Raw genomic sequence first — 57,671 nt, forward strand, 5'->3', positions numbered from 1 at the left:
GTCGTGGCGATCATCGTGGGATGCAACGCCGGCAATCCGCTGATGCATATGTCACTTCTGTACCAGTAATGCGGGAACTACACACATGTAGTTTTCCACATCCGTGGATAACTCTGTGGATAAGTGAGGTCAAACCTGTGGGTAAGGCGGGGATAACGTGGTGGATTATCCACAAGGATATTCACAAAATGGCGGAACATAAGGAATTTCCTATGTGAAAATTGTGGATAACCGATATCCACACCCCACAAAAATGGGGAAAATCGCCGCCGATATTTCGTGGTGCGACGTTGACTCAGGCACAAAATATGGGCGTTATCCACATTCATCCACATTTGTCCACTTGTTATCCACAGGAAAGATAAGATGACGAAGGCAATCGACAAGGACGCAATACCGATGCGCCACGGACGCAGGATACGCGTGCGACGATATGCGTGCGACATGGCAGATACTTGCGAAGAAGGGGAGAGGAACCATGAGTGACGGACCACTGCTCAACGACGTGACGCGCGCCTTCGCCGAGGCGCATCGCAATGAAGACGTGCGTGACCTGGCGCTCAAAACCAAACGGACGGCGGACCTCGACCTGCCGGCCGCGCTCGACCAGATCGCGGGCTGGCAAATCGCCCGCAACAAACTGCCGCAATGGGCCGCCTGCGCGGATATCGTCTATCCCGCGCATATTTCCATGGAACAGTGCTCATCGCAGTTCACAGCGCAATACAAGGCCGAAATCGCCCGACGTCTGTTGCGATCTCTGCCGCAATCGGCGGGACAGACGGCCAACGACGCGACCATGACGGACCTGACAGGCGGATTCGGCGTCGATTTCTCATATCTCGCCCGCGGATTCGGTCACGCCACGTACGTGGAACGCCAATCGCATCTATGCGAACTGGCCGCGCACAATATGGCGGCGCTGGGCCTCACGCAAGCACAGGTGGTGTGCGGCGACGGCGTCGAATACCTACGTGCGATGGAGCCGGCGCAGCTGATCTACATCGACCCGGCTCGCCGCGACGAGCACGGCGCCCGCACCTACGCGATCGAGGACTGCACGCCCGACGTGCTGGCGCTGCGCGATCTGCTGCTGGCTAAGGCACGATATGTGATGATCAAACTGTCGCCGATGCTTGACTGGCGCAAGGCGGTCGACGATTTCGCGGGCACTGTGGCCGAAGTGCACATCGTCTCCACCGGCAACGAATGCAAGGAACTGCTTCTGGTGCTGGACGGCAAGGCTGCCGGGGCAACGTCCGATGTCGCAGCGGCAGACACGCGTGCGCCGCACGTGTACTGCGTGAACGACGATCAGCGACTCGACTACGATGCGGCCGCCTATACGCGCGGCCTGCGCATCGGGGACGCGCCGCTGCCGCACGAGCTGCGCTACCTGTACGAGCCGAACGCGTCGATCATGAAGGCCGGCTGCTTCGACGTGGTGGAAGCGCGATTCGGGGCGGTGCAGATCGGCCCGAGCAGCCACCTGTTCGTATCGGACGGGCCGGTCGATGGCTTTCCGGGGCGCGGTTTTGCGATCGAAACGATCGGCGGTATGGGTAAGAAGGAGCTGAAGCGATTGCTGTCCGGCTTGGACCGTGCCAACATCGCCGTGCGTAATTTCCCACTCACCGCGCCGCAATTGCGCAAGAAACTCAAGCTCGCCGACGGCGGCGACGCCTACCTGTTCGGCACCACCATGCAAGGCGGCGACCACGTGCTGATTCGGACGGCGAAAATCAGCAGATAATCGGCGGGTAAGCGGCGGCTGCCCACTCGACAGGAAACCGCTTTTCCTAAAGCTGAAGCGGGGCGATGCAGACGCGGTAAGTAAAGTGGTTGAAGCGGATAAAAGAGACGCCGGATCGCAATGGACCCGGCGTCTCTTACATAAGCTTCGATGGGATAGGCGAAACGGAGAAAACCGACTCAGCGCCACCACATGGTCATAATGAAACCGACCATGATGATTGCGAACGCGATGGCCAGGTTCCAAGCGCCGATGTGCGGAATCGGATAATCGGTGGTCAGGTAGTAGACCACGGCCCACACCAGACCGATGATCATCAGCGCGCAGAACAGCGGCACGAACCAGCGCGGGTTGGACTTGGTGCCCTTGATGCTTTCCTCCACACGGCGGGTGTTCTCCGCCTGACGGTTCATCATGCGTTGCATCTGCGGTGACAGCGAATCCTTATCAACGGTGGCGTTCAGCACCGCTTCGACACGGTCCATAGGAATATCGAGATCGTCATCGTCGGACTGGTCCTCGTCAACGGAAGTCTTGTCGACGACATCTTCGGTGGTTTCCTCGACGGCAGCGGTGTCGTCGGCGGACTGCAGATCCTTCTGGTCATCCGCGGTGGTTTCGTGCAGCTCTTCGTCAGCCATCAGCATAGTCTCCTTTAATAGGCTAAAAGTCATAATAGTGGGTAGACTCGAAAGCGGCGAACTCACGGCGTAAAACTGTTCAAAATCAGGACAATTGTTCAGTGAAACCCGGCGGATTCAGGCAGGTTTGGAAAGGCGCGTATGGCGAAGCATACCGGAAAGCACAGCGCGAAACGGTCGAAGGCGGCCGGCGTCGCGGCGTTCCTCGTGCTGCTGTTCTCCGGATTCCTGCTGTCCACCAACCTGCGCGTCAACCGTTCCGTGGTGGTGAGCAACGATACCGCCGAACTCGTGGAACAACGCGTGAAAAAAGTGAACTCGCTACGGTCCGAAATCGATGCGCTGAGCACCAGAGTCAACGATCTGAGCAAAACACTCGACAGCCAGAACGCCGACGGATCGCAAGACAGCGAAAGCGCCGGCAACGGCACCATGCTCCCCGCCGTGGAAGGCCCGGGACTGGTGGTGACGCTCGACGATTCGCCGCTATGGGAGAACATGGTCGACGCCAACGGATCCAGCGCCAACATCAACGATTACGTGGTGCACCAGCAGGACATCGAAGCCGTGGTCAACGCGCTGTGGGCGGGAGGCGCCGAATCCATGCAGATCATGGACCAGCGCGTATTGTTCAACTCCGCCGTACGCTGCTCCGGCAACGTGCTGCTGCTGCAAGGCAAGAAGTATTCGCCGCCGTTCAAAATCTCGGCGATCGGACCAGTGGAGGGCATGAGAAAAGCGCTCGACGATTCCGAGGAAGTGTCCATCTACAAGCAGTACGTGAGCGCGTTCGGCCTGGGATGGCAGGTCGACGAGAAAACGAAACTGCATTTCGACGCGACCGACGCGTTGCAGCAGCCGTTGCAGTATGCGAAAGCGCTCGAAAACGACAAGAACGGCGACTCGCAAGAGGGGAAATAACAATCGATGAAACATGTGGCAAGCCGTGGCGGACGCACCAAAAGCGCGCTGTGGACGATACTCGGCATCCTCGCCGAACTCATGCTGACCGCCGCCGCCATCTGCGCGCTGTACATCGCATGGCAGATGTGGTGGACGGGCGTGCAGTCGGAGCATAACCAGATCGAAACCCGCCAATCCGTATCCTGGTCCGATCCAGGAAAGTCCGGCAACGTCACCGTGGCGAAGGCACAGCAGGGTGACCCGCCTGTACAGCCGCAAAGCGCCACGGAAGGCGAACTCATCGCCCAAATCTACATACCGCGATTCGGCAGCCAATGGCAACGCAACCTGGTGGAAGGCACGGACCTGACACAGCTCAACAAGCACGGCCTCGGCCACTACACGGATTCGCAGATGCCCGGCCAGGTCGGCAACTTCGCCTTCGCCGGCCACCGCAACGGCTACGGGCAGCCGCTCGGCGACGTCGACAAACTGCAGGAAGGCGACCCGATCATCGTCCGCACGCAGGATTACTGGTACGTGTACCACTACACCAGCTACAAAATCGTGCTGCCAACACAGACCGAAGTGGTGGCGGCCAACCCCGAAAACCCCGGCGCAACACCGACCAAACGCATGCTGACCATGACCACCTGCGAACCGAAATACTCCACGCCGACGCACCGCTGGATCAGCTACGCCGAATTCTCCTACTGGGCGAAGGTCTCCGACGGCATCCCACAGGAACTGGCCTCCCAAAACGCCAACGGCACAGTCAAATTCGTCAACAACGAACAGTCGTCGTTCCTGTCGTCGATCGATACGCTGAAACCGTGGATCTTCGGCGCGCTCGCCGCATACGTGATCATATTTATTTCCGCCGCCGTCGCCTGGCGATGGCCGTATCTCGCCGACGTGCGCGCAGGAAGACGAAAGAAGGCCGATTTCAGCCTGTACGGCAGCCTGGTGCGACTGCAGCCGGGCGTGCTGCCGATCCGTCTGCTGCTGGTGCTGCTGCTGGTTTTCGCAGCGGCCGCATCGTGCTTCGAATGGCTGTTCCCGTGGGCCGCGTCGACTATTCCGATGTTGCAGGAGATGTCGAACTACACGGCCATCTAAAGGCTGCCGCTGCGTGAGACGCGGACGTTGCTGCGGCACGGAACGCACGTACACTGCTGTTCAAACGTTGATTGGAGCATGATGACCGATTCCGCACGCATTCTGGTGGTAGATAATTACGATTCGTTCGTCTATACGATCGTCGGCTATCTCAAGACGCTCGGCGCCACGGTGACCGTGGTGCGCAACGACGCGATCGACCCGTCCCAGCCGGGCGTGATCGACGAATACGACGGCGTGCTGATTTCTCCCGGCCCCGGCGCTCCGGCCGAATCCGGCGCCAGCGAGGACATGATCCGCCTGTGCGCGAAGCTCGACAAGCCGATGTTCGGCGTATGCCTCGGCATGCAGGCGCTCGCCGAAGTGTTCGGTGCCACCGTGAGCCACGCGCCGACCATCATGCATGGCAAAACCAGCCAGGTTGAGCATATCGACGATGAGATCTTCGACGGCGTGGCCAATCCGATGACCGCCACGCGCTACCATTCCCTGGCTGTCGAACCGGATTCCGTGCCGGACGAGCTGGTGGTGACCGCGTGGACGCAGGACGATCATATCGTGCAGGGCATCAAGCATCGCGACAAGCCGATGTATGCGGTGCAGTTCCATCCGGAATCCGTCATGACCCAGGACGGGTATCGGCTGTTGGCGAACTGGCTTAAGGTGTGTGGGCAGGAGTCGGCAGTGGAGAAGTCGATTGGATTGCAGCCTAAGGTGAGCGAGTAGTTTTCTTTTTTGAGCTTGCTGAATTGCGATTTTTTGCGATGAATGAGTGAGTGATGAAGAGTGGTGAGTGACGGCGATGGCTGTTGCTTGCTTTTGTTTGCTTGCGGTGCCGCTTTGCTTCCCGCAGGTCCTGTTCACGACACACTCAAGGCCGTTCGGCCAAGCTTACGGTCGTGAACAGGACCTGCGGGAAGCAAAGCTCCTTTGGCTTTATGGAGCTGCCTTCGGCTGCTTTTGTTTTTTGAGGGAAAGAGAAAGGGGAGGGAGCGGCTTTGAGCCGCTCCCTCCCCTGATTTTGTTAGTTGCCTTGTTGGTTGTTGCTGTTGTTGCCGTTACTTGTGTCGGTGCTGGGGGTGTCGCTGGATGACTTCTTGGTGGTCAGCGTGATGGTCGATCCGCTGTCGGCCTGGCTGCCGCCATTCGGAGACATCGACACGACGGTCGCATCGTCGTCCTGTGGCCCGTTGACGCTTACCTGGAATCCGGCGGCCTCCAAAATGCTCTTTGCTTCGGCAAGTGTGGAGTTGGCAACGAACGGCACGCTCACCTGCTGCTTGCCGGTGGACACCCAGATGGTCACGGCCGTTCCCGCCTCGACGGTGCTGCCGGAACCCGGATCGATGCGGGTGACTGCACCGGACTGCACCGAATCGGAATACTCGCTTTCGATGGTGATCTGCGTCAGACCAGCCTGCTTGAGCTGCGCGATGACCGAATCCTTGGCCTGGCCTACTAGACCATCCGGAATCTTGGTCATACCGGACGAAATATACAGCGTGATGATGGTGCCCTTGGTCTGCTTCGAATGCGCGGCCGGATTGGTGTTCACCACCTTGTCTTTCTCGATGGAGGCACTGTCCACGGTCATGACATTGCCGATCTTGAAGCCTGCCGCCTCAAGAATGCCCTTCGCTTCCTCCTGCGTCTTGCCGGACACGTCAGGCACGCTGACCGCCTGCGGGCCGGTGGAGAACCATACGGAGACGGTGGAGCCCTTCGCCACCTTCTTGCCGCCCTTCGGGTTCTGTTTGGTGATGGTGCCCTTCGGTTGGCTGGACGTGGAATCGTCACGGGCGTCAAGCTTCAGACCAAGGGCCTTAAGCTGTTCTTCCACACGCGCCTGGGAAATGTTCGACGTGTCGGTGAAGTCCGGCACGGACACCAGATCCGCAGTGTTCTTATGCCCGTTCAACGCGAAGAAAATACCGATGACGGCCAGCAAAACAACGATGCTGCCGATTACGGAAGCGATGATGATCTGCTTCTTCTTGCGCTCCTGCGCGGCCTTGGCACGCTGTTCCGCACGGGTCTTCGTTTCGACTCCGCCATTCGGATTCGGCACGGCCTCGAACTGGCCGGTGACCGGGTTGAACGCCTGCGTCGGCGCATCCGTCGCCGGCGCCATGGGCACGGTGGCGGCATCCATTTCGGCCTGCTTGCGGGCCTTCATGTTGGTCAGGTCGGTCAACGGGTTGAACGCGGCAGCCATCGGCACACCGCCGTTCATGAACGTCAGCAGATCGTTCTTGAACTCGGAAGCGGTGGCGTAACGGTTCTGCCGATCCTTGGCCATCGCCTTCGCGCAGATCGAATCCCACATCTTCGGCAGGCCCGGCACGATCGTGCTTGGGGGAGTGGCGACTTCCGACACATGCTGGTAGGCGATCGCCACCGCCGAATCACCGGTGAACGGCGGCCGGCCGGTGAGCATTTCGTACAGCACGCAGCCGGCGGAATACAGGTCGGAACGCATGTCGACGCTTTCGCCGCGCGCCTGCTCCGGAGACAGGTATTGCGCGGTGCCGACGACGCCCTGCGACTGCGTCATCGTGGCCGCGGAATCGTCGATCGCGCGGGCGATGCCGAAGTCCATGACCTTGACCACGCCCTGCTCGGAAATCATGATGTTGCCGGGCTTGATGTCGCGGTGGATGATGCCCATGCGGTGCGAGTATTCGAGCGCGTTGAGCACGCCCATCATCACCTGCTCGGCGTCGCGCTGGCTCAGCGCGCCATTCACCTTGAGGATGTCACGCAGGGTCTGACCCTTGACGTACTCCATCACCAGATACGGCAGATGCTCGATCTCGCCGGTTTCCGTGGTGACGGTTTCCTCGCCCGAATCGTAGATGTTCACGATGTTCGGGTTGTTCATCTGCGCGACGGAATGGGCTTCACGGCGGAAACGCTCAAGGAAGATGCTGTCAGTGGCGAAATCGGCGCGCATGATCTTGACGGCGACGGTACGCCCCAGACGCGTGTCGGTCGCCACATGCACTTCGGCCATGCCGCCACGGCCGACGAGTTGGCCGAGCTGATAACGGCCCCCGGCCAGAGAGGTAGGCATGTTGATGTTCATCCCTGTTCCTTCCAATCATTGCTCACGGAGATATGGGGTTTGCTGACCACACGTCGGGGAAGCCTTCCTCCCGAAGAGACGACCATCGTGTCGGCCAGCTGCGTCTGCTGGTCGAGCAGACGGCGTTCGATGCGGGACAGGGTGCGTGACACCACCAGCGCGTCCTTCGGACGGTCCAGCGGGTCCTTGGCCAACATCGACATGACGAATTCACGCAACTGCACATCGACGGTGTCGGGCAGCGGCGGAACCGGATTATTGACATGTGCTGCGGCGATGTCGACCGGTGTGGCGCCCGTGAACGGACGGTGTCCGCACAGGCCCTCATAGGCGACGACGCCAAGCGAATAGATATCGGATTGCGGCGTGGCATGCTTGCCCTGCGCCTGCTCCGGGGAAATGTACTGCGCGGTGCCCACGACCATGCCGTCCTGCGTGATCTGCTCCTGGTTGGTGGAGTAGGAGACGCCGAAGTCGGTGATCTTCACCTCGCCGGAATCGGACACCATGATGTTCGCCGGCTTCACGTCACGGTGAATCACGCCATGGGAATGCGCGACGAACAGGCCGCGTGCGGTCTGAATGAGAATCGGCAGCAGCTTGATCGGGTCCATCGGGCCGTTCTGCTCGTGGTACAGGTCTGCAAGCGACTTGCTCGGCACGTATTCCATGATGAGGAATCCGATGCCGTCATGCTCGTAATATTCGAACAGCGCAGCGATGTTCGGATGCGCAAGATTGGCGGAATTATGGGCTTCCGCGCGCAGACGAAGCAGTTTGGCCTCCTGGGTGACGCCCAAATCGCCACGTAGCGCCTTGATGGCCACCGGACGTCCAAGTTGGATGTCATAGCCTTTCCACACTTCACCCATACCACCTTGGGCCAGGCGGGAATCCAACCTGTAGCGTCGGTGGATGAGCTGTCCTTCAACCAGTTTCATTCTGCCAGCGCCTCCTGCATCATTGCTTTCATAATCGGTCCTGCCGCGAACGAGCCGTACAGGTCCACGTTATGCACCACGACCGCCACCGCGATCTTCGGATCGTCCGCCGGCGCGAATCCGATCACCCAGCCGTCGATGGACGTATTGCCGTTTCCAATCTGCGCGGTACCCGTCTTGACGGCCACCTGCACGCCGTTGATGGCCAGATTCGTGTTCTCCTTGGTGACCACGGCCTCCATCATCTGGGTGAGCTTGTTGGCCGTATCCGCACTGAACGCATGGGACATGACCGTGGGCTTGGTCTGCGAAATGACCGACAAGTCGGCGGAACGCACGCGGTCGACCAGCGTGGGCTGCATAAGCTTGCCATCATTGGCTATGGCGGCGGCCACCATAGCATTCTGCAACGGTGTCACCACGGTGTCTCCCTGGCCGATAGACGCCAATGCGAGCTTGTCGTCGTTGATGTCGGTGGGGAACTTCGACGTGACCGACACCCACGGGGTTCCGGTGTAATCGGAACCGTCCACGGTGATCGGGCTGTCAAAACCAAGTTTCTTGGCCATGGACGAGACGGCGTTGTCGCCCAACGACACGCCCAACTGGGCGAACGCGGTGTTCGACGAATATGCCAGCGCGTCCTCCATGGAGATCTTGCCGTCAGCGCCGTCGGCCTGCGGTACGGCGTTGGTCAGTTGCGTGACGGTGCCGGGAAGCGTGTAGCTTGCTCCTGCCGGAATCTGCGTATCCGGCTGGTATTGGCCGGTTTCCAAAGCCGCGGCGGCCACCACCGTTTTGAACGTGGACCCCGGAGGATACAGCTGCGAAGTGGCTCGGTTGAGCATCGGATTGGTGGCGTCTTGGGACAGCACGCCGTAGTTGCTGTTCGCCTGGCTCATGTCATGGCTGGCCAGCTGGTTCGGGTCGTAGCTGGGCGTGCTGACCATGGCGAGGATACGGCCGGTTTTCGGCTCGATGGCCACTGCGGCGCCATCCGTGCTGCCGAGGCTGTTGTATGCGGCCTGCTGAATCTTCGGATCGATGGACGTTTCGATATTGGCGCCCTTGTTCTCCTGCCCGGTGAACAGCGACTTGAACCGCTGCCAGAGCAGCTGCTCCGACTGGCCCGACAGCAGCGAGCTGCGGGACGCTTCGACGCCGCTCCAGCCACGCTGGCTGATGGAGAAGAATCCGGTGACCGGCGCATACAGTTCGCCGGCGGAATAGGAACGCTGGTACGAGAACGAATCGTTGGAAGGGTCGGATTTTGCGATGACCGATCCGTCCGCGGCGAGAATGGACCCGCGCGGTGCGCCGTATTCGTGGTACAGCGCGCGGACGTTACGTGCGTCGTTGGTGAGCTGGTTGGCTCGGATGGCCATGATGATGGTGGTGGACATGCCCAGAATGACGAACAAGGCCACCACGATGGTGAACAGCTGGCGGAGCGACTTATTCATGCGATGCTCCTTGCTGGTCGATCGTCGGCAGGACTCCGGTTATCGGAATCGTCGGATTGGATTGATCGGTCTGGCCGGCTTGGCTGGTGTGGCCGGCTTGGCTGGTGTGGCCGGCTTGGCTGGTTTGATTGGCGGGCACGGCATGACCTGCTTGTCCGGCTGCGCCCGCATGGCTTGCCCGCACGGCCGGGATGGCCGAAGCCTTCGCCGCACCTGAACGCGTATTGCCGGCGATTTCGGTACGACGGTTCCGCTCGCGTTCGCGCAACACCCTGACGGCTTCCTGCTGGAATGTGTCGCTGTCGATTTCGGATTCCGGCCTGTTCGCGGAATTGGAGATGACAATCAGCAGCGCGGCCAGCATGTAGTTTGCGATCAGCGACGAACCGCCGGCCGCTATGTAGGGAAGCGTCAGACCGGTCAGCGGAATGACCAGCGTGATACCGCCGACCACGGTGAACACCTGGAAGGCCATGGTGAACACCAAGCCGGACGCAAGCAGCTTGCCGAAGCCGTCCTTGATTTTCATCGCGGTGATCATGCCGGCTGCGATGATCAGCAGATACAGCATGAGAATGGCCATCAGGCCGGTCAATCCCAGCTCCTCGCCCAATGCCGCGTAAATGTAGTCGGAATTTGCGATCGGGGTGATCGACGGGTGGCCCTGACCGAGGCCGGTGCCCATCAGACCGCCGGAAGCCAAGCCGAAAATGCCGGTGACGAGCTGGTATGAGCCGCCGTATTCCTTGTTGTATTGAGCCGCGGAGAACGGGTGGAGCCAGGCGTCCACACGCGAGCCGACGTGGCTGAAGATGCTTGCCGCCGCCACCGCGCCGGCGGCGAAGGCGATGAATCCGATGACGATCCAGCTTTTACGCCCGGTGGCCACGTACAGCATGGACACGAACATGGCGAAGAACATCAGTGACGTGCCCAGATCATGCTGCAGGACCAGAACGCCCATGGAGACGATCCACACCACGATGATCGGTCCCATATCCTTGATGCGTGGCAGTTGGATGCCGAGAATCTTCTTTCCGCCGACGGCAAGCTGGTCGCGATGGTCGAACAGATACGAAGCGAAGAAGAACGCCAGGAACAGTTTGGCGAATTCGCTCGGCTGGAACGATCCCAAGCCGGGAATCTTCACCCAGATGCGTGCGCCGTACTGTTCGGAACCGACCACCGGCAGCATTGGCGACAGCAACAGCACGATGCCGATCACCATGCTGACGTACGAGAATCGCCGCAATACGCGGTAATCCCTCATGAACACCACCAGCAGGTTGGCAAACACCAGTGCGATCGCCAACCAAAGCAACTGTCGGAACGCCACTGTGGTTTTGGTGTCTTGGTCGAGGCGTGCGATCATCGTGACGCCGATGCCCGTCAATACCAGCACGCAGCACATGACCGATTGGTCGGCGTGCGGCTGGAATCGCAGCAGCAGACCCCAGGCGGTCAGGAACAGCGCGCTTACGAACGCGAGCATCCACACATAGTTTTGCGGGAAGCCGTTCGTGGTGCGTTCAAACATCTGGAAGAACGCCACCGCGCACAGCAGCATGCTGAACAGCAGCATGCCAAGCTGTCTCAAGCGTGTTGCGATCATGACTTGTCACCGCCCGACTTGTTGGTCTGCGCGGCCTGATCGGCGGTCTTTTTCGCCGCTTCCTCCTGCTGCTTCTGCTTGGCGGCTGCTTCGTCCTTCGCCTTCTGCTCGGCTTCGGCCTTCTCCTGCTGCTTCGCCTCTTGCTTGCGCTTCGCATCGTTCAGCTGCTTTTTGATCAGACGGGTATGGCTTTTCGCTTCGCCGTATGTGTCGAAGGAGATGCCCTGGTCAAGCTGTTCGCGCCAGCTTGGCGGCAGATCGCTGGTCTTCATATTGGTGTCGGTGACGGCATGTGACAGTTTGACACCGAAGATGCTCGTCGGCACGCCTTGGAAAATCGCCACTTTGCCGTTGTTGTCGCCGATGTAGTACTTGGTTTGGCTCCAACGGTAGGTGCCCACGCCCACGCCGGCAACGCCAAGCAGCACCAGAATGATGATGAGTATGGTGATGATGCGGTTGCGGAATTTGCGCGACCGTTTCGTCTTACGTTCCTCGATATGTTCGTTGCGAATCGCCTTGGCGACTTCCGGATCGTTCGGATCGGCGGAAATACGCCCGTTGCGCTTCTGCACAATCGGAATTTCCCCGGTATCGGTATTGACACGGTCGCCATTGTCTTCGCGGACCGACGACGGCTGCGCGACGCGCTGTTCCGGCTGTTTCGGCTCCTCGTTGGGATCCTTGCCGCTGCGCAGGGCCGCGGCGCGCGCCGCCGGCGACTGTTTGCCTTCGCGCAGAGGCGGGGCGGAAGCGACCGGTTCGTTGACGATGTCCGCGATGGTTTCCAAGCTTGCGCTGGCCGCGCCGCCGATCAGCGGCGTCTGATGCGGCAGGTCGAACGCGTCCGCGTCGAGCGCGAGCGTCGCGTCGGCGATCACCGCGGTGACGTTGTCGGTGCTGCCCGCACGCAACGCCATCGATACGAGCCGCTGCGCGCACTCCTCTTGATCGGCGCAGGTGGACAGCACTTCTTCAAGCGTGGAATCCTCCAGCACGCCGCACAGGCCGTCGGAGCACAGCAGCCAACGGTCGCTCGGATGCGCTTTGCGGATGGCGATGTCAGGGCGCGAATCGATGTCGAAATCGCCCAGCACGCGCATCACCACATTGCGTTGCGGATGGTTGCGCGCCTCGGCCTCGCTGATACGGCCGGTGTCGATGAGATGCTGCACGTAGCTGTGGTCGCTGGTCATGCGGACCAGATGGCCGTCGTGCAGCAGATACGCGCGGGAATCGCCGATATGCGCCAATACCCAGCAGCCGGCGACCAGCGCCACGGACGTGACGGTGGTGCCCATGCCGGCAAGACGACGCTCACGCTTGGCTTTGCCGACGATCGCGTCGTGCGCGGCCATGACGGAAGTCGCCATCATATGGGAGACGACCTGCACGTCGCCGTCAACATTGTCCTGTTCGATATGCGCCAGCGACCGGATGGCGATGGTGGAGGCGGTGTCGCCGCCGGCATGCCCGCCCATGCCGTCGCAGATGGCGATGAGATGCTCGCCGGCGAACGCGGAATCCTGGTTGTTGGAACGCACGGTGCCCACGTCGGAGACGACGGTGGAATACATGAACAATTGTTGCGAAGCGGTGGAAGTCGGCAAAAACGTCACCTCAATTCGAAGGTGGTCGCACCGATGCGCACAGGCACGCGCGCGCCAAGAATCATCGGCGCGTTCAGACGCTGATGATTGACGACGGTGCCGTTGGTGGATCCCAGATCCTCGATGGCCCAACGGCCGGTGGCGGGATCGGTGTAGACGCGCGCATGGTGGGAGGAAACGAATTCATCATCCAGCACCACGGTGTTCGAAGCGGAACGGCCAAGTGTGATGGTGTTGCCGGCCAGAGGGACGGAACTGCCGGCAAGGGGGCCATCGATAATGACCAGCAGAGTTGGTTTGGCATTGGTTGCGGCGCTTGCCGAAGGGGCTGCGGCGGCTACGGGCGCAGGCGATTCGACGGCCTTGCGCGCGGCGCGCTCCTTACGACGATGAGCCCGCGACTTGCGCGGGCTGAGCGTTTCGATATCCCTGTACAGCGAACGTACCGTACAGGCCACGAAGATCCAAAGCAGTACGAGAAACCCGTACTTGAGGATCGCAAACGTTAATTCAGTGAGCATAAAAGGCGGCTCTCCGGGTTGGGGCTGATTACTCCTGCTCCTGCGAGGAGGCCCAGTACAGGATGCGGGTTCGGCCGATGGTGATCGTGTTGCCGTCGAGCAGCGTTGCCGCCTCAACATGATGGCCTTCGACGTACATGCCGTTGGTGGAGTTCAGGTCGCGGGCGATGACGGTGTTGCCGTTGTCGGTGACGTCGATCTCCATGTGACGACGGGAGATGCCGGGGTCGTCGATGACGATGTCGCAATCGGAACCGCGGCCGATGATGGTCTTTTCCTCGGTGAGCAGATACTGGTGCTCGCCGATCTCCAGCATCGGGCAATCCTCGGTCTGCGCGTCGGTCGTGACCGGCACGGTGTTGCCCTGCACGGATTCGCTGGAAAGCCGGTAATCGCCCTTGGAAAGTTCAAGATCCTCTTCGAAGATCACCACGACCGGGCCGACGAACGCGTAGTTCTGGCTCTTCGCATACTGGGTGAGGTTGTCGGCAAGTTCATTGGCGAGCGTTTCGGCGCCCCACTCGACGATGTTGTTGAAATCCGGAGTGCTGAGCTTGAAACGGTACTCGTTCGGGGCTACGGTGCGATCGCGCGTGACGGGCATGGCTTCTTTGTCGATCTCGCGTTCCAGAGCGCTGGAAAGGTCGACGGGCTTCAGGTCTTTAGACCCGAACTTCGCGAAAACCCCGTTGACGGCGCCTTCCACGCTCTTCTCAAATCGGTCGAGAACACTCATACTTGTCCCTTTCTGTCCTTGACTATCCTACGCTGTAGCCTGCCGAGCGCCAATTCGAAGGCTACTTACTTGCAAAAATTTCATGTGAAGGGGGTTGTGTCCGGGGTATTGGCGGCGAGTGGTGCGTGACGGTCGGTAGATTGGAAGGTATGAATGATGCGATTGATGAGTTTCCTGGGCTGAAGGCCCGTACCTTGCGATTCACCTGCGGCGCGCCACGTTCCGCCCGCGCGATCGGCGACGGTTCGCGTGCGCTGTTCCTGCGTTCGGACGGTCCGGAGGACACCGTCACCTCCCTGTGGATGAGCGTGATCGGCAGCGATGGCGATACCGACGAGATTCTGCTTGCCGATCCGCGTACGCTGCTGGCTGACGCCGACGCCGAGGATGTGCCGGCTGAGGAAAAGGCGCGCCGCGAACGTGCGCGTGAAGGTGGTTCCGGCATCGTCGGCTATTCGGTCGATGCGGCCGGCAACCGCGTGACGTTCACCATCAACGGCCAGCTGTTCCTGACGGATATCGCGGCCGGCGTGACGCGCGGCATCGCCATCGACGAACCGGAATTCAAGCCGGTGCTGAACCCGCGCATCAGCCCCGACGGACGACACATCATGTATACGACCGGCACGTATTTGGTGGACGTCGATCTTGCGGACGTGTCGGACACGACGGACGCAGGCGAAGACGCGGGCGATGCGGTGTCCATCGTCGCGTCCGTTCCGCAAGACGACGCTGACGACGTTGCCGATACGCAGGACGGCACGAAAGATGACGCGCAAAGCGACGCGGCCGAATCGCAAGCAGGCGAATGGAAAATCGGTCTCGCCGAATTCGCCGCAGGTGAGGAAATGGACCGTTACGACGGCTTCTGGTGGTCGCCCGATTCCAAGTATGTGCTCTTCGAAACCTTCGACGCATCCCACGAGCAGACCTGGTACATCGCCGACCCGGCCGATCCGACGAAACCCGCGCAGGGACGCCGCTATCCGCAGGCAATGACGGCCAACGCCGACGTGCATCTGACGCTGCTGGAACTCGGCTACGATACGGACGGCTGCTACTACGGCGGCATCGCACACAACGTGGAATGGGACCGCGAATCGTACGAATACCTGGCCGCCGTCAGCTGGACCGAAGGCCACGAGCCGCTGCTACTTGTGCAGGACCGGCTTCAGCAGCACGACCAGGTGCTCGCCGTCCACGTGGGCGAGCCTATCGTGACCATGAGCGCGCCGGAAAACGGCTTCACCGACGAGGACGGCAGCGAAGTGGAGACCTTCTCCATCGCCATCCCCGAATACGCGCCCGGCGAAGAACCCGGCACCACGCGCGTGCTTGAGGAACATAGCAACGACTGCTGGCTCGACCTGATCGCCGGCACCCCCGCATACACGCCTGACGGCCGTCTCGTGTGCGCGATGAACGACATGGACGCCGACACGAACCGTCTGACCGTGGACGGCACGCCATTCACACCCAAGGGCCTGCAGGTGCGCGAAGTGCTCGACGTGACCGACAACGACGTGCTGTGCGTGGTGCAGCGCACGCCGGAACTGCTGCCGGCCGCCGATCTGCCGTTCCTGTGGCAGTCCAACGCGGACGATCACGACGCCCGCAGCTTCGACGTGGTCTCGATCCGTTACGACGGCGACTGGGAGCCGCTCACCTGCACGCCCGGCCAATGGACGATGTCCCGTTCCGGCGACGGTTGCGTGGTGACCGGGCGCGGCATGGACGACGCGCGGTCGCAGATGCAGCATTGCATGAACGTGCGCACGACGGAAGGCGACGTTGCGGACGGTGTTGCGGACGGCGCGGAAATGATGTCGATGGTGGTCTCGCCAATCGAAAACCACTCTGAAATCCCCGGTTTCACACCGAACGTGCGATTCACCCGACTCGGCGAACGTGGCCTGTACGCGGCTGTCATCCTGCCGTCGGCCGACAGCGCATACGCGCATGCCGACCAGTTGCCGGTCCTCATGAAGCCTTACGGCGGCCCCGGTTTCCAGCAGGTCGTGGAAAGCCAGTCGTTCTACTGGGACGCGCAGTGGTGGGCCGACCAAGGCTACATCGTGGTCACCGCCGACGGTCGCGGCACCACCGGCCGCGGACCGAAGTGGGATCGCGCGATCTACGAAAACATGAAAGCCGTGACGCTTGAGGACCAGGTCGACGCCGTGTACGCGCTGCCCGACGCGCTTGCCTCGATCGCCACCAAAACCGGCGTTGCCGTGCCGAAACCCGACCTCGGCCGCGTGGCGATGATCGGCTGGTCCTACGGCGGCTTCCTGTCCGCGCTCGCCGTGCTGGACGCGCCCGACACGTTCGCCGCGGCCTGTGCGGGCGCTCCGCCGACCGACTGGACGCTGTACGACACGCATTACACTGAGCGGTATCTGGGACTCGATCCGACCACATACGAGCGCAACAGCATCATCGCGGACGCGCCGAAGCTCAGCCGTCCGCTCATGCTCATCCACGGTTTCGCCGACGACAACGTGACGATCGCCAACAGTCTGCGCTTGAGCCAGGCGTTGATGGCCGCGGGACGCAAGCACACGTTCCTGCCGCTCAACGGCATCACGCACATGACCAACGACGAGACGGTGGCGCGCAACCTGCTGCTTCTGCAGCGCGACTTCCTCGCCGACGCGCTGGTCTGACGGTGTTCCGGCGGAACTGACGTTCCGATACAACCGAAGAAAAAAAAGAACGCGTCCCCCTGCGATTCGACGGACTGCCAAGTATCCGTCGTGTCACAGGGAGACGCATATCCCTTCTCATTAGGGAAGATAGGACGGTGACGGGCACCTCTGCAAGTAAGGGTGTACCACATCTGTGTAGCACCCTTTGAAGTACCCTTTCGTTTCTCGCGACCGTCGGAGCCAGTCACGATTCGGGGTGTCCGGCAAGGGGTGGCAGGGTTTCGGGCACCGGAATCGGCAGATAGGCGAACAGCGTCCATTCGCCGTCGCGCAGCGTTGTCTCGAGTTTGCCGCCATGCGATTCGAGCTGTTTGCTGAAATACGCGAGGCCGTGGCCTCCCGGCTGCGTGCGATCCGTTTCGGTGGTCCTCGCCTGGTTGATCTGCGTGATTTCGACGGCGTTCGGCTTGAGTATCACCGACAGGTCGGCTTTGCTGCCGGACTGGGCATGACGCGCGATGTTGGCGTAGGTCTCGCGAAGCAGATCATTGGCGATTCCGGCCAGGCTCGGGGAGGCGCTTGGCGCACCGCCCGCCACATGGAGGATCGAGGTGATGTCGAAGCCGAGCGCGCGTAGACGCCGGTCGCCGTCGGCCATCGTGGCTTTGAGCAGGTCGGAGAAGGCCTTGCCGTCCGCATCCTCCTCAAGGACGGTGACGTCCATATCCAGTTCGTCGATGACGCGATGCACGTTGGTCAGGGCGGACAGGATGTAATCGTTGACCTGCGTCCATTTGTCGAGCTCATCGCGTCTTTCGTCCGCGTTCTTGCCGTCGTCACCATCCGTCGAGGCGCTGCCATCGCCATCGTCTCCGCCGGACAATGCATCGATGCGACGTTGCGCGACGAAAGCCGCGGCGGACAGATCTCCCGTCACGGCGTCGTGTATGGCTTCCGCGATGTGGTTGCGGCTTTCCATCTCCCGTAATCGCGTCTTCGCCTGCTCCGCCTCCGCGCGGCTGGCGGTCATGGTCGCGTTCCATCGCAAACCGCATCCGAGCATCAGTACCAGGCTGACCATGGCGATGATGGCCACGGGATTGCTGTTGCTCGTGCCGAGGACCAGTTGACGGAACAGCTGGTCGCCTATGGAATAAGCGAGCAGCAGCAGCGCCACAAGGTTGTTGGTTTCGTAGGCGAGCATGCCGAACGTGTAGAGGATTCCCGGCAGCGAATTGACGTCGGCTCCGGGTATGAGCCAAGGTCCCGACTGGCTCATGATCAGAAACAGCAGCGACATCGATTTCGGAAAGAACGGTGACAGCAGCAGCACCGCGATTTCGATGATGGTCCAGACGATCGCCGCGGGATTGTCGGTCGGGGCGAGCAGCAGGCAGAACAGGATCCACCATACGGTGATGACCACGATGGTTATGCGGATCGGATGCCAGAGTTTCGGATGGTCGGCACGCATATGGTTGTGCCAGGAGCGGAAGGCGCTTACGGGTCTGGGTTTTGTGGGTTCAGCGTGCATGCGATCTCACCCACAATGCCACTGCCTGGCGTGCCGTCTTGCAGTTCAGCTTCTTGAGAATGCCCTGCATATGCTTGCGCACGGTGCTTTCGGAGATGTCCAGTTGTTCGGCGATCTCCCTGTCCAGCATGCCGTCGGCGCACAGGGAGATGATTTGCTCCTCGCGCACGGTGAGCCGCGGTGAGGTCTCCTCCTCGCGTCTGATGCGCACGTTGGCCAGGGCGGGAGGTTCGAATCCCTCCATAACGTTGCCTCCACAGAGCCGCTCGATGGCCTTCGCCAGCTGATCGGAATCCTCCTTGCCGATCAGTCCCTGCGCTCCGGCTTCCATCAGCCTGCTACGGTAGCTGTTGATGGAGAAGCTGGTGATGCCCAGAATCGGCAAATGCCTGTCCATGAGACGGATCCGATGGCAGATGGCCGGCCCCTGCAAGCCCTCCATGGACATGTCCAATACAAGCAGGTTGAGATTGTCGTCGTTCCTCTGGCAACGTTCGATCGCTTCGTCGCCGGAAGTGGCCGTCCACACCACGTAGGCCGTGGGGACCTTCGCTTCGATGAGAAGGCTCAGCGATTCCAACGCGCGCGGATCGTTGTCGACCAGCGCTACACGGTGGATTTTTGGTATGGGAGCTGCGGATTTCGTGGGATTCATCGCATGGCTCACTTTCCACACAGCCAGTAAAGCGGCGGCGGGCAGTCGATGATGGCGGATGCGGTTCCTCTCGCCGCGTCGGCGAAGATGGCAGCCTTCCCGTTGGAAGGGGTCATCGTTCCGGCTGGCTGCATGGTGCAGAGCATGACGAATGCCACACACAATGACATGATTTTCATACCGACATTGTACGGGGGAGCGCGTCCACGAGTGGGGAGGCGCGTTCGATCCGTGGAGCCGAAGCGTGGGGCTCTGAAGGCTGTTCATGTGGGATTCGTATGATGAAAGCATGACTCTTAGGCTGCTCGACGAGACGAATTACGACGCCGAAATGGAAAGCAAGGTGCTGCCCGCGCTGGACGCCTGCATGACGGAAGGATGGATGGATCCAGCCACCGTTGACTGGAACGGCGACGCGCTGCCCAAACTGGACGAACCCGGCCGGTTGCACTATTGCTGTTACGACGCGGCCAAATTCGATGCGCTGCGTGAGGACGGCGCTTCGGGCATCTTCCGTGGCGTGGTGGTCATCTCGCATGGATTCACCGAATTCGCGCGAAAATACAGCGAGATGGCATGGTACTTCCTGCTGTCCGGCTATTCCGTATGCATCCTCGAACACCGCGGGCACGGCCATTCCGCACACGACGTGAGCAATCCCAGCCTGGTGTGGATCGACGATTGGCGTCGGTACGTGGCCGATTTCGCAGCCTTCGCCGACACTGTGGGCCGCGAATACGCGTGCGGCGAGCCACTGAACCTGTACTGCCATTCGATGGGCGGCGGCATCGGCGCGGCCGTGATGGAACACTATCCGAGCCTGTTCGACAAGGCCGTGCTGTCCGCACCCATGATCGCCCCCGTCGTCGGCATGCCGACATGGATCGCACGCATCGCTACAGGCGCGTTGTGCGGCTTGGGATTCGGCAAAGCGCGCGTATTCGGTCACACCGATTTTTCCCCCGAACTCGATCTCGACGAGCATAAGGGCGCGTCCGAGGCGCGCGTTCGCTGGTTCCACAAGCAGCGCGTCGACGACGTGGCATGCCAGACCAACGCGGCCACCTTCGAATGGGCGCATCAGGCGATGGCATTGTCTCGAGCCGTACTCAAACCGGACATGTGCGGTGCGATCGAAACTCCGACGCTGCTGTTCCAAGCGGGCCGTGACGTCTGGGTCCTGAACGGTCCGCAGGACGATTTCGTGGAACGCGTGCGCGAAGGCGGCGGATCAATCGAAAAAATACGGTACGGCAAGTCGTTGCACGAGATCTTCTCCATGCCGAACACGGTGGTCGGACCGTATGTGAACAAGATTCTCGATTTCCTCAGCGCGCCCGCGGACAGTCTGTGAGCGGCTGCCACTGCAAGACACATGCGGCGTGTACGGTGTGCGATGAGCGAACAGTGAAGGGGAAGGAGCCGCAGTGGCGGAAAAAACGTTCGAACGCACGCCGAAGGACCTGATTATCGGCATCGCAATGACCCTGTGCGGCGGCGTGCTGTGGGGCGTCAACGCCACCGTCTCCAAAATCCTCATGGGCACGTATCATGCCTCGCCGCTGTGGATCGCATGCGTGCGCGAACTGGCAGCCGGCGTGCTTTTCCTCACCTGCTCGGCCATCATGACGCCGAAACTGCTTACCGGCGCGCTACGCGATCGCAAATCATATCCGCGGCTGCTGGCCACCGCCATCATATGCGTGCTGCTGGTGCAGGTCGCCTACCTCGAATCGATCAACTGGACCAACTCCGGCACCGCGACCGTGCTGCAAAGCCTGAACCTGCTGTTCGTCTTGGGGGTCGTATGCCTGCGCGGGCGGCGACTGCCCGGCGTACGGGAAGGCATCGGCGTGGCGCTCGCCTTCGCGGGAACCGTGCTGATTGCGACCGGCGGCGACTTCACCACGCTGAAACTGCCGTTGGTCGGCCTGATTTGGGGCGCTATCAACGCGGCGTCCACGGCGGCCATGGTGTTTCTTCCGGTCAAGCTCATCGAACGTTGGGGCAACTTCACCGTCAATGGCATCGCGTTCCTGATTTCCGGGCTTGTGCTGCTGCCGTTCGTGCGGCCGTGGGATACGGCGCCGCAGTTGGATTGGCTGGGTGTGGGGCTGATGGCGTTCACCGTGATCGGCGGCACATTCGGCGCGTTCTGGCTGTACATGGCCGGCGTGGTGCGCGTCGGTTCGATGCGTGCCACCATGCTCGGCACCAGCGAACCGGTGATGGCCACGATTTCCGCGGTGGCATGGACGGACGCGGTGTTCGAACCGACCGATTTGGTTGGATTCGTGATGATTCTCATCATGGTGTTTTTGGTGCGTTAAATGCCGTGACGGGCGTTGCTTTTCGGGCGGCGGCGTGCGGACAAACAAAAAAGCCGGACACCCACTTACGGGCGTCCGGCTTCGCTTTGCTTAGCGATTACCGTGACTTACGACGTGCGAATATGACGTACGGCAGCTGGAAATCAGCCTTCAATCGCAATATGATGCTTGGTCTCAACCTGCTGCTGCGCTTCGGGCTTCGGCATTTCCAGGCACAGGGTGCCGTCCTTGTAGCTGGCGTGAATGTCGGAATCCTTCACGTCCTCGCCAACGTAGAAGCTACGAGAGCAAGAGCCGGCGTAGCGTTCGCGACGCAGCCAGCGGCCGTTGTCGTCCTTGTCCTCGTGCGAGCTGTTGCGATGCGCGGAAACGGTCAGATAGCCGTTCTGCAGGTCCAGCGAAATGTCGTCCTTCTTGAAGCCAGGCATGTCGATGTCGACCATGTAGCCCTTGTCGGTCTCACGCACATCGGTGCTCATCATGCCTGCGGACATGTTCGGATCGCATGCGGCTGCGCGGTCCATGTTGCGCCAACCCTCGAAGAACGGATCGTCGAACAGATCGGAGAACATCGTGTCATTCATCAAAGCCGGAAACATTGCCATAATCGGTACTCCTTAAGCAAATGCGCGTTCTGTGCGCGGAGTAATGCGGCTTGGCAGCCGGCCGTGCGATTATCGCTGCGGCGTCACCATCCAGCGAGACCGGCGACCGGGTTCGTTGCCGCATCCGGAACCCTCCCGGGCTCCTGACCTTGACCTTTCACTTCACCCAACTCTTCCGTGTCCTGCTCATTCCGCGATTATGCTCACAGTGAAATACCGGGAAATGCTTGCGATTGCGTGCGCGGAAAAGTCGTACGGCGAATTTCGTTTTTCTTCAGAATCGGACGCATGGGATTGGTCTGCAATGCGTTACGTATCTGTTTTTCCAACCGGTCACGTGAAGTGTGGTTTTGGGTGGCTATGTGTTCGATTCTGCCGAATTGGTTATTCGGATTGTGTTTTCTGGAATCGGACATTTGTGGTGCTGGTTTTGGGTTTGGATGTCCGTTTGTCTGTTTCTGCTGAGATAGCTGGGCTTTCGGCGCATTTTTAGTACTTTTTTGTCACATTTCATACGTTTTGGATAAAGCAAAAGGGCTGGAATCGTTGGATTCCAGCCCTTTTCGGCCCGTGCGAGCGGGGGGAGTTGAACCCCCACGAGCATACACTCACTGCCACCTGAAGACAGCGCGTCTACCATTCCGCCACGCTCGCAGACAATCGACTAATTTACACCTTTACTATCTGTGGCACAAATCGGCGTGTCGCACCGCCGTATTCGCAAAGCGAATGCACAAAGCGGTGCGACGCGAGGAGGGAGGAGGCCCTGTGGACCTCCAGACGATGGAGCCATCCTTTGTTCAAAAAGCCGCGTTTGCGTAGCAAATGCTCAAGCCCCGCGACTTCCATCCAGCTCCTCTGGCTCAGCCCTTCGAACCGTTCTCGTAGAACTTGGCGAGTGTCTCGTCGCGGAATTCGTTGAAATAGCCGCCGTCGATCGATGCTCGGATATCGTCGAGCAGCTTCACGAAGAAGTGCTCGTTGTGGATCGTCGCCAGCGTGAAACCGTTGAATTCGCGGGCGCGCAACGCATGGTCCACGTATGCGCGCGAATAGTGCGTGCAGGTGTAGCAGTCGCAGTCCTCCTCAAGCGGACCGAAATCGTGCTTGAACTGTGCGCGCTTGATGTTGTAGCGGCCGTGGCGCGTGAAGATCGCACCATTGCGGCCGCAACGCGCGGGGGCCACGCAGTCGAAGGTGTCGCCGCCGTTCTCCACGCAGGCGAAGATGTCGTCCACCGCGGCGATGCCGAGCACATGGCGCGGACGGCTTTCCGGCATCGCGTCACAGATCCAGGCGCAGGTGTCGCCGATGATGCGCTTCTCGATCGCGCCGCCGATGCCGACGCCGTCGAAATCGAGCGAAGCGATCTGTTCGGCGGCATGCCTGCGCAGATCCTCGTAATTCGCGCCCTGCACTACGCCGTAGAGCGCCTGATACGGCTTGCCGAGACGTTCCTCGGTAAGCCGCTTGTGCTCGGCCACGCAACGTTGCGCCCAGCGGTAGGTGCGTTCCACGGAACGTTCCTGGTAGCCGCGGGTGTTCATCAGCGTGGTCAGCTCGTCGAAAGCGAACATGATGTCGGCGCCGATCTTGTGCTGGATGCCCATGGAGATTTCGGCGGAGAACCGGTGCAGCGAGCCGTTGAGCGGCGACTTGAACGTCACACCGTCCTCGTCCACGAACGCGAGCCGCTCCTTGCCTTCCGCGATCACGTCGTCCGATTTCATGCCGGTGACGTCCATGGCGAGCGTCTTCTTGAAGCCCGCGCCGAGTGACAGCACCTGGAATCCGCCGGAATCGGTGAACGTCGGACCGTTCCAGTTCATGAATTTGGCGAGTCCGCCGGCTTCGTCGAGCACCTGTTCTCCGGGTCGTTCATACAGGTGGAACGCGTTGGACAGCAGGCATTGCGCGCCAAGATCCTTCATGGTTTCGGGCAGCACGGCCTTCATCGCGGCCTGCGTGGCCACCGGCACGAACGCCGGGGTGTGGATGTCGCCGTGGGGGGTGTGGATGATGCCGGTGCGTCCGTATCGCGCGCCGCCGCGGCCCTTGCCATCGGCCGCATCTGGCAGGCGGGTTTTCTGCTCGAAGTAGAACGCGTCGCGGCGGCCGGGCTTGCCGGGTTCCGCGCCGCGGGGATGCTCAATAAGGTTTTCGGTCGATGCCGCGCTGGTCGTGTTGCCTGCTGCGTCGTGCGTTGCGCGGGCTGCCGCGTTGGCCGCTGAGGTCTCGTGCGCCACCGCGCCGGTCTGTGGTTCGTTCAAGCTTGTCATGCTCTCAACTGTATGCGATAGCGCCGATTGCCGCGGTGGCGCCATCGGCGGTCGACGGTGGCATCGTATGGAGCAAACTGCCAAGCGATTCGATTGCTACTTTCAACAAACATTCAGGAAACTTCCAGAGCAGGTATCTTTACTCTTAGATAGCAGTTCGAGCGGCACGATTGCTGATCATGTTGAATGCCGCGAGACGAATAAGGAGCAACAATGGCTGAAGATAATAGCGATCAGAACATCGCCCAGCCGCAGGATGGCACGCAGCAGACCGCGCCGCAGACGCCGAGCGAGAACGTCGCCGACGAAGCACAGACTTCCGTTACCGAACCGATTGCAGCGCCGAACGCGGGCGAGCAGCCCACCACCGCCCTTCCTACCGTGGACGCGGCGGATGGCACGGCAGGCAATACCGCTGACGATACGCCGGATTATGCTTCCGCTGCCGGTGAACGCACGGTGATCAACAACGCGACGCAGGATGCGCCGACCGAACAGTACCGTCCGGCGCCCGAATACGGCGCGTACGGTCCGGTGCCGACGCCGCCGGCTGGCGATGCCAGCGGCCAGACCGCCCAGCAACCGCAGTACGGCGCGCAGCAGCAGGGCCAGCCGCAGGACAACTGTCCGTCGTTCTTCGGCGCTTTCGGCAACCCGTATACGACCGGCAATCAGCGGAACAATGGCAATCCGTTCGGCAATCCGTTTGGCGGCTCGTCCGCGCAGAACGGCGCGCAGCAGAACAATCAGCAGCAGCCGCAGTACGGCGCGAACATGCCCCCTGCGGGACCGGGCAACCGCAATCCGTTCGGCGCTCCGGGGCAGGGCTTCCCGAACCAGCCGAACCAGACGCCGGTCGTCACCAAGCAGAAGTCCGGCATGACCAGCCATGTGGTCACCGCCGTTGTGGCCGCACTGGTGTCCGGCGCGCTGTGCCTCGGCGTCGGCTTCACCGCGATCACCAACGGTTGGGTGCATGTGCCGACCTCCAGCTCGCTGTCCGACGTCAAGTCCAACACGTCCGGTTCCGGTTCCGCCAAGGCGAAGTCCGGTCAGGCGGTCGATTGGAGCGCGGTGGCCAAGGAAGTGTCCGATTCCGTGGTGGCCATCGACGTGGCGACCGGCGACGGCGAAGCCAAGGGCTCCGGCGTGGTGATCAGCGACAAGGGCTATATCGCCACCAATAACCACGTGATTTCCGGCGCGCAGCAGATCCAGGTGACGCTTGCCAACGGCGCTATGTATTCCGCGCAGGTGGTCGGCACCGATACCACCACCGATTTGGCTGTGCTCAAGCTTGACAATCCGCCGAGCGATTTGAAGGTTGCTGAATTCGCCGATTCTGACGATTTGGCCGTGGGCGAGTCCGTCATGGCGATCGGCAATCCGCTCGGCTACGACGACACCGCCACCACCGGCATCGTGTCCGCGCTCAACCGCCCGGTGACCGTGACCGATGACGACAACAACGCCATCGTCACCAACGCCGTGCAGATCGACGCGGCCATCAACCCGGGCAACTCCGGCGGCCCGACCTTTAATGCGGCCGGCCAGGTGATCGGCATCAACTCGTCCATCGCCTCCACCGCAAGCTCGTCCGGCACGGCAGGTTCCATCGGCATCGGCTTCGCCATTCCGTCGAACCTCGTCAAGCGCGTGACCAACGAGATCATCGACAACGGTTCCGTGAAGCATGTGGTGCTTGGCATCACCATCAAGAGCTCCTCGGTGGAAGCGGACGGTGTGACCCGCGGCTGCGCCCAGGTGCAGGCCGTGACCGACGGTGGCCCGGCGTCCAAGGCCGGCGTGAAGGCCGGCGACTCCATCGTGGCGTTCAACGGAAAGGCAGTGAACAACAACTACTCGCTGCTCGGTTACGTGCGCGCCTCCGCCATGGGAGACAAGGTGAAGCTGACCGTTGTGCGCGGCGGCAACACCATGGATCTCGAAGTGACGCTCGACCAGGAAGAGACCAAGACGAACTCCTCCAACAAGCAGGAACAGCGTCAGCAGAACAACGGCAACGACGATAACGGCAACGGCCAGAATGGCGGCAGCCAGAACGGCCAGAATGGCGGTAACGGCAACAACGGCGACGGCGGTGGCCTGTTCGATCCGTTCGGTCTGTGGTAAAGCCGGATGCGCGGCATCGTACGGCAACGTACGGTGTGCGGCGTTCATGCCGACAGCGATACGGGTGGCTGCCACCCGATAGGCTGACGGCGAAGTCGCAACCGCAATCCGCGTAATCGCGGAAAACGCTGAACAAGCCGAAAAACGGCGGAAAACAAGGGCTGTGCGAGCAATCGCACGGCCCTTTTCGTATGCGCGGAACGCGCGCGACGAACGGAAGCACACGCAAACGACCGCGGCAATCGCAATGCTCTGTTATGCTGGAAATATCTTTTTACGCCGTGTATCGATGGTCCGCGCAGGCGGGGCGCCGATGGGTTAACAAGGCGTCCGATACGAGCGTAAGGAGATTCTCATGCGTAGAATCATTTCCATTTGCAAAGAAGTTCCGCTGCTGCCGATCGCCATCATTGCCGCGGTTCCGTTGGCATTGCTGGGTTCGTGGCGTCCGTGGGAGGCTGCGGGCGTCTCGCTGACTTTCGGACCGTTCAATCCGGGTGTCGGGCAGTGGATCGTGATCGCGCTGGTCGTGTACACGATTGTGGTGACTGTGATCGGCATGATTGACGATTTGCGGCACGGTCACGTCGGTGTGGATTTGCTTGCGGTTATTGCGATCGCGTCGACGGTGGCGGTGCAGGAATACTGGGCTGCGTGGGCCGTGGTGCTGATGATTTCCTCCGGCGAGGCGATTGAGGAATTCGCACAGTCGAAGGCGGAAGGCAACCTGACGGCGCTGGTTGATGCGGCGCCGCGGACCGCGCACGTGGTGACGTTGCCGGGCGTGGGTGCACGTGCGGCGGCTGCCGGGGCCGACGGTACTGCCGGTGATGCTGAGGGCGACATGACGGCGGACGGCTTTCGCAAGGTCGCCAGTGTGGATGTGCCTAACGCTGCGGAAACGAATAAGTCCACCACCCAAACCAAGCCTTACGACGCGGCCGGCGAGCATTTCGAAACCGTTCCGGTCGACCAGGTCAAGCTTGGCGACGTGATCCTCGTGCTGCCGGGCGAAACGGTGCCGGTCGACGGCGAACTGCTGTCGGGCGTCGCCACGTTGGATCTGAGCAATATCAACGGCGAGCCGGTGCCGCGCGAAGTGTATGCGGGCGCGCGCGTGCTGTCGGGTGCGGTCAACGGATCGACCGCACTGACGATGCGTGCCACGCAATTGGCGCAGGATTCGCAGTATCAGAAGATCCTCGAACTGGTGTCGTCGGCGCAGCAATCGCGCCCGACCGTCGTCAAAACCGCCGATGTGCTGGCGGTGCCGTTCACCATTCTTTCGCTGGCGATCGCCGGCATCGCGTGGGCCGTCGCAGGCACGCCATTGCGATTCGCGCAGGTGCTGGTTTTGGCCACGCCCTGCCCGCTGCTGATCGCCGCGCCCGTCGCGTACGTGGCCGGCACCGGTCGCCTTGCCAAGGCGGGCATTCTTATCAAAGCGCAGGATGTGCTGGAAAACCTGGGCCGCGTATCGCATATCTTTTTCGACAAAACCGGCACGCTTACCGTCAAGCAGCCGCAGGTCGTGCGCGTCGAGAAGCCGTTCGAAAACAGCTCGCCGTACGACGAGAACCACATTCTGATGATGGCCGGCGTGGTGGAAGGCTACTCGGTGCACATTCTGTCGAAGGGCATCGCGGCGGCCGGGCAGAAGGCCATGCAGGAACTGTACGCGCGCTATGAGAACGGGCAGCGGCTGTGCGCCGAACGCGATCTGCCGGGGCATGGACGCGATTACCCCGTGGTGAAGAACATCGAGGAACAGTCGGGCAAGGGTGTGTCCGGCGAGGTGAACGGGCATGCCGTGCGCGTGGGTCGTTTCGCGTACGTGACGGCCGACGAGGCCGGCTTCACGCATGTGCTGGGCGCAGGGGTGGCGGCCGGTACTGCGGCTGGTGCTGTGGCCGATAGCGCGGTTGGCGATTCGGCGACCGGTACCGCTGCCGGCGCTTCCAAGAAGCCGGAGGTGAATTCGCTGTTCGCACCTCTCGAACCGGACGAAATGGCCGCGTACGTGGCGATCGACGGCAAGCTCGCCGCACGCATCGTGCTGCGTGACGTGCCTCGCGAAAACGCGAAATCGTCCCTTGAAAAACTGCACCGGCTCGGCGTGAAGAAACTGTCCATGCTCACCGGCGACAAGGAGGCTTCCGCACGCATCATCGCGGGCGAGGTCGGCATCGACGACGTGCAATCCGAACTCTTCCCCGAAGGCAAGGTCGCGGCCGTCAAGAACGCCACGGAAGACGCGCACCAAAACCAGCCGGCGTGGGACAAGGTCGTACAGCGCGTGGTCGGCGAATCCATGACCCGACAGGTGACGATGATGGTCGGCGACGGCGTGAACGACGCCCCCGTGCTGGCGGTTGCGGACATCGGCATGGCCATGACCGACGGCACGTCCACCGCCGCGTCCGAATCGGCGCAGGTGGTCATCATGAACGACGACATCGCCTCCGTGCCGCGCGCCATCGCCATCGCCCGCCGCACGAAGAAAGTGATGCTGCAGGCGGTGCTGGTCGGCCTTGGATTGGCGATTATCGGCATGGTCGCGGCCGCGTTCAACCTCATTCCGGTGGTCGTCGGCGCGTTCATGCAGGAAGCGATCGACGTGGTCAGCATCCTGTGGGCGCTCACCGCCCTGCTCGACCGCGAGTAGCGCCGGTTGCGGCGACGAGCCGTGCGGAACTAGGCTGAACCGCGTTGCGCCGTGCTACATCGAGCTGGGCGAGATTTCGCCAGCGATGTTCCGGCGCATCCACGTGCCGAAATCGGCCGCGTCCACGCCCTGCGACAGCAGGAACATGATCTTCGCGTATGCGGCTTCCAGCGTCATGTCGCCCGATCCGATCGCGCCGGCGCGGGCAATCGCGTCGCCCGTCTCGTAATGGCCGAGCAGCACTTCCGCCTGCTGGCATTGCGATGCGATGACGACAGGCACGCCGTCATGCAGCACGTCGGCGATCACGTCGGTCAGTCCTGGCTCGTCGCTCGGCACATTGCCAACGCCGTACGCGCGCAACAGCACCGCTTCCGGACGAGGGTCGAGCATCGCGGCCAATCGCGCGGCGGAAATGCCGGGAGCCATGTCGATCACGGCCACATCGTGACGGGAGTAGGGCAGCGGCGACGCCCAACCGCAACTGGAGCCGGCCGAATCACCCGCATACCAATGCCACGGCGTGCCGGTACGTGCCAGCGGGCCGGTGGACGGCGCCGAAAACCCTTCGAACGCCCAGCTTGACGATTTGCTCACACGGTTGCCGGCGAACAGATGATGGCCGAAGAACAGGCCGACGCCATGAAAACGTCCGCTCATCGCGGCGTTCAGCGCACCCGTGACGTTCGCGGTGGCGTCCGATTCGATTTTGCCGAGCGGATGCTGCGACCCCGTGAAAATCACAGGCTTGCCGAAACCGGTCAGCGCGTAAGACAGCGCGGCGCTCGAATAGCTCATCGTATCGGTGCCGTGCATCACCACGAATGCGTCGGCGTCATCGCGGTGCGCGCGCAGGTCGTCCGCCATCGTCTGCCAATTGTCGGGCGTCGCGTTCGACGAATCGATCAGCGGGTCCAGCTCGGTGAACGAGAACAAGCTCGGGTCCAGATGCGCGTCCTCAATCAGCCGGCGCAGCCAGCCGCGCATATCGGCGCCCGGAACCAGACCGTTCGGTGACTCGACCATACCGATGGTGCCGCCGGTATACGTGATGTGAATGCGCATATGCCCACCCTCTTACGATAAGGACCTTCTTTAGTGAGGGACCGATTGTGATCTTCTGCGATTGTACGTTCTCCTGCGCCGGCACATGGGCCGGGCTGCGCGTTGCGAGGCAAGTAAGGGAATCGCAAGAAAGTGCCGTATGCCCCCTGTTGGAAATGCAGGGAATATATTAGGCTGGAACATATGAGCGAAACCAACGAACTTCGTATTGCTGTAATCGGCGCCGGCCCCGCAGGCGTCTACTCTTCCGATATTTTCCTGCGCCAGCTGGGCAAGCTCGGCGAAGAGCTGGGACTGGGCACCAAGGCCCGCATCGACCTGTTCGAAAAGCTGCCGGTGCCGTTCGGCCTGGTGCGCTACGGCGTGGCCCCCGACCACCCTTCCATCAAATTCATCGCATCCGCTCTCGAGAAGACGCTCGACAACCCAGACATCCACCTGTACTGCGACGTGGAATTCGGCAAGGACGTGACGCTTGACGAGCTGCTGGAACGTTACGACGCGGTGCTGTTCGCTACTGGCGCGGTGGAGGACAAGCCGCTCGGCCTGCCGGGATCGGATCTGGACGGCGTGTACGGCGCCGCGAAATTCGTGGAATGGTATGACGGCTATCCGACCGGCGCCCGCGAATGGCCGCTCGATGCCGAAGAGGTCGCCGTGATCGGCGGCGGCAACGTGGCCATGGACGTGGCGCGCGAGCTCATGCGCAACGCCGACGATCTCAAGGCCAAAACCGACATTCCGGACAACGTGTACGAGGGCATCAAGGCCAACAAGGCCAAGACCCTGCACCTGTTCATCCGCCGTGGCGTGGCCCAGGCCAAGTTCTCCGTGCAGGAGCTGCGCGAAATGGAGAAGCTGCCGGGCGTGCAGCTGATCATCAACGAAGACGACTTCGATCTGGACGACGACACTATCGAGGAGGCCGGCAAGGACAAGCTGACCCGTCAGATGGTCGAGGAGCTGTTCACCATCCGCGAGATGGCCGAGGACATGGAAGACGACGGCGACACCGATTTCGAAGGCAACCCGGCGGATCGCAAGTACTACATCCACTTCAATTCCGCTCCGGTCGAAGTGCTGGGCGAGGACGGCAAGGTCAAGGCGATTCGCGTGGAGAAGACGACGACTTCCGCGGACGGCAAGATGACTCGCACCGGCGAATTCGAAGAGTACCCGGTGCAGGCCGTGTACCATGCGATCGGCTACAAGCCGGCCACCGCGCCGGGCATCGCGTACGACGAGCGTCGCGCGCACCTGGCCAACGCGAACGGCGACGGCCGCATCACCACGGAGGCCTCCGGCGAGGGCGCGCAGGTGCGTGAGCGTCTGTACGCCACCGGTTGGGCCAAGCGTGGTCCGGTCGGCCTGATCGGATCCACCAAGTCCGACGCGCTGCTCATCGTCACCAACATGCTGGAGGACCTGTCCAAGGCCGCCGAAGGCGGTCGCGTGGCCGCTGACCGCGATCCGGAATCCATCGACCGTCTGCTGGCTTCCCGCGGTGTCAAGCCGATCGACTTCGCCGGCTGGAAGAAGGTCGATGCGTTCGAACGTGCCGAAGGCGCGAAGGAAGGCCGCGAGCACAAGAAGGTCATCGACCCGGAGCAGATGCGCGCGCTGGCGCATGCCTGAATCGGGCCGGCTGGAATTAGGGTGGGAGTGCTGACTTCCTGACACCCTAACTCCAAGCCTTTTAACGCAATCTAGTAACGCCCTGCACGTCCGATTCCTCTGAATCGGACGTGCAGGGCGTTAGTTTTTGCCGCTTTAGTGGTCGATTTTCGGCGGACTGGTCGCGTAGCGTGCGTTTTCGATCGCACAACCGCCCGTTTCTCCAGAATCGGACGTACGCGGTCGTTTTGACCTATTACCCCCGAAGTTCGGGTCCATGCGCTAGGCTGACCCCAGTGAAACGCGGTGCGCAATATCATCGCAAACGGATGCGGGCATTGAAATCTAAGGTTGTGAAGTCGGCATGAACTTTGGAAAACACGTCAAGCGCAAGGCACTGTACTGCTGCTCCGTGTCCGTCGTGGGCCTGCTGATCGCCTGCCTGATCGGCTTCGCCATGGGCGTGGGTCTTGTCGATGTGCATCTCGAAGAGGAAGCCCACGCAGCGGCGTCCTCGGGAACGTCTTCGGAAACGTCCTCCACGTCGGGCGCGCTTAAGAAAAACAGCGCGCCGCAATCGCAGACACAAGCCGTCTCGTCGCCGACGCAGGTCGCGCTGGACGGCATTTCCGCAGTCGAGGGCAGCGCCACGATCACAACGCAGGGCTTCACGCTAAGCGCCGATTCGCAGGCCGCCGTGCAGTCTCAAATCGCCACTTTCGAAGCCGACGGATATACCGCATCATTCGTGCTCGCCGACATCACGACCGGCCGCACGATCGCATACAACGCCGATGCACAGATCTATTCGGCCTCGTCGGCGAAGGCGCCATACCTGATATCGCTGTTCTCAACGGGCACCGTCGACCTGAACAGCGTGGCCCAATCCGCTGACGCGCAGTCCGCCACCGTCCACCAGAAGGTCGACGCCGTCCTGCGCAATTCCGACAACGCGTCTTACGACTGGCTGTACAAAACGTATGGCCTCGACTGCTTCAACACGTGGGCCGAACAGGCGGGCGCGGCTTCCAGAATGGGTGATCGCGGCGGGTACCTGTTCACCTCCGCGCGCGACATGGCCAAACTGTGGACCGCCGGATACGGTTTCCTGTTCGCCGGGCAAACGGCGGGGGTGCAGAACATCACGCCCGAATCGCTGCAATGGCTGTCCGGAGACATGACGAATTCGCTGAACTCCTGCATCCACGCGGCCCTTGGCGATGCGGACACCGTGTACACGAAGGCCGGATGGATCAACGGCGAAGGCGATTTGTACGCGCTGAACGATGCCGGACTGGTGATGTCGCAGTCGGGCACGTACGTGCTGGCGGTGCTGACGAACGCGTGCGGCCGCAACGATTTGCTGACCAGCCTGATCGGCACGCTCGACGCAGTGCATTCGGGGGATATGCGAGGGTAATACGTTTCAAGTTGGGGTGACTCTCGCCGTGCCGCAGATAGGTCTATGGCCGATGCTGTAGCGTCGTTGCGTGGCATGTTTCTAGATGTTGCAAATCCACCCTTCAGCTTGTATACAGCAAAATCCCAGTCTGAATTCCTAGGCTGGTGGCCATGAACGGCAAATTGCAGGTGCACGGCCATTGCAATGGCTTGAAAACAACGCTTTTGTTCGCGTTGATGTGGGGCGTCATCATGCTCATCTGGTGGGCGACCGGCGCCAGTCAAAGCACGCTCGGCTACTACATTCTCATCGGCCTGGGCTCCACGTTCGTCTCCTACTGGTTTTCCGACAAACTGGCGATCGCCAGCATGCACGCTCGACAGGTGAGCGAGCAGGAAGCCCCCGTACTATACAAGATCGTCCGCGAGCTATCGGCGAAGGCAGGTAAGCCGATGCCGCGCATCTACATCGCCCCCACCATGAGCCCCAACGCGTTCGCGACGGGGCGCAACGAACGACACGCGGCGGTCTGCTGCACGCAAGGCATCCTACAGACGCTTAACGAACGTGAGATTCGCGGCGTGCTCGGACACGAACTCATGCACGTCTACAACCACGACATTCTGACGTCCGCAATCGCCTCCGCCATGGCCACCGTCATCTCGTACCTCGGCTACTCGCTCATGTATTTCGGCGGCGGCCGTTCGCGTGACGACCGCGACGATTCGGCGTCCGGCGGCTTGGGATTGCTGGGTGTGCTGCTGAGCACGATTCTGGCGCCGATCGCAGCGTCGCTGATACAGATGGCAATCTCCCGCACACGCGAATACGACGCCGACGAAGACGGTTCCAAGTTGACGGAGGATCCGGAAGCGCTCGCTTCCGCGTTGAGCAAGATTTCCGGCGGCGCAGCCGCGATGCCGATGGAGAAGACCGCCGGCACGCAGTCGGTGGCTGCGATGATGATCGCCAGTCCGTTCTCCGCGGAGGGCTTCTCCAAGCTGTTTTCTACGCACCCGCCGACCTCGGATCGCATTGCGCGGCTGATGCAGATGGGGCAGGAGATGCGTCAGCAGGGCGTGCAGTCCGGATATTTGGCCGGTGGCTATGCCACGAGCGGCGTTGCGGCGGCGGATATTCGGCAAGGCGGACGTTCTGCGATGGCTGGTGCCGGTGGGCCGCAATTTGGAACGCAGTATGGATTCGCGCATGATTCGGGCGGCTCGGCTGGCAGATATTCTCGCGACTATTCGCAGCGGCCGCGTGGTTGAGTCTCCGTGATATTGCGGAAAATTGGTATCGCATGTCGGTCTGTGTCCGCATACGCATCCGTTGCGTGCTAAACTGAAGTTTCGTGCCCAAAAGGCACACCTTGCGGATGTAGTTCATCGGTAGAACGAAAGCTTCCCAAGCTTTAAAGGCGGGTTCGACTCCCGTCATCCGCTCCACTCAAAACCCTTGGAATCGTTGGAATTTCAAGGGTTTTTCTATTGTCGTAAAAGACCCGTGAAGCCAACTTCGCGTCGCGCAACTGTCGGTTGCGTCGCAAAATTTGGTTGCGAATCGCAATGCAACCGCAAGATGGTGGCGTGGAACGCGACGTTTGTGACAAGCTGCTGATGCTTTGCGACATGTTCGGTGTGACGTTGGATGATTTGGTCATGGGCGACGTGTGCGCGTCGGCGGGCCGTGGAGGTGCGGGACGCGTGGGCTGTGTGGATGCGGGACGCATGGACTTGGCTGCCGATACGGCTGGTGTGGCAGCGTCGGATGGGGTGGTTGACTCTGCTGTTGGTGCGGTTCCGGGGGTAATCGGGTTCGCGGCATCGCAGGTTGCAGGAGTGTCCGATTCTGCAGAATCGGACACTCGTGGAGGGCGATGGGTAGGCTGGAGCCCGTGAACACGAACCAGAAGTCCCCCTCCGATTCCGGCGCAAACCACCCCACCGGCAACTCCTGCAATCCGCTACTCGGCCATGCCACATCACACGCGGCGACACTCATCGGCCTGTTCGCAATCGTCCTGTGGGGCTTCATGGCCGGCCTCGTGCGACTGGTCTCCGAATCGTTCGGCGCCACGCTCGGTTCGGCGCTCATCTACACCGTCGGTGGTGTCATGCTGTTCATTGTGCGCCGTCCGAAACCAATCCGCGAAGCGCCATGCAAGTACCTCATCGCAGGCGGACTCATGTTCATCGCATACGAGGCGTCAATCTCGCTGTCGATCGGCCTGGCCACAACGAACGCGCAATCCGTGGAAGTCAGCCTTGTCAACTACTTGTGGCCGACGCTGCTGGTGCTGATGACCGCAGCGGTATCGCACAAACGTGGTGCGGTCGCCAAAGCGATTCCTGGCGCGGTGATCGCAACCATCGGTGTGGCGATGGCGGTTGGCGGAGAAAGCCTTGATATGCAGGAAGCGGTCCACAATATCGCCAGTAACCCCCTACCGTATGTGCTCGCGTTTGTTGGCGCCTTTATTTGGGCGATTTATGCGACTTTTACGCCGTCGTTGTCCGGCGGTTACGACGGCACGACGATTTTCTTCTGCTGTGTGGCCGTTGTACTGTGGACCATCCATTTCGTTTCGGGAGACGGTTTGCCGGACACGGCGCCCGGCATCGGTGGATATGCTGCGCTGATTGCGTGCGCCGCTTCGATTTCGGGCGGCTACGCGTGCTGGGGATACGGCATGTTGCACGGCAGTATGGAAACGCTTGCGATTGGTTCGTACGCGACTCCGCTGTTTTCCACGGCTTCTAGCACGCTTCTGTTGGGCGTGGCGCTGGGCATGCCGTTCTGGATCGGTGTTGTGCTGGTGGTTGCCGGTTCTCTGATCAACGTGTGGTTTGCACGGTGCCCCTGGTTGTCCGTTTTTCCCGAATCGGACAACCTGGGGTGACCGGATGACGCGTGGGTGGCTGATTCGGGGGGATCGGACACTTGTTGGTGCGTGAGGAGGCGACATGTGGGGTAGTGGCGGCGCAGAGGAGCGCCGGGATGGCGCAGCGGTACGTAAGGGAAGTGACTGGGCAGGACAATGCCCTACGCCTCCACGCTAGCTTAGGTTTTTGCCGGCTGGTCGATGGTGACGAATTCGTGGCTTTGGGTTTTCAGGTCGTCGATGATGGCGGGCAGCGCGTTCACGTGTACCAGCCGAAACCGATCTAAACCGGCTCAAACCAGCCCGTTCAAATCCGCCTCGTCACATCACCTTGGTGGACTCCAGATTGCGGCTCACCCAGTTGTTCAACCGGATCACCGGCTTGCGCAACACCAATCCCAGCAGCAGCGAAGGAATCAGGAACAAGGCGAGATACACCATATCAAGCAGGTACTCATTGCCGTATGATCCGGCCATCGCGGCGTGCATGGCATCGATGGCGTGCGGGAATGGTAGGAACGGGTAGAGCATTTGGAAGAACTTCGGCAGCGTCTCGATAGGGAACGTACCGCCCGAACCGGCGACCTGCATCACCAGCAGCACCACGGCCACGGCCTTGCCGATATCGCCGAACGACACGGTCAGCGTATACACGATATTCGAGAACACGAGCGCGGCAAGCCACCCCACGGCAAGGAACTGCAGCGCATGATTCGCCTGCACGCCAAGGAAATACGTGTCACCCAGGCAAACCAGTGTGCCCTGCAGCAACGCGAGCAGTGCGAAGATCGCGTACCGTCCGAAATACTCGTGGTCGAGGCGCAGTCCCCAACGTGAGGCGTTCCCCGGGCCGGACGGGCCGGCGATGCGCGGCAGCGTGTCGCCCAAGCCCAGCACATGCGCCTTCTCGCGGTCCGAAATCGTCACTTTCAGCATGGCGCACAGGATGATCGCACCCACCCAGATTGACAGGATCGTATAGAACGGCGCCATGGCCGAACCGTAGTTCGCGATCGGGTACACCGAGACGCGATGCAGTGCGACGGGCGCGGAAATCAGCGTGGACAGTGTGGACGCGTTGGCGGTGGCCAGTGCACGTAGTTCGTCCGATTCGCCCGAATCGGCGTCGTTGTCACCGTCGCCACCATCGCTGTTGCCGTCACCGGCGTTTCCGCCCGTCTCCAGCTTCGTGATCAGCTCCTTCACCGTCGCTGCCGACGAGTCGAGTTTCTTCGCGATCGCGCCGAGCGTGGAACGGATGGACGTCACATTCGTCCCCACATCGCCCGTCACATCGTCCAGACCGTCGGCGGTGCCGCTCAGCTGGGTGATCATGCTGTCGGTTTGGGAGATCAGCGTGCTGACTGTGGAGGCGAGCGCGTCGATTTTCGGCTTGACGTTCGTGGCGTAATCGTCGCGCACATTGCTGATCGACTGCTTCGCGGAGGTGATGCGGTTCAGGATCTCCTTGCGGGAGCTTTCCGCGGCTGCGGTATCCTGCGTGACCTGCGTGGAAGCGTCTTTCAGCTGCTGCGCGAGCTTCTGCGAATCGCCTTTGGCGGCTTCCAGCAGCGTGATCTCCCGGTCGATGGCTTCCAGCAGCGCCTGTTTCGCGGAATCACTGTCCGGTAGTTGTTCCACCGATTCGCGCATGTGGTTGAGGCTTGTGATGTACGTGTCGTACAGCGATTCGCCGCTGGAGACTTGTTCGCTCAACGCTGTCAACTGGCTGGCTGCGGTGTCTGAGCCCTTGCCGATCGCGTCGAACGCCTTGTTTACCTTGGCAGCTACTTGGTCGAACGCGCCTGACACCTGGTCGAGCGCGGTGTTCACCGAGGAGGTGACGTTCGCACCTGCCGAAGTGAACGACGTGGCACCTGATTTGCCTTGTTTCAATGCGTTCTGGGCCTGTTTGCCCGCTTTGGTCGCCGAGGCGAGCAGTTTGCCCGTGGAATCCACGATGTCGTTCGCCGAGCCGAGCAGCTGCGAATACGACGTCACCTGCTGCGATGCGCCGCTCAGCGTATCCGCCATGGTCGTGAGATTGCCGTTGAGGTTGCGCATGTATTCGGCCATTTGCGGGCTTTGCGAATAGTGTAGGATGCTTGAGGCCAGGTCGAGTCCGACTTGCGCAATCGTTTTGGCGAAGGTTTTGTCGATCGTGTTGACCACGGTTGTCGCGCCCTGATCGGTGATATGCGGGGCGATCGGGTTGATTTTCTCGTTTAGATAGTACTTGAGCTGCGCGTGTTTGATGTCGGGGGAGAACAGCGTCATCATGTCGGCGCTGAAACCTTTCGGAATTACGATCGCCGCATAGTATTCGCCGGATTTCACCCCGTCAATTGCCTTGTCGCTTTTCACGAACTGCCAGTCCAGCTGGTCGTTGGCGTGCAGTGTGCTGATGATGGTTTCGCCCACGTTGACGCGCACCGGTATGAGATCCGACTTGTAACCCTTGTCGTTATTGGCCACGGCGACCTTCAATGCCTTGGTGTTGCCGTAGGGGTCCCAGCTGGCCGCGATGTTGAACCAGGCGTACAGCGCCGGCACCACCACCAGGCCCATCGAGACGATCACGGCGATCACGTTGCGGGTGGCATGGCACATGTCCCGCTTGAAGATGCCCCAGATCATTTTCACTGTTCGTTCCCCTCCTCACGCAGACTCCTGCCAGCATTTCCGTCCGTGTTTCCAGCCGCATACTCAGCCGCATGTTCAGGCGCATGTCCGGCCGAACCACCATGCGCAGCCTCATACAGCCTCGTACGTACGGCATGCATCGGCTTGTAATGCATGCCCGGCCGGAACAGCAGGTTCTCGTGCAGGATCGCGCTGCGGAACTCTTCCGCACTCATCGCTTCCTCGCCCAGATAATTCGCATACCGTTCGCGCAGATACTCCACCACGATGAGATACGTGTCGATGGCGATGATCGAAATGATCCAACCGAGCAGCATGGCGAGCTTCATGCGCGTGATGAATAGCAATAGCAGGAACACGAACGGCAGTACCGCCAGCGCGAGGAATCCCCAACGCACCAGGCGCGGGTACAGGCGGAAGAAATGAATCGCCCGTCTGCGGGCGAGTTCGGGGAACTCCTCGGCGATCTGCTGCGCGGTCTCGGTGAGCCGCAACGGTTCCACCGTGCCTTCGTTATGTTCGGTGATCATCAGATCAGTGTCCGCCAGACGGTTGTCGAACAGGCGGTTGAGGTTCAACGCCAGCTTGCGGACCACCAAGCCGATGAACAGCGCCACAGGCAGATACCAGAACAGCGAGAGCATGTCGATCCAATAATGGTTGGCATACATGCCGCCGATCGGCCCGCGCATCGCGTTGATGCCGTAGGTGAACGGTAGGAACGGTTTCAGACGGCGGAAGAATTCCGGCATCATCTCGATGGGGTAGAGGCCTGCCGCGCCCGGAATCTGGATGATCACCAGAATCACGGCGACGGCCTTGCCGATATGCCGGAACGCCACGGCGAGCGCGTAAATGATGTTCACGTAGACGAACGAGGCGAAAATGCCGGCGAGGATGAACAGGAACGGATGCTCGCATTGGATGCCCAGCGCGAGATCGCCGATCGTGGCGATGATCGCCTGCAGGAATCCGACCGTGACGAACAGCAGCCAACGGCCCATATAGCCTTGGCGTGGCGTGTACATGCGGATCTTCTCATCGCGGTCCACTTCAAGCTTGTAGATCGCGACGAGCACGAATCCGCCGACCCACAGCGCAAGATTCGTGTAGAACGGCGTGACCGCGGAACCATAGTTTTTGACCGGGTAGAGGACCTGTTCGTCCAAATGCACCGGCTCGCCCACGAACGAGCCGACCTCGCTCGCGTCAAGTCCGAGCGCTTGGGAAAGCTGCTGGAACATCGCCGAACTGCTCAACGCGGCCACATCGGTGCGCGTGGTGTTGAGCTGTTTGGCGAGATTGGCGAGCTGTGTCTGCGTGCCAGCAATGGTGGTGTTCGTTTGGGTCACGGTGCGCGACAACTGGTCGAGCAGCCCGTTGCCCTGTTCCAGCGTGCTTTGCAGCGTGGTAAGCGTGCCGGACAGCGACCCATTGGCCAGGCTGAGTGTATCGAGCCCGGTGTTGAGATTCGGCATGACCGTGCCGGTGATGGTCGTGCGTGCGCTCGCCATCGACGCCGTGCCGTTCTTCGCCAGCGTGGTGACATCGTCGTTGAACCCGTTCGCGGTGTTCTTCCCCGCGTTGATCGCAGCCGTGGTGTCCTGATCGAAGGCGTCGATGCGCTGCTGCTGGAACGTCAGCTGTTTGCGGGCTTCGGCGAGCTGCGCGGAAAGATCCTTATACGTTTGGCTGTTCGGATCCAGCTGGCTGGCCTGCAACGCCTTCTCCACGTCGTCGAGCACATTGCCGGTGGTGGTGTTGACGTGATGCATGGTGCTGGACACTTGGTCGAGCGCGTCCTGCGTGGTGTTCAGTCCGCTGAGCACGGTGCCGGTGGCATTGCTCACGTTGACCTGCAGGCCGGACAGTTGCGTGCTGCCGTTGTCGAGCGCTCCGACCAGCGTGTTCGAGAATCGTTCGGTTTGTGTGCGCGTCTCGCTCAGCAAGTCGGACGCCTTGCCGACGGTGTCAAGCGAGTTGGTGATTTCCGAGGCGAGCGCGATGTTGGACTGTTTGGCCGAATCGATGGTGGTGAGGGCCTTGTCGAGCGTGGAGCGGGTGTCGCGCAGCTGCTGTTGGACGGTTTCGAGCTGGTTGATGGTGTCGGTCAGATCGTTGACGACGTCGCTTTGCGCGCTTTTCACGCTGCCGGTGGTTTCTCCCGCTGCCTCCTTCACTTCCTTTGCCACGGCGTCGGCCACGCTGGAAACGAAAGTGGTGTTGATCTGCTCGTCGATCGTGGTCGCGCCCGTATCGGTGATTTTCGGCGCGATCGCGTTCAGCTTTTCGTTGATGTAGTACGTGATCGACGGTCGGTCGCCTTTACCGGTGACGGTGCCGATTAGTCTGGAGCTGAAGTCTTCCGGCAGTACGATCGCCGCATAGTATTTGCCGGATTCCACGCCTTCGATGGCTTGCTGCTTGGGAACGAAACGCCAGCCGAGCTGATGGTTCTTCTTAAGCTGGTTGACGGTCTGCTGGCCAGCGTCGAGATGGCCGACCAGCGTGGAGGTTGTGCCCTTGTCCTCGTTCGCCACAGCGACTTGGATGTTGCCCGTGTTCGCGTACGGGTCCCAGTTGGCGAGGATATTGCACCATGCGTACAGTGATGGGATGATGGCCACACCCAGCGTGACGACGAGCGCCACGGGGTTCTTCAGAATGCGTTTCACGTCTCGAAGGAAGATGGCGAAAACCTGGTGCATCAAGCCTCCTCGCGGGTATTGGTCGCAACATCTACGTGCGGCGGCATGCCCGTGCGGGAACACCCGGTTGGGCTCTTCGTCGCGCGATCCGGTGGACATTCTATGACTTCCGATGGAACGATCGCAATGGTTTCGCCATGTTTATTGGTCGGTCCCGCAAGTGTCGGGATATGAGACGAAAACGCTCGGCATATGGCTCTAGTGGGGCGGGCGACCTGGATATGGAGCGGACGGTCGGGAAAACGGAAAGGAAAGATGGCGAATGTTGTCACATGACAAGTGGGATAGGGTTGGGCGATAATGGAGGCATGACTATTGCAACGCCGGAACGTTATGCGCAAATGCTGGACGCCGCACGCCGCGGCGGTTACGCCTATCCCGCGATCAATGTGACCAGCACGCAGACCCTGAACGCCGCACTCCAGGGTTTCGCCGAGGCGGAATCCGATGGCATCATCCAAGTCTCCGTAGGCGGCGCCGCCTACTTCTCCGGGCAACGCGTCAACGACCGCGTCACCGGCTCGCTTGCCTTCGCAGCCTTCGCGCACGAAGTCGCGGCGAAATACCCCAACATCACCATCGCCCTGCACACCGACCACTGCGCCAAACAGTATTTGGACGAATGGGTGCGCCTCTTGCTCGACCATGAAGTCGAACAGGTGAAGCACGGTCAGGAACCGACCTTCCAGTCACACATGTGGGACGGTTCCACAGTGCCGCTGGATGAAAACCTCGACATCGCAGAAGAACTGCTCGACAAATCCCAAGCCGCGCACACCGTGCTGGAAATCGAAATCGGCGCGGTCGGTGGCGAAGAAGACGGGCACAGCGCCGAAATCAATGACAAACTGTATTCCACGCCCGCGCAAGGCATCACCGTCGCGCAACGACTCGGCCTCGGCGAGCGCGGACGCTACATGGCCGCCTTCACCTTCGGCAACGTGCACGGCGCATACAAACCGGGCGTGGTGAAACTGCGCCCCGAACTGCTCGACGAAATCCAGACCACGGTCGCGCTCGCGATCAAGGCCGGCGAAATGCCCGACCCCGCGCACTCGCTGGATGTCGCTCCCGGTAAGCCGTTCGCCCTGGTGTTCCACGGCGGTTCCGGCTCCGCGCCGGAGGAGATCGCGCAGGCCGTGAGCTACGGCGTGGTGAAGATGAACATCGACACCGATACGCAGTACGCATTCAGCCGTGCGGTGGCCGGTCACATGTTCTCCAACTATGATTCGGTGCTCAAAATCGACGGTGAGGTGGGCAACAAGAAGCTGTACGATCCGCGATCCTGGGGTCGTGAAGCTGAATCCGCGATGGCCGCGCGTGTGGTCGAAGCATGCAAGCAGCTCGGCAGTGCCGGGCGCGCGCTGAACTAGCCAACGGTCTTTCGAACTGTTTTCGGGCGTTTTCTGGTCTGTTTTTCGGACCGGTTGCAATCCGATTACGGTCGGTCCGGAGCCGTGAGCATCCCTCAGACCCGGTAGAGGGTGAAGAGTAACCTTTGTAAGGCTTTAGGCGCAAGGCTTAAGGCAGAATCGCGTACGCACGGAGGTGCAACAACATGCCTGGAATTGTTTTGATCGGTGCCCAGTGGGGAGACGAGGGCAAAGGCAAGGCAACGGATCTGATCGGCACGAAGGTCGACTACGTCGCCCGTTTCAACGGCGGCAATAACGCTGGCCATACTGTGGTCGTCGGCGACGAATCGTATGCGCTGCACCTGCTGCCGTCCGGCATCATCAGCCCCAACACCACCCCCGTCATCGGCAACGGCGTCGTCGTCGATCCGGAAGTGCTGTTCCAGGAGATCGACGGCCTTGAAAGCCGTGGCGTGGACTGCTCCCGACTGCTGGTGAGCGAAAGCGCGCACATCATCGCCCCGTATCACCGCGTGCTCGACAAGGTGACCGAACGCTTCCTCGGCAAGCACAAGATCGGCACCACCGGCCGTGGCATCGGCCCGGCATACGCCGACAAGATCAACCGCGTGGGCATCCGCGTGCACGACCTGTTCAACGCGGAGCACCTGCATGACAAGGTCGAGGCCAGCCTGCATCAGAAGAACCAGATGCTCGTCAAGCTGTACAACCGTCGCCCGATCGACGTGGACGAGACCACCGACGAGCTGCTCAAGCTCGGCGAACGCCTGAAGCCGTACGTGGCCAACACCTCCCTGGTGCTCAACAAGGCGCTCGACGAGGGTAAGACCGTGCTGTTCGAAGGCGGCCAGGCCACCATGCTCGACGTGGACCACGGCACCTACCCGTTCGTGACTTCCTCCAACCCGACCGCCGGCGGCGCCTGCACCGGCACCGGCGTTGGCCCGACCAAGATCACCCGCGTGGTCGGCGTCTCCAAGGCGTATGTGACCCGCGTGGGCGAAGGCCCGTTCCCGACCGAACTGTTCGGCGAGGACGGCGAATGGCTGCGCGCCCAAGGCCACGAGTACGGCGTGACCACCGGTCGCCCGCGTCGCTGCGGTTGGTTCGACGCGGTCGTCAACCGTTACGCGGCCCAGGTCAACGGCCTGACCGACATCGTGCTCACCAAGCTCGACGTGCTCACCGGCCTCAAGGAAATCCCGCTGTGCGTGGCGTACGACGTCAACGGCGAGCGTCGCGACGATATGCCGACCGACCAGGCCGAGTTCGCCGCCGCGAAGCCGATTTACGAGTCCATGCCGGGTTGGGACGAGGACATTTCCCAGGTCCATGACTTCAACGATCTGCCGAAGACCTGCCAGGATTACGTCAAGCGTCTTGAGGAACTGTCCGGCTGCCGCATTTCCGTGATCGGCACCGGCCCGCAGCGCGACCACATCATCCAGATCAACTCGCTGATCGACTGAAGCTGATTCGGCTGATTCGTCGATATGAACGTCGGTAACGAACGTCAATGACAAGTGCCGGTGGGCCTGTGCCTGCCGGCACTTTGCGTATGGTGCGTGCGATGGCGTGCGCGTATGACGCACACCGCATACACACCGACGGGTGCGCGGCGGAGGAACGGAAAAGGGGAGTGCGATGACTGCAATGCCGCCTAACGACAGGTTCGACAGGTTTGACAGGTTCAGCAAACTGGTCCCGCGATTCGACCACCTGAAATGGAAGATGGCCGCTGCCGGCATTCTCGTCGGCCTGATTTCCGGCTTCCTCGTCGTCCTCTACCGTCTCGGCATCGAATACGGCACCGACACCGCGCGCTGGATCTACGCGCGCATCCGCGAAACCCCGTGGCTGGTCGCACCGTGGGCGGTCGCCGCAATCGCAGCCGCGCTCGCCATCGCATGGATGGTCAAAAAAGAGCCGATGGCCGGCGGCAGCGGCATTCCGCAAACCAACGGCGTGGTGATCTGCGGCCTGAAAATGCGATGGCAGACGATTCTGCCGGTTCGCTTCATCGGAGGCCTGCTCGGATCGCTCTTCGGCCTCTCGCTCGGCCGCGAAGGACCGTCCATCCAAATCGGCGCATCGGGCGCGCAGTTCTTATCGCACCGGCTGCGCGGCAAGAAACGTGAGGACGTGCAGGAGCATTATCTGGTCACCGCCGGTGCCGCGGCCGGCCTGTCCGCCGCGTTCAGCGCACCGCTGTCCGGCATGATGTTCGCTTTGGAAGGGGTGCATCGCAGTTTTTCGCCCGCGATTCTGATGGGCGCCACCGCCGCGTCCCTGACCGCCGATTTCGTATCGAAATACTGTTTCGGCCTGCGTCCGGTGCTTGACTTCGGCACCATCGGCCAACTGCCGCTCGGCGAATACGGGTGGCTGATTCCGCTGGGATTGGTGGCCGGTTTGGTTGGTTCGCTGATGAACCGTTCGCTGCTCGGCTTCCAAACGCTGTACGGCAAGCTTCCCGCATGGAGCCGCCCTTTGATCGCGATCGCACTCGCGCTGCCAATCGGCATTTGGCTGCCTGACGTGCTCGGCGGCGGCTCGAACCTGATCGCCATGGCCGAGCATGCGCGCGTCGGCTTGGGCATGCTGTGCGTGCTGTTCGTGGCGAAAGTGCTGTTCACCTCCACCAGCTTCGGTTCAGGCGCTCCCGGCGGCATTTTCATGCCGATTCTCGCGGTTGGCTCACTCGCCGGCGGTATCTGCGGCGAGACGTTGCACCAGTTCGGCAACCTGCCGTCCGATTCCGTGGCGATTTTCTCGGTATGCGTGATGACGGGCACGCTGGCCGCGTCCGTGAAAACACCGATCACGTCGATTCTGCTGGCCGTGGAAATGTCCGGCACGTTGACGCACATGCTGCCGGTCGCCGCCGTCGCGTTCATCGCATTGCTCGTCTCCGACCTGCTGCGTACGAAACCGATCTACGGCGAGCTGCTGGAACGGTACATGCGCGCGCAAGGCGGCACGACGGCAATCGCCAATCGCATCGACAACGGCATCATGGAACTGCCTGTGGAAATGGGAGCGACCGCGGACGGCAAGCTGATGCGTGACGTGCGCTGGCCGTACGGCTGTCTGGTGATTGGCCTGCGTCGCGGCGAACGGCAGATCGTGCCGCATGGCGATACGCGGCTGCGTGCCGGCGACTATCTGGTCGTGCTGTTCAGCGGCGAGGACGAAAGCGACGCACGGCATGCGATGCGGCGGCTGTGCGACGTGTCCGTCTGACGCGGCCGTACCGTCTTCCATAACCATTCGTAGACGTCTAGGGCCACCCGAAGTTATCCACAGTTATCCACCGAATCGGACATGTTCGATGTTTGGTTGCAACGCACGTGTAGACTCGTACAAGGTTAGGAAGACGGCACCTGCGGCCAGCTCGTTGCCGTATGGCTGGGGCGGAACGACGCTGTCCGCGGAAAGCCAAGTACAAGGGGAACGTGATGGAATCGCAAGAACAACGGGCGGCAGACTCGCCAAACGCGGGTGATGAGCCGAATCCCGCCACACAGTCGATCGACGTCGCCGAAGTGGCGCGCGCGGATGTGCGCCCGTCCGGTGCCGCCGCATCCAAGCATCCGCCGCAGATTCCGCTCGCGCCGATGAAACGCATGCAGGCGCGATTCAACCCTCTTGCCGATGGTCTGATGTATCTCGTGGTGTTCGTCGGCGGCTTCGTCGGCGTCGGGTTCCGTCGTGCCACGGACCTGCTGCTGCCGTCGGTGAACGGTTCGCCGTTCGTGGTGGGCACGTTCGTGTCGAATATGCTCGCCTGCTTCCTGTTTGCGATGCTGACCGAATACATGGCGACCGCGTCGTGGCTGCGCCGCAGGGTGCGGCAGGTCGTCAGCCGTGGCGTCGGGCTTGGTTTGCTTGGCGGACTGTCGACGATGTCCGGCGTGATGTTGGAAACCATGGAAGGCATGCGCGAGCAGCGTTTCGGCAGCGCGCTCGGCTATCTTGCGGGAAGTTTCGCTGGCGGTCTGATCGCGGCCGCGGTTGGCGTGGCGCTGATGCAGGCGTTGCTGGCGCGCGGCACACGCAAGCGGGTCCGTAACGCGATCGCCGATGCCTCCACGGCTTCCGTATCCTCAATGTCCGATTCGGGCGATTCGGACGCGTACGGCATCGTGCAGGACGTCCAGATGACCGACACTGCAGTATCGGCTACGCAGAGTGTTACGCAGACGGTCCCCATGGCCGATTCGGGTGAATCGGACGTGCCGGCCGCGCAAAATGTGCAGAACAACGTGCCGGACGCGCAGGGCGTGCGCCACGTGAAGGTGGCGGATGCGGCGCATTCGGCCGCGCAGGCCGCGTTGGAGGCCGCGCAGGCGGCACAGCAGGCGGCCCAGGTCGCCCAGCAGGTCGCGCAGACCGGGCAGGTGCCGAAAATCGAATCGCAGCCGCAGCCATCGCAACCCGTCGCACCTCTGCCCAGCTTCGAACCCAAGCCGGTCACCGCGGAAATCCCGCTCGTCGCCGACCCGACCACAGGAGAGGTGCGCTGATGACCTGGATGATCTGCCTGTTCGGCGGCATCGGCGCCATGGCCCGTTATGTGCTTGACGTGTCGATCCAACGCAGCTGGAACCGTGACGGCAACCATAGCTTCCCCCTGGCCACGCTCGTCATCAACGGCGTCGCCTCCCTGTGCGCCGGCATCGCCATGATGTCGTACTATGCGCAGTCGGTGGATATGGGCACGGTAATGACGTTCGTTGTGGGGTTCCTCGGCGGATTCTCAACATTCTCGTCGGCGATCAACGAGGTGCTGTCGCTGATTCGCAAACGCCGTTTCGCCATGGCCCTGGGCTATGGCGCTGCCACGGTCGCGGTGCCGCTCGCCTGCGTGGCGCTCGGATTCGGCATCGCCATGCTGGGCGGCCACGCATAGCTGTCACCGGCTCGGCCGCGCGTAATTTTCACGTTACACGGGCGGTCATCGGGTAACGCTCAGGAAATCTGAGCGCAACCGCGCGAGCTGTTTCCTCTCCTACGTTGTGAAAACAACAAGAGAGGAAAAACCTATGACAGCCGTAACGTATCTCACACGGCATCGTCGACCGGGAATCGTCATACTCTGTTCGATTGTCGCCGTTCTCTCGATGCTTTTCGTACTCCCTCCCGCCATCGCGTCCGCAGCCGATTCCGGCGCGCAGGCCGTCGATGAATGCAATCCGACCGCCAGCAACGGCTGCGTCAACGGTATCCTGCAGGACGCCGACAAGAAGCCGATTGCCGACGTCACCATCACGCTGTCCGGCAAGGCAACCGCGGAAACCAAAACCGCGGCGGACGGCAAATGGGCCTTCTCCGTTGCCGATGACGGCGATTACACCGTCACCATCGACGCGTCCGTTGCGAAAGAGCACGGCCTGAAGGCAAGCAGCGCGACGGTGACGATCAAGAAAGCCAGCTTCGACAAGCAGCGCGGCGTTGTCCGATTCGACCAGGCGGGCGATTCCGCCGGCAGCGGCACGTCCGGCACGTCCGGATCGTCCGGCTCGGCAAACGGCACGAAAGGCGCGACCGGCACATCCGGATTGACGGCGGCCACGCAATCGCCAGTCAAAAAAGACGGCTCCAATGTCGGCAAACGCATCTGGCAGCAACTGTATTCCGGCATTATCTTCGGCCTGATGCTGGGCCTCATGTCCGTCGGCATGAACCTCGTCTACGGCACCACCGGCCTGCAGTCGTTCTCACACGGCGAACAGGTGACGCTCGGCGGCCTCATGGCATACGTCGGCACGCAGATGCTGCACATGCCGCTCATCGCCTCCGCCATCTTCGCCATCGTCATCGGCGCGCTGACCGGCTTCATCCAAAACGAAATCGTCTGGGGGCCGCTGCGCAGACGCCACGTCGGCACCATGCAGCAGATGATCGTCACCATCGGCCTGTCCATGGCGTTGCAGTACACGTTCCAGTTCTTCTTCGGTGGCGACATCAAAGGCATCGTCAAATCGGTGCCGGACAGCTTCCAGCTCGGACCGATTACCACCGACATGCCGACGCTGGTCTCCGCGCTCATCGCCATCTGCGTGATCGTCGGCGTCACCCTGTTCCTCTACAAGACGCGACTCGGCCGCGCCACACGAGCCGTGTCCGACAACGCGGCGCTCGCCGCAGCATCCGGTATCAACGTGGATCAGGTGGTCCGCGTGGTCTGGATCCTCTCGTGCGCGATGGCAGCCCTGTCCGGCGTGCTGCTCGGCGTCTACCTGAACGGCATCTCCTGGAACACCGGCGCGACCCTGATCCTGCTGATGTTCGCCGCGGTGACGCTCGGCGGCCTCGGCACCGCCAACGGCGCGTTGATCGGCTCGCTGGTCATCGGCATCGTGGCGGACATGAGCTCGCTCGTCATCCCCAACGATATGCGTTACGCCAGCGCGCTGGCAATCCTCATCATCGTTCTGCTGGTGCGCCCGCAGGGCATCTTCGGCAAGCAGCAAAGGGTGGGCTGATCCATGGACATCATGACAATCATCTCCAACGCGGCGGGCGAGCTGATCGCCCCGACCACAGCGGCGTACGTACTCGCCGCCATCGGTTTGAACATTCACTTCGGCATGACGGGCCTTATGAACATGGGCCAGGCCGGTTTCATGCTCCTCGGCGCGTACGGATTCGCCATCACGCAGTCGATGGGCTGCAACCTGTTCGCCTCCGTATGCGCGGCGCTCGCGCTCGCGGTCATCTACGCGCTGCTGCTGGGCATTCCGACGCTGAAACTCGGACCCGACTATCTGGCCATGGTCACATTGGCCGCCGCGGAAATCATCCGCATCATCGGCAGATCGACGGCCATGACGAACTTCACCGGCGGTTCCGCGGGCATCTCGCCGCAGGACTTCACCGAGAAATTCGAATCGCTTTCGCCGCTGCCGGACGGTTCGACCACGTTCCTGCTGTGGACGTACAGCAACAACATCGCCAACTCCTGGTGGCTGCGCATCGTGGCATGGGTTTTGGTGGTGATCGCGGCGCTGCTGTGCTGGCGCTGGTTCCACTCGCCGTGGGGCCGCATGCTCAAGGGCATCCGCGAGGACGAGAACGCGATCCGTTCTCTCGGCAAGCCGGTGACGCGATACAAGATGGAATCGCTGATTCTGGGCGGCCTGTTTGGCGCGATCGCCGGCATCATCTTCGTCCTGCCGCGTTCCGTACAGCCCGATTCGCTCGGCCGCACCGTCACCTTCTACGTGTGGACGATTCTGCTGCTGGGCGGCGCGGCCACGATTCTCGGCCCGGTGCTTGGCTCCTGCGTGCTGTGGGTGCTGCTCACCTTCGTCAAGGAGGTCATGCGCAACACCGTTCCCGAAACCCTCATCTCTTCCAACCAGATCGAAGCCCTCGGCTGGGTGATCGTCGGCGTGGCGCTGATGTGCCTGGTGATCTTCAGACCACAAGGCCTGTTGGGCGACCGAAAGGAGTTGGCTTTCCATGCCTGAACCAACGAATTCTCCGACCACTGGCGTGCAGCCGGCCACGCAACCCGCAACCGGCGTGCAACCCGTATCCGGTGTGCAGCCCGGCGTACCATTCCAGGACCTCACCAAGTGGGCCACCAAAGCTCCGGAAGGCGAGACCCTCATCTCCACCGCCTATCGCGACAAAGTCACCGACGATCTGAAATTCGTCGAAAACAAGCCGGGTGTGCACAAGCCCGACCCGATCCTCGTGGCCGACAACGTGACCCGCAAATTCGGCGGCATGACCGCCGTGGACGTGAGCCACTTCGAAATCGAACGGCACGGCATCACCGCGCTGATCGGACCGAACGGCGCCGGCAAAACCACGTTCTTCAACCTGATGACCGGCTTCGATACGCCGAACACCGGCACCTGGCAGTTCGACGGCAAGGACATGGCCCACGTGCAGCCCGAAAAAGTGGCGCGCATGGGCATGGTCCGCACCTTCCAGCTGACCAAGGTGATGAGCCGTCTGACCGTGCTCGACAACATGCTCCTCGGTGCCCCCGTGCAGCCGGGCGAAGGCATGTTCCGCGCGCTGTTCCCCGGCATGTGGAGGAAGCAGGAGCAGGCGAACATCGAAAAAGCCGAGGCGCTGCTGGAACGCTTCCTGCTGATCAAAAAGAAGGACGATTACGCCGGCGCGCTTTCCGGCGGCCAACGCAAGCTGCTGGAAATGGCACGAGCGCTGATGTCCGACCCGAAACTGGTCATGCTGGACGAGCCGATGGCCGGCGTGAACCCCGCGCTGAAACAGTCGCTGCTCGACCACATCATGGCGTTGCGCGAGGAAGGCACCACAGTGCTGTTCGTCGAACACGACATCAACATGGTGAGACACATCGCCGACTGGGTCACCGTGATGGCGGAAGGCAAGATCGTGGCCGAAGGCCAACCGAAGAGCGTGATGAACGATCCGGCCGTGATCGACGCATACCTGGGCGCCCACGCGAACGTGGACCTGGGCGACGATTCCGTGCTGGAAGACCTGAAGGAGGCCTGAAATGAGCGACATCGCAAGCGTGGCCGACGAGCCGCTGACCCGCGCGCAGATCCACATGGGCGAGCCCGAAGGCGAACCGTTGCTCGACGCGGTCGATTTGGTGGCCGGATACATTCCCGGCGTGAACATCCTGAACGACGCATCCCTGACCCTGCATGAAGGCGAGATCGTCGGCATCATCGGCCCGAACGGCGCAGGCAAATCCACCCTGCTCAAATCATTGTTCGGCCTGGTGCACATCCACTCCGGCAAGCTGCTGCTGAAAGGCGAGGACATCACCAACCTGCGCGCCGACAAACTCGTCTCCCGTGGCGTCGGCTTCGTGCCGCAGACCGAAAACGTCTTCCCCAGCCTGACCATCGCGGAAAACCTGCACATGGGCGCGTTCCAAGCACCGAAACTGTTCAACGAACGCTTCGACTACGTGTGCTCCATCTTCCCCAAACTCGGCCAGCGCAAGAACCAGCTCGCCGGCCAGCTTTCCGGCGGCGAACGTCAGATGGTGGCCATGGCCCGAGCCCTCATGATGAAACCATCCGTCCTCCTGCTCGACGAGCCCTCCGCAGGCCTGTCCCCAATGCTCCAGGACGAGACCTTCATCCGCGTGCGCCAAGTCAACAAAGCCGGCGTATCCGTGGTCATCGTCGAACAGAACGCCCGCCGCTGCCTGCAGATCTGCGACCGCGGCTACGTCCTCGACCAAGGCCGCAACGCCTACTCCGGCAAGGGCCGCGACCTGATGAACGATCCGAAAGTCGTCTCCCTCTACCTGGGCAACCTGGAAGAAGAGGTTCAAGAGGAAGGAAGGTAGGACCCAGGAAATCGCGGAACGGAGCGTATACCGCCTTTCCTTGCCGCTCGACGTACGTTCGTACGCCTTCGGGCTCGGACGGCGGTCTCCGCACGCGTTCCGCGATTTCCCCCTATGATTCAAAATTCTCAATTCCGATTACCGCTGTTGGGACACTGCCCGACAGTGGCTTCGGCATGCCTGAAAACAAGCTCAAAACCTTGTGTTTCCAACAGTTTTCGGGCTTCACCTTCGGTTAACTTCACGCATACACATTCGGTTTCCTCGGCACTTATAGTGCGATTCAAGATGGTCGAGCAACACATCTCGATAATCGTCACCAAGGGTTCGGCAATCAGCGGAGCCAAGAGAGGAAACGGTGATTCAAATGAAGAAGATCAACATGAAGGGCATGAGGAAACTGTCCATCACAGCCACCGCCATGGTGGCCGCCGCAGTCATGGCGCTCGCCGGCTGCGGTTCGTCCGGCACGGCCGATTCGGCTGCGTCCGGCTCGTCCGGCAGCGCGAAATCCGATACGTTCATGGCGGCCGGCCTGTTCCCGCTGACCGGTTCCATGGCGTACCTCGGCCCCGCCAACATCGCCACCATGAAGCTCGCGCAGAAAGACATCAACGCGGCTGGCGGCGTGCTCGGCAAAGACATCGAAATCACGTCCGCCGACACGTCCGACGCGGACCATGCCGACCAGAACACGTCTTCCGCGCAGTCGGTGCTTGCCAAGAACCCGTCCGTCGTGGTCGGTCCGCCGTCCAGCTCCGTGGTCAAGAACACCTACAAGCAGGTCACGTCCGCCAAAGTGCCGATGATTTCTTCGGGCGCCACGTCCACGGCCTTCTCCGGCCTTAGCGACTACTTCTTCCGCACCATTCCGCCGGACACGGTGCAGGGTGCGGTCTTGGGCCAGATCATCGCACAGGATGGCGTGAAGAACCTCGCCATCGCGGTCTTCAACGACGAATACGGCACGTCCCTGCGTGACGTGGTCGTCAAAACCGTCGAAGACGCGGGCGTGAACGTCGTCTACGGCGAAAAGGACACGTTCGATCCGACCGAAACGAACTTCTCATCGATGGTCACGGCCATCAAGGCCACCAACCCCGACGCGACGCTCGTCATCGCCTTCGACCAGACCGTGCCGCTCGTCAAGGAGCTCGCCGCCCAAGGCCTCGACACCCATAAGCTGTACATGACCGACGGCAACACCGTCGACCATTCCGCCGACTTCGACGCGGGCCTGCTCAAGGGCTCCACCGGCACCATTCCAGGTGCCCACCCGACCGAGGAATTCCAGAAGAACGTCAAGTCCTTCAACGCCAAGATCACCGATTTCACGTACACCGCCGAAACGTATGACGCGATCGTGCTGGCCGCGCTCGCCGCGCAGAAGGGCGGCGCCACGGACGGTACGACCGTGCAGAAGAACCTTATGGCCGTCTCCGGCTCCACCAAGGGCAAGGAATGCGATTCCTACAAGGCTTGCCTCGCCCTGCTGAAGGACGGCAAGGAGATTCAGTACAAGGGCCAGACCTCCATCGGCGCGTTCAACGACGCGCATGATCCGAGCTCGGCTTCCATCGGCGTCTATAAGTACGACGCCGACAACAAGCCGGTCTTCGACCACTCCCAGGAAGGTTCCGTACCGAAGGCATGACGGTCGGTTCGTCCGTGGTGCGGACTGACGTGATGGCCGGACGTGACGACTGACGGCCAGGCCACGCAACGCAAGGGGCGGTGCGACGCAAGCGAGATGATCGCAAGTGTCGCACCGCCCCTTTTGCGGGCGGAACGCGTGTGGAGTACATGCGGAGCGTGCGTGGAAGATGCGTGGAACGCGTCGTGAAACATACGTCGTTCACGGGTGAAAAAGTGGATTTTTCGGGGGAATTGAAGAGGGGGAGGGCGTCTTTCGTCAATTGATAGTTCATATTGTGCGGACGATTGCAAAGAAACGTTACAGATGCATGTAAAATAACACATAATATCGCGATTTGTAAGGAAACATCCCGACGATGCGGGGGAGAGGTGTTGGGCAATGGTCGGCATGCGTGACGTGGCGAAAGAGGCCGGGGTTTCGCTGAGCACGGTTTCGCTAGTGGTCAACAAGACGGGCTACGTGTCCGACGACATGCGCGCGCGCGTCAAAGCCGCCATGAAAGAGCTCAATTACGTGCCCAACGAGCTGGCACGCAACCTGTACAAGAACCGCACGAACCTGGTCGGCGTGATCGTGCCGACCATCCGCCACCCCTTCTTTGCCACCCTTACCGCGCATCTGCAACGCGAGCTGGCCGCGCAAGGACTGCGCACCATGCTGTGCTCCACCGCCGACGCGGAAAACGGCGAGGTCGAATACGTGGACATGCTGCGCCGTCACATGATGGACGGCATCATCGTCTGCTCGCACACCACCCATCCGAACGATTACTGGACGTCCATCCACCGCCCCATCGTCGCCTTCGACCGTGTGCTGGGCGGCGGCATCGCGTCGATCGGCTCCGACCATGAGCAGGGCGGCCGGCTCATGGCGCACATGCTGGTCAACACCGGCGCGCACCACGTGGTGATGATCGGCGGCCCGCGCGACCAGTTCTTCGATTTGGCGGCGCGCAATGGAGACAGCCCGGACGATTTCGACCTGCACAAGACAACGTTCCCGGCCGTCCGCTACTACCTTACGTTGGAGCAGGAGCTGAAAGCGGCCGGCGTGCGGTACGAGTACGTCGAAGCCGGCAATGTGGAGGATTTCCAAGGGTATAAGAACGCGGTGAATGCTGTGCTCAACAGTATGCCGGTGGACGGCGTCGATGCCGTGGTCAGCTCCGATATCGGTGCCGCGCTTTGCGTGCGCGAAGCGATGCGGAGGCATATTTCGATTCCGCGCGACCTGCAGATCATCGCCTACGACGGCACGTATCTGACCGACCTGGCCGGTATGAAAATGACCGCGGTGGCGCAGAATTTCGACAAAATCGCGCAGGTCGCGGTCGGCAATATCGTTCGTGCGATCGCCAAGGAAGGGGATGCCAAGGCAGATACGACAAGCGCCACGGGACGCAAGCCGTACGAGCCGGACGTGCTGATTCCCGTGACGCGCAAACTGGGCGATACCACGCGCTAAGCGGGCCGTATCGCCCATCATTGGACGGGCCGTTTTACCTGCTAAGCGGGTCGTTTCGCCTTATTCGTAATCGCCGGTCGGACCGATCTTCAACGCGTCCTCGTGCGTGCGGCCCGAATGGATCGCATCGTTGATCGCCTGGATCTCCGTCGCATCCACGGCAAGTGCGCGCCCGTCGATCGCGCTGATCGGAATCGACCATCCGCCGTGCGTCATGTACAGGCTGTCCGCTTCGCGCAGCTCGGCGATCGGCAGCTTCCTGTACTCCGCCTTCTTGCCCTCTTCGAGCGCCCAGGCGAACATTTCGCGCTGTGATGTGCCGTTCAGAATACCGATGCGCGGGTCGGGCGTGACGAACGTATCGCCATAGCGTGCCACAATCGACGAATTCGGGCATTCCATCGTGTAGCCGTCCTCCGTGAACAGAATCGCGTCGCCGACGCCACGGCGGGCGCATTCGCGGTGCACGGCGCAGTTGAACGCGTAGCTCAGCGTCTTCGCGCCGTTGAGCAGCCACGGGGCGCGTGCGGTGATGTCCGACGGGTAGCCGCGCGTCATCGAAGCCATGGTGATCGGCTCCAGCGAATGCAGCGTGCCCTTCGCGTCAAGGAAGATGTAGACGGTCGGCGTGCGGTCGGCCGCCTTGCCCACGCCGGTGTCCGGATCGAGACCACGGGAGACGATGATGCGCAGCATCGGACCGGGTTCCGGATCGTCATACTGGTCGATGACCAGCTGGACCGCGCGGGTGAGCGCGGGAATGTTCGGCTCGGGCATGTCCACCAGGCGGGCGGAATTGGCGAGACGCTTCAGATGGTTCTCCAACGAAACCGGGAAACCCTTCCATACCGTGGTCGCTTCGAAAATGCCGTCGCCACGCAGTGCGCACAAATCGAACGCGTTGATGATGGGGCTTTCCGGATCGACGAAACGAACCAGATCCGCGTCGGGCGCCACGCCTGCGCCTCCGAATAGCGTCTTGCCGTTACCGACTGCCAGAACGATCGAACTCATGGGAACCTCTCTTCCGCGCTCCGCGTCTTTTGATTGCCGCTTTATTGCTGTTGCGCTGTTGTGTTGCGTCAGCGTTCGCGTGCGTCTTCGGCGTCCAACCTAACCATGGTTTGTTTCCACTTGGCACCGCCAATTTGCAATGCGGAAACATACGCGTCATGAATCGCGCGGCTTCCGTAACGTTCGGCGACCAAGGTGAGGGAAAGCGACTCTGAACGTCCGTTTCTGCGGAATCTGATTTCGGGGTTCGTCGGCAGTTCGTTCGGAAAAGGCCGGACGGCGGCCGACGGGAAAGGTGAGCGCAATGGTGGATGGGATGTCCGATATGGGAACAACCGAACTTGGCGCGGCGAGCACGCCCGAACAGGCGCGCGCCGCGTTCCGTGACGGCCTGGTCCGCCCGACCTGCGGCATCGCGCAAGGCTACGCGCAGGCGAATCTGATGATTCTGCCCAAGGAGCAGGCATTCGATTTTCTGCTGTTCGCGCAGCGCAATCCCAAACCCTGCCCGCTGCTGGAAGTGATGGAGCCGGGCGTCACCGCACTCGTCACCGCGCCGGGCGCCGACATCCGTACCGACGTGCCGTTGTACCGCGTGTGGAAGCGTGGCGAACTGGTAGCCGAAGTGCCCGATATTCGCGAGTATTGGCGATCCGATTTGGTCACGTTTGTGATTGGCTGCAGTTTCACATTCGAGTTTCCGCTGATGGAGGCGGGCGTGCCGGTGCGGCACATCACGGCAGGCCGCAACGTGCCGATGTACGACACGTCGATCGAGTGCCGTTCGGCCGGCGCGTTCCATTCGACGATGGTAGTGTCGATGCGTGGCATTCCGTCTACGCAGGTGGCCGACGCATGCCGGATTTCCGGCTATTACCCGTCCGTGCACGGTGCCCCCGTATGTGTGGGCGACCCGTCCGCGATCGGCATCGACGACATCATGCATCCCGACTATGGCGATGCCCCCGTGTTGGAGCCGGGCGATGTGCCGGTGTTCTGGGCGTGCGGCGTGACCCCGCAGGCCGCGGTGATGGCGTCCAAACCGGAATTCGCGATCACGCACGCGCCGGGGCACATGTTCATCACCAGCAAACGCGATTTGGAATACATGGTGTGAGGCCGAGCGGCAGGTTGCGGGGCGCGGCATGAGATGCGTGCTGCGGCGACTGCGGCAGAAGGAATGTTGCGGCGGCGGAACACTACGACAGTGAAACGACGGAAAGGCGACGGAAGGAATGGAAACGATGGCTGTGCAGGAAACAGACGGAAGGCAGACGGCTATGCGAATCGATATGAAC

At 61.4% G+C, this 57,671-nt stretch carries 45 protein-coding genes and 2 tRNA genes (2 of these 47 cut by a window edge); 29 read left to right on the forward strand and 18 right to left on the reverse strand.

The genetic code is table 11. The annotated features are described in order from the left end of the window. Positions 1-69: the 3' end of a rhomboid family intramembrane serine protease gene (locus KSX58_RS03055; protein WP_003807241.1), read on the forward strand. The gene continues 720 nt to the left of window position 1, outside the view; only the last 69 of its 789 coding nucleotides appear in the window; the start codon falls outside the window, past its left edge; it ends in the stop codon at positions 67-69. Positions 70-478: 409 nt separating this feature from the next. Next, complete coding sequence (locus KSX58_RS03060) at positions 479-1,753, forward strand: class I SAM-dependent methyltransferase (RefSeq protein WP_217735767.1); 1,275 nt, start codon at positions 479-481, stop codon at positions 1,751-1,753. Between the two features lie 179 nt (positions 1,754-1,932). On the opposite strand, the gene crgA is transcribed toward KSX58_RS03060, so the two are convergent. Continuing rightward, positions 1,933-2,394 (reverse strand): cell division protein CrgA, encoded by a 462-nt coding sequence (crgA, locus tag KSX58_RS03065; RefSeq protein ID WP_021913503.1) that lies wholly within the window; start codon positions 2,392-2,394, stop codon positions 1,933-1,935. A 141-nt stretch (positions 2,395-2,535) separates the two neighbouring features. Between crgA and KSX58_RS03070 the strand changes: the two genes are divergently transcribed. From KSX58_RS03070 to KSX58_RS03080, 3 genes are all read left to right on the forward strand, one after another. Beyond that, a complete protein-coding gene (locus KSX58_RS03070) occupies positions 2,536-3,315 on the forward strand; it encodes a DUF881 domain-containing protein (protein ID WP_011742588.1) in 780 nt (259 codons plus the stop codon). A gap of 6 nt (positions 3,316-3,321) precedes the next feature. Further along, positions 3,322-4,416 carry a class E sortase gene (locus KSX58_RS03075; protein ID WP_011742589.1) on the forward strand — a complete coding sequence of 365 codons (1,095 nt, stop codon included), beginning with the start codon at positions 3,322-3,324 and terminating at the stop codon, positions 4,414-4,416. Between the two features lie 81 nt (positions 4,417-4,497). Further along, on the forward strand, positions 4,498-5,142 hold the full coding sequence (locus KSX58_RS03080; protein ID WP_117779935.1) for an aminodeoxychorismate/anthranilate synthase component II: 645 nt from the start codon (positions 4,498-4,500) through the stop codon (positions 5,140-5,142). A gap of 298 nt (positions 5,143-5,440) precedes the next feature. Here KSX58_RS03080 and pknB read toward each other — a convergent pair whose 3' ends face one another. Genes pknB through KSX58_RS03115 form a run of 7 tightly spaced genes read right to left on the reverse strand, consistent with a single transcriptional unit; the run spans position 5,441 to position 14,384 of the window. Then, positions 5,441-7,501, reverse strand: coding sequence for a Stk1 family PASTA domain-containing Ser/Thr kinase (gene pknB / locus KSX58_RS03085; protein WP_085380091.1), 2,061 nt, complete (start codon positions 7,499-7,501; stop codon positions 5,441-5,443). Further along, on the reverse strand, positions 7,498-8,442 hold the full coding sequence (locus KSX58_RS03090) for a serine/threonine-protein kinase (protein WP_003807258.1): 945 nt from the start codon (positions 8,440-8,442) through the stop codon (positions 7,498-7,500). The genes pknB and KSX58_RS03090 overlap by 4 nt, the downstream gene beginning before the upstream one ends. Next, entirely contained in the window at positions 8,439-9,905 is a 1,467-nt protein-coding gene (locus KSX58_RS03095; protein ID WP_011742592.1) for a penicillin-binding protein 2, read from the reverse strand. Before KSX58_RS03095 ends, KSX58_RS03090 begins: the two co-directional genes overlap by 4 nt. Further along, positions 9,898-11,517 carry an FtsW/RodA/SpoVE family cell cycle protein gene (locus KSX58_RS03100; protein ID WP_217752042.1) on the reverse strand — a complete coding sequence of 540 codons (1,620 nt, stop codon included), beginning with the start codon at positions 11,515-11,517 and terminating at the stop codon, positions 9,898-9,900. Before KSX58_RS03100 ends, KSX58_RS03095 begins: the two co-directional genes overlap by 8 nt. Beyond that, the gene (locus tag KSX58_RS03105) at positions 11,514-13,127 is read right to left on the reverse strand and encodes a PP2C family serine/threonine-protein phosphatase (RefSeq protein ID WP_055054930.1); all 1,614 of its coding nucleotides are present in this window, start codon (positions 13,125-13,127) and stop codon (positions 11,514-11,516) included. The genes KSX58_RS03100 and KSX58_RS03105 overlap by 4 nt, the downstream gene beginning before the upstream one ends. Before the next feature lie 5 nt (positions 13,128-13,132). Further along, the gene (locus KSX58_RS03110) at positions 13,133-13,648 is read right to left on the reverse strand and encodes an FHA domain-containing protein (protein WP_003807267.1); all 516 of its coding nucleotides are present in this window, start codon (positions 13,646-13,648) and stop codon (positions 13,133-13,135) included. 28 nt (positions 13,649-13,676) lie between these two features. Further along, the gene (locus KSX58_RS03115) at positions 13,677-14,384 is read right to left on the reverse strand and encodes a DUF3662 and FHA domain-containing protein (RefSeq protein ID WP_003807269.1); all 708 of its coding nucleotides are present in this window, start codon (positions 14,382-14,384) and stop codon (positions 13,677-13,679) included. 149 nt (positions 14,385-14,533) lie between these two features. On the opposite strand from KSX58_RS03115, the gene KSX58_RS03120 reads away from it, so the two are divergent. Next, positions 14,534-17,050, forward strand: coding sequence for a prolyl oligopeptidase family serine peptidase (locus KSX58_RS03120; RefSeq protein WP_217735769.1), 2,517 nt, complete (start codon positions 14,534-14,536; stop codon positions 17,048-17,050). Between the two features lie 226 nt (positions 17,051-17,276). On the opposite strand, the gene KSX58_RS03125 is transcribed toward KSX58_RS03120, so the two are convergent. Genes KSX58_RS03125 through KSX58_RS03135 form a run of 3 tightly spaced genes read right to left on the reverse strand, consistent with a single transcriptional unit; the run spans position 17,277 to position 19,400 of the window. Further along, complete coding sequence (locus tag KSX58_RS03125; protein WP_223895326.1) at positions 17,277-18,506, reverse strand: sensor histidine kinase; 1,230 nt, start codon at positions 18,504-18,506, stop codon at positions 17,277-17,279. A gap of 49 nt (positions 18,507-18,555) precedes the next feature. Then, entirely contained in the window at positions 18,556-19,221 is a 666-nt protein-coding gene (locus KSX58_RS03130) for a response regulator (RefSeq protein ID WP_151904113.1), read from the reverse strand. A gap of 8 nt (positions 19,222-19,229) precedes the next feature. After that, the gene (locus tag KSX58_RS03135; protein WP_172761224.1) at positions 19,230-19,400 is read right to left on the reverse strand and encodes a hypothetical protein; all 171 of its coding nucleotides are present in this window, start codon (positions 19,398-19,400) and stop codon (positions 19,230-19,232) included. Between the two features lie 110 nt (positions 19,401-19,510). On the opposite strand from KSX58_RS03135, the gene KSX58_RS03140 reads away from it, so the two are divergent. Together KSX58_RS03140 and KSX58_RS03145 are read left to right on the forward strand one after the other, a co-directional pair. Then, positions 19,511-20,575: an alpha/beta fold hydrolase gene (locus KSX58_RS03140; RefSeq protein WP_055309222.1), complete on the forward strand. Its 1,065-nt coding sequence runs from the start codon at positions 19,511-19,513 to the stop codon at positions 20,573-20,575. A 127-nt stretch (positions 20,576-20,702) separates the two neighbouring features. Then, positions 20,703-21,551 (forward strand): DMT family transporter, encoded by an 849-nt coding sequence (locus KSX58_RS03145; RefSeq protein ID WP_223895359.1) that lies wholly within the window; start codon positions 20,703-20,705, stop codon positions 21,549-21,551. Between the two features lie 143 nt (positions 21,552-21,694). On the opposite strand, the gene KSX58_RS03150 is transcribed toward KSX58_RS03145, so the two are convergent. The 3 genes from KSX58_RS03150 to tgt form a co-directional block, all read right to left on the reverse strand. Then, a complete protein-coding gene (locus tag KSX58_RS03150) occupies positions 21,695-22,156 on the reverse strand; it encodes an Hsp20/alpha crystallin family protein (protein WP_195537248.1) in 462 nt (153 codons plus the stop codon). Positions 22,157-22,727: 571 nt separating this feature from the next. Then, positions 22,728-22,810 (reverse strand) — tRNA-Leu (locus KSX58_RS03155). A gap of 209 nt (positions 22,811-23,019) precedes the next feature. Further along, on the reverse strand, positions 23,020-24,435 hold the full coding sequence (gene tgt, locus KSX58_RS03160) for a tRNA guanosine(34) transglycosylase Tgt (protein ID WP_199801671.1): 1,416 nt from the start codon (positions 24,433-24,435) through the stop codon (positions 23,020-23,022). A 213-nt stretch (positions 24,436-24,648) separates the two neighbouring features. Here tgt and KSX58_RS03165 point away from each other — a divergent pair, with 213 nt between their 5' ends. Together KSX58_RS03165 and KSX58_RS03170 are read left to right on the forward strand one after the other, a co-directional pair. Further along, complete coding sequence (locus tag KSX58_RS03165; RefSeq protein ID WP_217735770.1) at positions 24,649-26,568, forward strand: S1C family serine protease; 1,920 nt, start codon at positions 24,649-24,651, stop codon at positions 26,566-26,568. Positions 26,569-26,923: 355 nt separating this feature from the next. Then, on the forward strand, positions 26,924-29,233 hold the full coding sequence (locus KSX58_RS03170) for a heavy metal translocating P-type ATPase (RefSeq protein ID WP_217735771.1): 2,310 nt from the start codon (positions 26,924-26,926) through the stop codon (positions 29,231-29,233). 54 nt (positions 29,234-29,287) lie between these two features. Here the strand turns inward: KSX58_RS03170 and KSX58_RS03175 are convergent, their stop codons facing one another. Continuing rightward, positions 29,288-30,298, reverse strand: coding sequence for an asparaginase (locus KSX58_RS03175; RefSeq protein WP_217735772.1), 1,011 nt, complete (start codon positions 30,296-30,298; stop codon positions 29,288-29,290). 183 nt (positions 30,299-30,481) lie between these two features. Between KSX58_RS03175 and KSX58_RS03180 the strand changes: the two genes are divergently transcribed. From KSX58_RS03180 to yddG, 6 genes are all read left to right on the forward strand, one after another. After that, positions 30,482-31,933: an FAD-dependent oxidoreductase gene (locus KSX58_RS03180; protein WP_055054883.1), complete on the forward strand. Its 1,452-nt coding sequence runs from the start codon at positions 30,482-30,484 to the stop codon at positions 31,931-31,933. Between the two features lie 343 nt (positions 31,934-32,276). Continuing rightward, a complete protein-coding gene (locus KSX58_RS03185) occupies positions 32,277-33,332 on the forward strand; it encodes a serine hydrolase (protein WP_055309204.1) in 1,056 nt (351 codons plus the stop codon). Between the two features lie 152 nt (positions 33,333-33,484). Then, the gene (gene htpX, locus KSX58_RS03190; RefSeq protein ID WP_055309203.1) at positions 33,485-34,585 is read left to right on the forward strand and encodes a zinc metalloprotease HtpX; all 1,101 of its coding nucleotides are present in this window, start codon (positions 33,485-33,487) and stop codon (positions 34,583-34,585) included. Positions 34,586-34,688: 103 nt separating this feature from the next. Beyond that, positions 34,689-34,762, forward strand: a tRNA-Gly gene (locus tag KSX58_RS03195). Positions 34,763-34,882: 120 nt separating this feature from the next. Then, positions 34,883-35,215, forward strand: a complete 333-nt coding sequence (locus KSX58_RS03200; RefSeq protein WP_003807308.1) for a hypothetical protein — start codon at positions 34,883-34,885, stop codon at positions 35,213-35,215. Beyond that, complete coding sequence (gene yddG, locus KSX58_RS03205; protein ID WP_237976387.1) at positions 35,212-36,216, forward strand: aromatic amino acid DMT transporter YddG; 1,005 nt, start codon at positions 35,212-35,214, stop codon at positions 36,214-36,216. The genes KSX58_RS03200 and yddG overlap by 4 nt, the downstream gene beginning before the upstream one ends. Positions 36,217-36,519: 303 nt before the next feature. On the opposite strand, the gene KSX58_RS03210 is transcribed toward yddG, so the two are convergent. Together KSX58_RS03210 and KSX58_RS03215 are read right to left on the reverse strand one after the other, a co-directional pair. Then, positions 36,520-38,835 carry a YhgE/Pip domain-containing protein gene (locus tag KSX58_RS03210; protein WP_237976404.1) on the reverse strand — a complete coding sequence of 772 codons (2,316 nt, stop codon included), beginning with the start codon at positions 38,833-38,835 and terminating at the stop codon, positions 36,520-36,522. Positions 38,836-38,837: 2 nt separating this feature from the next. After that, positions 38,838-41,549: a YhgE/Pip domain-containing protein gene (locus tag KSX58_RS03215; protein ID WP_080863076.1), complete on the reverse strand. Its 2,712-nt coding sequence runs from the start codon at positions 41,547-41,549 to the stop codon at positions 38,838-38,840. A 308-nt stretch (positions 41,550-41,857) separates the two neighbouring features. Between KSX58_RS03215 and fbaA the strand changes: the two genes are divergently transcribed. The 11 genes from fbaA (at position 41,858) to KSX58_RS03270 (ending at position 55,359) form a co-directional block, all read left to right on the forward strand. Beyond that, complete coding sequence (gene fbaA, locus KSX58_RS03220; protein ID WP_011742616.1) at positions 41,858-42,925, forward strand: class II fructose-bisphosphate aldolase; 1,068 nt, start codon at positions 41,858-41,860, stop codon at positions 42,923-42,925. 185 nt (positions 42,926-43,110) lie between these two features. After that, positions 43,111-44,397: an adenylosuccinate synthase gene (locus KSX58_RS03225; protein ID WP_085379203.1), complete on the forward strand. Its 1,287-nt coding sequence runs from the start codon at positions 43,111-43,113 to the stop codon at positions 44,395-44,397. Positions 44,398-44,659: 262 nt separating this feature from the next. Beyond that, positions 44,660-46,171, forward strand: a complete 1,512-nt coding sequence (locus KSX58_RS03230; protein WP_229060181.1) for a ClC family H(+)/Cl(-) exchange transporter — start codon at positions 44,660-44,662, stop codon at positions 46,169-46,171. A gap of 215 nt (positions 46,172-46,386) precedes the next feature. Then, positions 46,387-47,454 (forward strand): CrcB family protein, encoded by a 1,068-nt coding sequence (locus KSX58_RS03235; protein ID WP_217735775.1) that lies wholly within the window; start codon positions 46,387-46,389, stop codon positions 47,452-47,454. Further along, a complete protein-coding gene (locus KSX58_RS03240; RefSeq protein ID WP_021913524.1) occupies positions 47,454-47,840 on the forward strand; it encodes a CrcB family protein in 387 nt (128 codons plus the stop codon). The genes KSX58_RS03235 and KSX58_RS03240 overlap by 1 nt, the downstream gene beginning before the upstream one ends. Before the next feature lie 133 nt (positions 47,841-47,973). Next, a complete protein-coding gene (locus KSX58_RS03245) occupies positions 47,974-49,416 on the forward strand; it encodes a carboxypeptidase regulatory-like domain-containing protein (RefSeq protein WP_217735776.1) in 1,443 nt (480 codons plus the stop codon). 3 nt (positions 49,417-49,419) lie between these two features. After that, positions 49,420-50,403, forward strand: a complete 984-nt coding sequence (locus KSX58_RS03250) for a branched-chain amino acid ABC transporter permease (RefSeq protein ID WP_003807330.1) — start codon at positions 49,420-49,422, stop codon at positions 50,401-50,403. Beyond that, positions 50,396-51,427, forward strand: a complete 1,032-nt coding sequence (locus tag KSX58_RS03255) for an ABC transporter ATP-binding protein (protein WP_003807332.1) — start codon at positions 50,396-50,398, stop codon at positions 51,425-51,427. The genes KSX58_RS03250 and KSX58_RS03255 overlap by 8 nt, the downstream gene beginning before the upstream one ends. Positions 51,428-51,482: 55 nt before the next feature. Then, positions 51,483-52,238: an ABC transporter ATP-binding protein gene (locus tag KSX58_RS03260; RefSeq protein WP_237976405.1), complete on the forward strand. Its 756-nt coding sequence runs from the start codon at positions 51,483-51,485 to the stop codon at positions 52,236-52,238. Between the two features lie 367 nt (positions 52,239-52,605). Further along, complete coding sequence (locus KSX58_RS03265; protein ID WP_039774603.1) at positions 52,606-53,892, forward strand: ABC transporter substrate-binding protein; 1,287 nt, start codon at positions 52,606-52,608, stop codon at positions 53,890-53,892. A 381-nt stretch (positions 53,893-54,273) separates the two neighbouring features. Continuing rightward, a complete protein-coding gene (locus KSX58_RS03270; protein WP_003807340.1) occupies positions 54,274-55,359 on the forward strand; it encodes a LacI family DNA-binding transcriptional regulator in 1,086 nt (361 codons plus the stop codon). A gap of 60 nt (positions 55,360-55,419) precedes the next feature. Here KSX58_RS03270 and KSX58_RS03275 read toward each other — a convergent pair whose 3' ends face one another. Next, entirely contained in the window at positions 55,420-56,373 is a 954-nt protein-coding gene (locus KSX58_RS03275; protein ID WP_085382256.1) for an aminodeoxychorismate lyase, read from the reverse strand. Positions 56,374-56,677: 304 nt separating this feature from the next. On the opposite strand from KSX58_RS03275, the gene KSX58_RS03280 reads away from it, so the two are divergent. Together KSX58_RS03280 and KSX58_RS03285 are read left to right on the forward strand one after the other, a co-directional pair. Continuing rightward, entirely contained in the window at positions 56,678-57,490 is an 813-nt protein-coding gene (locus tag KSX58_RS03280; RefSeq protein ID WP_003807345.1) for a putative hydro-lyase, read from the forward strand. Between the two features lie 163 nt (positions 57,491-57,653). After that, on the forward strand, positions 57,654-57,671 hold the start of the coding sequence (locus KSX58_RS03285; protein WP_035010513.1) for a LamB/YcsF family protein. 768 nt of this gene lie beyond the right edge of the window; only the first 18 of its 786 coding nucleotides appear in the window; it begins with the start codon at positions 57,654-57,656; its stop codon lies off the right edge, out of view.

It is taken from the genome of Bifidobacterium sp. MSK.17.10 (assembly GCF_019129655.1).
Lineage (GTDB): Bacteria > Actinomycetota > Actinomycetes > Actinomycetales > Bifidobacteriaceae > Bifidobacterium > Bifidobacterium adolescentis.

Excerpts from the sequence above, each read along its gene's own strand:
- KSX58_RS03150 (WP_195537248.1), bottom strand. The coding sequence starts at position 22,156 with ATGGCAATGTTTCCGGCTTTGATGAATGACACGATGTTCTCCGATCTG.
- KSX58_RS03265 (WP_039774603.1), top strand. The coding sequence starts at position 52,606 with ATGAAGAAGATCAACATGAAGGGCATGAGGAAACTGTCCATCACAGCC.
- KSX58_RS03255 (WP_003807332.1), top strand. The coding sequence starts at position 50,396 with ATGCCTGAACCAACGAATTCTCCGACCACTGGCGTGCAGCCGGCCACG.
- KSX58_RS03240 (WP_021913524.1), top strand. The coding sequence starts at position 47,454 with ATGACCTGGATGATCTGCCTGTTCGGCGGCATCGGCGCCATGGCCCGT.
- crgA (WP_021913503.1), bottom strand. The coding sequence starts at position 2,394 with ATGGCTGACGAAGAGCTGCACGAAACCACCGCGGATGACCAGAAGGAT.
- KSX58_RS03230 (WP_229060181.1), top strand. The coding sequence starts at position 44,660 with ATGGCCGCTGCCGGCATTCTCGTCGGCCTGATTTCCGGCTTCCTCGTC.
- KSX58_RS03115 (WP_003807269.1), bottom strand. The coding sequence starts at position 14,384 with ATGAGTGTTCTCGACCGATTTGAGAAGAGCGTGGAAGGCGCCGTCAAC.
- KSX58_RS03125 (WP_223895326.1), bottom strand. The coding sequence starts at position 18,506 with ATGCGTGCCGACCATCCGAAACTCTGGCATCCGATCCGCATAACCATC.
- KSX58_RS03200 (WP_003807308.1), top strand. The coding sequence starts at position 34,883 with ATGCAACCGCAAGATGGTGGCGTGGAACGCGACGTTTGTGACAAGCTG.
- KSX58_RS03135 (WP_172761224.1), bottom strand. The coding sequence starts at position 19,400 with ATGAAAATCATGTCATTGTGTGTGGCATTCGTCATGCTCTGCACCATG.
- KSX58_RS03140 (WP_055309222.1), top strand. The coding sequence starts at position 19,511 with ATGACTCTTAGGCTGCTCGACGAGACGAATTACGACGCCGAAATGGAA.
- KSX58_RS03225 (WP_085379203.1), top strand. The coding sequence starts at position 43,111 with ATGCCTGGAATTGTTTTGATCGGTGCCCAGTGGGGAGACGAGGGCAAA.
- KSX58_RS03130 (WP_151904113.1), bottom strand. The coding sequence starts at position 19,221 with ATGAATCCCACGAAATCCGCAGCTCCCATACCAAAAATCCACCGTGTA.
- KSX58_RS03165 (WP_217735770.1), top strand. The coding sequence starts at position 24,649 with ATGGCTGAAGATAATAGCGATCAGAACATCGCCCAGCCGCAGGATGGC.
- KSX58_RS03100 (WP_217752042.1), bottom strand. The coding sequence starts at position 11,517 with ATGATCGCAACACGCTTGAGACAGCTTGGCATGCTGCTGTTCAGCATG.
- fbaA (WP_011742616.1), top strand. The coding sequence starts at position 41,858 with ATGACTATTGCAACGCCGGAACGTTATGCGCAAATGCTGGACGCCGCA.
- KSX58_RS03215 (WP_080863076.1), bottom strand. The coding sequence starts at position 41,549 with ATGCACCAGGTTTTCGCCATCTTCCTTCGAGACGTGAAACGCATTCTG.
- KSX58_RS03275 (WP_085382256.1), bottom strand. The coding sequence starts at position 56,373 with ATGAGTTCGATCGTTCTGGCAGTCGGTAACGGCAAGACGCTATTCGGA.
- KSX58_RS03245 (WP_217735776.1), top strand. The coding sequence starts at position 47,974 with ATGACAGCCGTAACGTATCTCACACGGCATCGTCGACCGGGAATCGTC.
- KSX58_RS03120 (WP_217735769.1), top strand. The coding sequence starts at position 14,534 with ATGAATGATGCGATTGATGAGTTTCCTGGGCTGAAGGCCCGTACCTTG.
- KSX58_RS03180 (WP_055054883.1), top strand. The coding sequence starts at position 30,482 with ATGAGCGAAACCAACGAACTTCGTATTGCTGTAATCGGCGCCGGCCCC.
- KSX58_RS03075 (WP_011742589.1), top strand. The coding sequence starts at position 3,322 with ATGAAACATGTGGCAAGCCGTGGCGGACGCACCAAAAGCGCGCTGTGG.
- KSX58_RS03280 (WP_003807345.1), top strand. The coding sequence starts at position 56,678 with ATGGTGGATGGGATGTCCGATATGGGAACAACCGAACTTGGCGCGGCG.
- KSX58_RS03145 (WP_223895359.1), top strand. The coding sequence starts at position 20,703 with ATGACCCTGTGCGGCGGCGTGCTGTGGGGCGTCAACGCCACCGTCTCC.
- KSX58_RS03250 (WP_003807330.1), top strand. The coding sequence starts at position 49,420 with ATGGACATCATGACAATCATCTCCAACGCGGCGGGCGAGCTGATCGCC.
- KSX58_RS03260 (WP_237976405.1), top strand. The coding sequence starts at position 51,483 with ATGGGCGAGCCCGAAGGCGAACCGTTGCTCGACGCGGTCGATTTGGTG.
- KSX58_RS03270 (WP_003807340.1), top strand. The coding sequence starts at position 54,274 with ATGGTCGGCATGCGTGACGTGGCGAAAGAGGCCGGGGTTTCGCTGAGC.
- tgt (WP_199801671.1), bottom strand. The coding sequence starts at position 24,435 with ATGACAAGCTTGAACGAACCACAGACCGGCGCGGTGGCGCACGAGACC.
- KSX58_RS03090 (WP_003807258.1), bottom strand. The coding sequence starts at position 8,442 with ATGAAACTGGTTGAAGGACAGCTCATCCACCGACGCTACAGGTTGGAT.
- KSX58_RS03175 (WP_217735772.1), bottom strand. The coding sequence starts at position 30,298 with ATGCGCATTCACATCACGTATACCGGCGGCACCATCGGTATGGTCGAG.
- KSX58_RS03235 (WP_217735775.1), top strand. The coding sequence starts at position 46,387 with ATGGAATCGCAAGAACAACGGGCGGCAGACTCGCCAAACGCGGGTGAT.
- pknB (WP_085380091.1), bottom strand. The coding sequence starts at position 7,501 with ATGAACATCAACATGCCTACCTCTCTGGCCGGGGGCCGTTATCAGCTC.
- KSX58_RS03070 (WP_011742588.1), top strand. The coding sequence starts at position 2,536 with ATGGCGAAGCATACCGGAAAGCACAGCGCGAAACGGTCGAAGGCGGCC.
- KSX58_RS03080 (WP_117779935.1), top strand. The coding sequence starts at position 4,498 with ATGACCGATTCCGCACGCATTCTGGTGGTAGATAATTACGATTCGTTC.
- KSX58_RS03185 (WP_055309204.1), top strand. The coding sequence starts at position 32,277 with ATGAACTTTGGAAAACACGTCAAGCGCAAGGCACTGTACTGCTGCTCC.
- KSX58_RS03210 (WP_237976404.1), bottom strand. The coding sequence starts at position 38,835 with ATGATCTGGGGCATCTTCAAGCGGGACATGTGCCATGCCACCCGCAAC.
- KSX58_RS03170 (WP_217735771.1), top strand. The coding sequence starts at position 26,924 with ATGCGTAGAATCATTTCCATTTGCAAAGAAGTTCCGCTGCTGCCGATC.
- KSX58_RS03060 (WP_217735767.1), top strand. The coding sequence starts at position 479 with ATGAGTGACGGACCACTGCTCAACGACGTGACGCGCGCCTTCGCCGAG.
- htpX (WP_055309203.1), top strand. The coding sequence starts at position 33,485 with ATGAACGGCAAATTGCAGGTGCACGGCCATTGCAATGGCTTGAAAACA.
- KSX58_RS03110 (WP_003807267.1), bottom strand. The coding sequence starts at position 13,648 with ATGCTCACTGAATTAACGTTTGCGATCCTCAAGTACGGGTTTCTCGTA.
- KSX58_RS03095 (WP_011742592.1), bottom strand. The coding sequence starts at position 9,905 with ATGAATAAGTCGCTCCGCCAGCTGTTCACCATCGTGGTGGCCTTGTTC.